The organism is Acinetobacter sp. YH12041 (assembly GCF_013419975.1).
In the GTDB taxonomy this organism is placed as follows: domain Bacteria; phylum Pseudomonadota; class Gammaproteobacteria; order Pseudomonadales; family Moraxellaceae; genus Acinetobacter.
Genome location: NZ_VOZC01000002.1, coordinates 114,565 through 172,235, shown reverse-complemented (window position 1 = coordinate 172,235; position 57,671 = coordinate 114,565). Strand labels below are relative to the sequence as shown.

At 42.4% G+C, this 57,671-nt stretch carries 55 protein-coding genes (2 of these 55 only partly in view); 22 read left to right on the top strand and 33 right to left on the bottom strand.

What is annotated here, in order from left to right; genetic code table 11:
- The 3 genes in view from FTU00_RS03195 to FTU00_RS03185 are tightly spaced (at most 11 nt apart) and all read right to left on the bottom strand, a layout consistent with a single transcriptional unit that may run on beyond the window.
- On the bottom strand, positions 1–776 hold the 5' portion of the coding sequence (locus FTU00_RS03195; protein WP_180179072.1) for an ABC transporter permease. 367 nt of this gene lie to the left of the window's left edge; 776 of the gene's 1,143 nt are visible here — the first part of the coding sequence; it begins with the start codon at positions 774–776; its stop codon lies off the left edge, out of view.
- Entirely contained in the window at positions 777–1,859 is a 1,083-nt protein-coding gene (locus FTU00_RS03190; RefSeq protein WP_180175372.1) for an HlyD family secretion protein, read from the bottom strand.
- 11 nt (positions 1,860–1,870) lie between these two features.
- Positions 1,871–3,352: a TolC family protein gene (locus tag FTU00_RS03185; RefSeq protein WP_180179071.1), complete on the bottom strand. Its 1,482-nt coding sequence runs from the start codon at positions 3,350–3,352 to the stop codon at positions 1,871–1,873.
- A gap of 436 nt (positions 3,353–3,788) precedes the next feature.
- Here FTU00_RS03185 and serC point away from each other — a divergent pair, with 436 nt between their 5' ends.
- Complete coding sequence (gene serC / locus FTU00_RS03180) at positions 3,789–4,871, top strand: 3-phosphoserine/phosphohydroxythreonine transaminase (RefSeq protein ID WP_180179070.1); 1,083 nt, start codon at positions 3,789–3,791, stop codon at positions 4,869–4,871.
- 598 nt (positions 4,872–5,469) lie between these two features.
- On the opposite strand, the gene FTU00_RS03175 is transcribed toward serC, so the two are convergent.
- Entirely contained in the window at positions 5,470–6,402 is a 933-nt protein-coding gene (locus FTU00_RS03175) for a hypothetical protein (RefSeq protein WP_159124053.1), read from the bottom strand.
- Between the two features lie 248 nt (positions 6,403–6,650).
- Here FTU00_RS03175 and FTU00_RS03170 point away from each other — a divergent pair, with 248 nt between their 5' ends.
- Complete coding sequence (locus FTU00_RS03170; RefSeq protein ID WP_159124052.1) at positions 6,651–7,136, top strand: YaiI/YqxD family protein; 486 nt, start codon at positions 6,651–6,653, stop codon at positions 7,134–7,136.
- A gap of 14 nt (positions 7,137–7,150) precedes the next feature.
- Positions 7,151–8,044: a DMT family transporter gene (locus tag FTU00_RS03165; protein ID WP_180179069.1), complete on the top strand. Its 894-nt coding sequence runs from the start codon at positions 7,151–7,153 to the stop codon at positions 8,042–8,044.
- 20 nt (positions 8,045–8,064) lie between these two features.
- On the opposite strand, the gene FTU00_RS03160 is transcribed toward FTU00_RS03165, so the two are convergent.
- A complete protein-coding gene (locus FTU00_RS03160) occupies positions 8,065–8,628 on the bottom strand; it encodes a PilZ domain-containing protein (RefSeq protein ID WP_180004111.1) in 564 nt (187 codons plus the stop codon).
- 26 nt (positions 8,629–8,654) lie between these two features.
- Here FTU00_RS03160 and FTU00_RS03155 point away from each other — a divergent pair, with 26 nt between their 5' ends.
- The 3 genes from FTU00_RS03155 to FTU00_RS03145 all read left to right on the top strand — a co-directional run bounded on the left by FTU00_RS03155 (position 8,655) and on the right by FTU00_RS03145 (position 13,110).
- The gene (locus tag FTU00_RS03155; protein WP_034170943.1) at positions 8,655–9,890 is read left to right on the top strand and encodes a lipoprotein-releasing ABC transporter permease subunit; all 1,236 of its coding nucleotides are present in this window, start codon (positions 8,655–8,657) and stop codon (positions 9,888–9,890) included.
- Positions 9,883–10,566: a lipoprotein-releasing ABC transporter ATP-binding protein LolD gene (gene lolD, locus FTU00_RS03150; protein ID WP_180179068.1), complete on the top strand. Its 684-nt coding sequence runs from the start codon at positions 9,883–9,885 to the stop codon at positions 10,564–10,566. Before FTU00_RS03155 ends, lolD begins: the two co-directional genes overlap by 8 nt.
- 84 nt (positions 10,567–10,650) lie before the next feature.
- Positions 10,651–13,110 carry a DNA internalization-related competence protein ComEC/Rec2 gene (locus FTU00_RS03145; protein WP_180179067.1) on the top strand — a complete coding sequence of 820 codons (2,460 nt, stop codon included), beginning with the start codon at positions 10,651–10,653 and terminating at the stop codon, positions 13,108–13,110.
- Here the strand turns inward: FTU00_RS03145 and FTU00_RS03140 are convergent.
- Positions 13,099–14,073 carry a lysophospholipid acyltransferase family protein gene (locus FTU00_RS03140; RefSeq protein ID WP_180179066.1) on the bottom strand — a complete coding sequence of 325 codons (975 nt, stop codon included), beginning with the start codon at positions 14,071–14,073 and terminating at the stop codon, positions 13,099–13,101. The genes FTU00_RS03145 and FTU00_RS03140 overlap by 12 nt on opposite strands.
- 127 nt (positions 14,074–14,200) lie before the next feature.
- Between FTU00_RS03140 and sppA the strand changes: the two genes are divergently transcribed.
- Together sppA and FTU00_RS03130 are read left to right on the top strand one after the other, a co-directional pair.
- Positions 14,201–15,223, top strand: a complete 1,023-nt coding sequence (sppA, locus tag FTU00_RS03135) for a signal peptide peptidase SppA (RefSeq protein WP_180179065.1) — start codon at positions 14,201–14,203, stop codon at positions 15,221–15,223.
- Positions 15,220–16,023 carry an alpha/beta fold hydrolase gene (locus FTU00_RS03130; protein ID WP_180179064.1) on the top strand — a complete coding sequence of 268 codons (804 nt, stop codon included), beginning with the start codon at positions 15,220–15,222 and terminating at the stop codon, positions 16,021–16,023. The genes sppA and FTU00_RS03130 overlap by 4 nt, the downstream gene beginning before the upstream one ends.
- A gap of 64 nt (positions 16,024–16,087) precedes the next feature.
- Here the strand turns inward: FTU00_RS03130 and purN are convergent, their stop codons facing one another.
- Positions 16,088–16,717 (bottom strand): phosphoribosylglycinamide formyltransferase, encoded by a 630-nt coding sequence (purN, locus tag FTU00_RS03125; protein ID WP_180104424.1) that lies wholly within the window; start codon positions 16,715–16,717, stop codon positions 16,088–16,090.
- Between the two features lie 6 nt (positions 16,718–16,723).
- Entirely contained in the window at positions 16,724–17,794 is a 1,071-nt protein-coding gene (gene purM, locus FTU00_RS03120) for a phosphoribosylformylglycinamidine cyclo-ligase (protein ID WP_034170936.1), read from the bottom strand.
- A gap of 135 nt (positions 17,795–17,929) precedes the next feature.
- Here purM and cxpE point away from each other — a divergent pair, with 135 nt between their 5' ends.
- From cxpE to FTU00_RS03100, 4 genes are all read left to right on the top strand, one after another.
- The gene (gene cxpE, locus FTU00_RS03115; protein WP_180004096.1) at positions 17,930–19,150 is read left to right on the top strand and encodes a chloramphenicol efflux transporter CxpE; all 1,221 of its coding nucleotides are present in this window, start codon (positions 17,930–17,932) and stop codon (positions 19,148–19,150) included.
- Positions 19,151–19,165: 15 nt separating this feature from the next.
- Complete coding sequence (hda, locus tag FTU00_RS03110; protein ID WP_159124042.1) at positions 19,166–19,870, top strand: DnaA regulatory inactivator Hda; 705 nt, start codon at positions 19,166–19,168, stop codon at positions 19,868–19,870.
- A gap of 122 nt (positions 19,871–19,992) precedes the next feature.
- Entirely contained in the window at positions 19,993–21,792 is a 1,800-nt protein-coding gene (gene rbtA, locus FTU00_RS03105; RefSeq protein WP_159124041.1) for a rhombotarget A, read from the top strand.
- Between the two features lie 9 nt (positions 21,793–21,801).
- Positions 21,802–24,213 (top strand): CSLREA domain-containing protein, encoded by a 2,412-nt coding sequence (locus FTU00_RS03100; protein ID WP_180179063.1) that lies wholly within the window; start codon positions 21,802–21,804, stop codon positions 24,211–24,213.
- Positions 24,214–24,263: 50 nt separating this feature from the next.
- Here FTU00_RS03100 and FTU00_RS03095 read toward each other — a convergent pair whose 3' ends face one another.
- The 5 genes from FTU00_RS03095 to FTU00_RS03075 all read right to left on the bottom strand — a co-directional run bounded on the left by FTU00_RS03095 (position 24,264) and on the right by FTU00_RS03075 (position 27,557).
- The gene (locus FTU00_RS03095; RefSeq protein WP_159124038.1) at positions 24,264–24,671 is read right to left on the bottom strand and encodes a DUF3106 domain-containing protein; all 408 of its coding nucleotides are present in this window, start codon (positions 24,669–24,671) and stop codon (positions 24,264–24,266) included.
- Positions 24,661–24,978 (bottom strand): hypothetical protein, encoded by a 318-nt coding sequence (locus FTU00_RS03090; protein WP_004784617.1) that lies wholly within the window; start codon positions 24,976–24,978, stop codon positions 24,661–24,663. The genes FTU00_RS03095 and FTU00_RS03090 overlap by 11 nt, the downstream gene beginning before the upstream one ends.
- On the bottom strand, positions 24,975–25,589 hold the full coding sequence (locus FTU00_RS03085; RefSeq protein WP_159124054.1) for an RNA polymerase sigma factor: 615 nt from the start codon (positions 25,587–25,589) through the stop codon (positions 24,975–24,977). The genes FTU00_RS03090 and FTU00_RS03085 overlap by 4 nt, the downstream gene beginning before the upstream one ends.
- Before the next feature lie 167 nt (positions 25,590–25,756).
- Positions 25,757–26,533: an RNA methyltransferase gene (locus tag FTU00_RS03080; RefSeq protein WP_159124036.1), complete on the bottom strand. Its 777-nt coding sequence runs from the start codon at positions 26,531–26,533 to the stop codon at positions 25,757–25,759.
- Positions 26,534–26,582: 49 nt separating this feature from the next.
- Positions 26,583–27,557, bottom strand: coding sequence for a class 1 fructose-bisphosphatase (locus FTU00_RS03075; protein WP_159124035.1), 975 nt, complete (start codon positions 27,555–27,557; stop codon positions 26,583–26,585).
- A 183-nt stretch (positions 27,558–27,740) separates the two neighbouring features.
- Here FTU00_RS03075 and FTU00_RS03070 point away from each other — a divergent pair, with 183 nt between their 5' ends.
- Positions 27,741–27,926 (top strand): NF038105 family protein, encoded by a 186-nt coding sequence (locus tag FTU00_RS03070; protein ID WP_159124034.1) that lies wholly within the window; start codon positions 27,741–27,743, stop codon positions 27,924–27,926.
- 90 nt (positions 27,927–28,016) lie between these two features.
- On the opposite strand, the gene pal is transcribed toward FTU00_RS03070, so the two are convergent.
- The 10 genes from pal to FTU00_RS03020 all read right to left on the bottom strand — a co-directional run bounded on the left by pal (position 28,017) and on the right by FTU00_RS03020 (position 38,508).
- Entirely contained in the window at positions 28,017–28,589 is a 573-nt protein-coding gene (gene pal / locus FTU00_RS03065) for a peptidoglycan-associated lipoprotein Pal (RefSeq protein WP_159124033.1), read from the bottom strand.
- Between the two features lie 55 nt (positions 28,590–28,644).
- Positions 28,645–29,928, bottom strand: coding sequence for a Tol-Pal system beta propeller repeat protein TolB (tolB, locus tag FTU00_RS03060; protein ID WP_171505601.1), 1,284 nt, complete (start codon positions 29,926–29,928; stop codon positions 28,645–28,647).
- 202 nt (positions 29,929–30,130) lie between these two features.
- Complete coding sequence (gene tolA / locus FTU00_RS03055) at positions 30,131–31,486, bottom strand: cell envelope integrity protein TolA (RefSeq protein WP_180010676.1); 1,356 nt, start codon at positions 31,484–31,486, stop codon at positions 30,131–30,133.
- Between the two features lie 3 nt (positions 31,487–31,489).
- Positions 31,490–31,939: a protein TolR gene (gene tolR / locus FTU00_RS03050; protein ID WP_159124030.1), complete on the bottom strand. Its 450-nt coding sequence runs from the start codon at positions 31,937–31,939 to the stop codon at positions 31,490–31,492.
- Positions 31,939–32,637, bottom strand: coding sequence for a protein TolQ (tolQ, locus tag FTU00_RS03045; protein ID WP_166138751.1), 699 nt, complete (start codon positions 32,635–32,637; stop codon positions 31,939–31,941). Before tolQ ends, tolR begins: the two co-directional genes overlap by 1 nt.
- Positions 32,638–32,664: 27 nt before the next feature.
- Entirely contained in the window at positions 32,665–33,072 is a 408-nt protein-coding gene (gene ybgC / locus FTU00_RS03040; RefSeq protein ID WP_034170923.1) for a tol-pal system-associated acyl-CoA thioesterase, read from the bottom strand.
- Between the two features lie 260 nt (positions 33,073–33,332).
- Positions 33,333–34,682 (bottom strand): amidohydrolase, encoded by a 1,350-nt coding sequence (locus FTU00_RS03035; RefSeq protein ID WP_373686155.1) that lies wholly within the window; start codon positions 34,680–34,682, stop codon positions 33,333–33,335.
- Between the two features lie 525 nt (positions 34,683–35,207).
- Positions 35,208–36,209, bottom strand: a complete 1,002-nt coding sequence (gene ruvB / locus FTU00_RS03030) for a Holliday junction branch migration DNA helicase RuvB (protein ID WP_180179062.1) — start codon at positions 36,207–36,209, stop codon at positions 35,208–35,210.
- A gap of 235 nt (positions 36,210–36,444) precedes the next feature.
- Positions 36,445–37,047: a Holliday junction branch migration protein RuvA gene (gene ruvA, locus FTU00_RS03025; RefSeq protein WP_168406939.1), complete on the bottom strand. Its 603-nt coding sequence runs from the start codon at positions 37,045–37,047 to the stop codon at positions 36,445–36,447.
- Between the two features lie 120 nt (positions 37,048–37,167).
- Complete coding sequence (locus FTU00_RS03020; protein ID WP_166138742.1) at positions 37,168–38,508, bottom strand: deoxyguanosinetriphosphate triphosphohydrolase; 1,341 nt, start codon at positions 38,506–38,508, stop codon at positions 37,168–37,170.
- A gap of 193 nt (positions 38,509–38,701) precedes the next feature.
- Between FTU00_RS03020 and FTU00_RS03015 the strand changes: the two genes are divergently transcribed.
- The 6 genes from FTU00_RS03015 (at position 38,702) to FTU00_RS02995 (ending at position 48,474) form a co-directional block, all read left to right on the top strand.
- Positions 38,702–40,345: an arylsulfatase gene (locus tag FTU00_RS03015; RefSeq protein ID WP_180179061.1), complete on the top strand. Its 1,644-nt coding sequence runs from the start codon at positions 38,702–38,704 to the stop codon at positions 40,343–40,345.
- A 551-nt stretch (positions 40,346–40,896) separates the two neighbouring features.
- Entirely contained in the window at positions 40,897–44,730 is a 3,834-nt protein-coding gene (purL, locus tag FTU00_RS03010) for a phosphoribosylformylglycinamidine synthase (RefSeq protein ID WP_180179091.1), read from the top strand.
- A gap of 314 nt (positions 44,731–45,044) precedes the next feature.
- The gene (locus FTU00_RS15540) at positions 45,045–45,170 is read left to right on the top strand and encodes a KGW motif small protein (RefSeq protein WP_252719426.1); all 126 of its coding nucleotides are present in this window, start codon (positions 45,045–45,047) and stop codon (positions 45,168–45,170) included.
- A 480-nt stretch (positions 45,171–45,650) separates the two neighbouring features.
- Positions 45,651–46,532, top strand: coding sequence for a LysR family transcriptional regulator (locus FTU00_RS03005; RefSeq protein WP_180179060.1), 882 nt, complete (start codon positions 45,651–45,653; stop codon positions 46,530–46,532).
- A gap of 17 nt (positions 46,533–46,549) precedes the next feature.
- Positions 46,550–46,867 carry an NGG1p interacting factor NIF3 gene (locus FTU00_RS03000; RefSeq protein ID WP_180016970.1) on the top strand — a complete coding sequence of 106 codons (318 nt, stop codon included), beginning with the start codon at positions 46,550–46,552 and terminating at the stop codon, positions 46,865–46,867.
- Positions 46,868–47,007: 140 nt separating this feature from the next.
- Positions 47,008–48,474, top strand: a complete 1,467-nt coding sequence (locus FTU00_RS02995) for a carotenoid oxygenase family protein (protein WP_180179059.1) — start codon at positions 47,008–47,010, stop codon at positions 48,472–48,474.
- A gap of 79 nt (positions 48,475–48,553) precedes the next feature.
- On the opposite strand, the gene FTU00_RS02990 is transcribed toward FTU00_RS02995, so the two are convergent.
- From FTU00_RS02990 to FTU00_RS02975, 4 genes are all read right to left on the bottom strand, one after another.
- Positions 48,554–49,168, bottom strand: coding sequence for a hypothetical protein (locus tag FTU00_RS02990; RefSeq protein WP_180179058.1), 615 nt, complete (start codon positions 49,166–49,168; stop codon positions 48,554–48,556).
- A gap of 239 nt (positions 49,169–49,407) precedes the next feature.
- Positions 49,408–50,007, bottom strand: coding sequence for a hypothetical protein (locus FTU00_RS02985; protein ID WP_257229781.1), 600 nt, complete (start codon positions 50,005–50,007; stop codon positions 49,408–49,410).
- A gap of 258 nt (positions 50,008–50,265) precedes the next feature.
- Positions 50,266–51,060: a nitroreductase family protein gene (locus FTU00_RS02980; RefSeq protein ID WP_180179057.1), complete on the bottom strand. Its 795-nt coding sequence runs from the start codon at positions 51,058–51,060 to the stop codon at positions 50,266–50,268.
- A gap of 73 nt (positions 51,061–51,133) precedes the next feature.
- On the bottom strand, positions 51,134–51,934 hold the full coding sequence (locus FTU00_RS02975; protein WP_180179056.1) for an enoyl-CoA hydratase: 801 nt from the start codon (positions 51,932–51,934) through the stop codon (positions 51,134–51,136).
- Positions 51,935–52,035: 101 nt separating this feature from the next.
- Between FTU00_RS02975 and FTU00_RS02970 the strand changes: the two genes are divergently transcribed.
- Both FTU00_RS02970 and FTU00_RS02965 read left to right on the top strand, forming a co-directional pair.
- The gene (locus FTU00_RS02970) at positions 52,036–52,605 is read left to right on the top strand and encodes a nicotinate-nicotinamide nucleotide adenylyltransferase (protein WP_004784571.1); all 570 of its coding nucleotides are present in this window, start codon (positions 52,036–52,038) and stop codon (positions 52,603–52,605) included.
- Positions 52,606–52,652: 47 nt separating this feature from the next.
- Positions 52,653–53,216: a YceI family protein gene (locus tag FTU00_RS02965; protein WP_180179055.1), complete on the top strand. Its 564-nt coding sequence runs from the start codon at positions 52,653–52,655 to the stop codon at positions 53,214–53,216.
- Positions 53,217–53,262: 46 nt separating this feature from the next.
- On the opposite strand, the gene FTU00_RS02960 is transcribed toward FTU00_RS02965, so the two are convergent.
- On the bottom strand, positions 53,263–54,165 hold the full coding sequence (locus FTU00_RS02960; protein WP_180179054.1) for a LysR family transcriptional regulator ArgP: 903 nt from the start codon (positions 54,163–54,165) through the stop codon (positions 53,263–53,265).
- 107 nt (positions 54,166–54,272) lie between these two features.
- On the opposite strand from FTU00_RS02960, the gene FTU00_RS02955 reads away from it, so the two are divergent.
- On the top strand, positions 54,273–54,872 hold the full coding sequence (locus FTU00_RS02955; RefSeq protein ID WP_180179053.1) for a LysE/ArgO family amino acid transporter: 600 nt from the start codon (positions 54,273–54,275) through the stop codon (positions 54,870–54,872).
- Positions 54,873–54,946: 74 nt separating this feature from the next.
- Here the strand turns inward: FTU00_RS02955 and FTU00_RS02950 are convergent, their stop codons facing one another.
- The 5 genes from FTU00_RS02950 to dapD form a co-directional block, all read right to left on the bottom strand.
- Positions 54,947–55,405, bottom strand: coding sequence for a peroxiredoxin (locus FTU00_RS02950; RefSeq protein WP_180179052.1), 459 nt, complete (start codon positions 55,403–55,405; stop codon positions 54,947–54,949).
- A gap of 80 nt (positions 55,406–55,485) precedes the next feature.
- Positions 55,486–55,947, bottom strand: coding sequence for a hypothetical protein (locus FTU00_RS02945; RefSeq protein WP_180179051.1), 462 nt, complete (start codon positions 55,945–55,947; stop codon positions 55,486–55,488).
- 27 nt (positions 55,948–55,974) lie between these two features.
- Positions 55,975–56,643, bottom strand: coding sequence for a 7-cyano-7-deazaguanine synthase QueC (gene queC / locus FTU00_RS02940; RefSeq protein ID WP_034704975.1), 669 nt, complete (start codon positions 56,641–56,643; stop codon positions 55,975–55,977).
- Positions 56,644–56,676: 33 nt separating this feature from the next.
- A complete protein-coding gene (queE, locus tag FTU00_RS02935; protein ID WP_180179050.1) occupies positions 56,677–57,387 on the bottom strand; it encodes a 7-carboxy-7-deazaguanine synthase QueE in 711 nt (236 codons plus the stop codon).
- 131 nt (positions 57,388–57,518) lie between these two features.
- Positions 57,519–57,671, bottom strand: the final stretch of a protein-coding gene (gene dapD / locus FTU00_RS02930; RefSeq protein WP_004784553.1) for a 2,3,4,5-tetrahydropyridine-2,6-dicarboxylate N-succinyltransferase. It continues 669 nt past the right edge of the window; only the last 153 of its 822 coding nucleotides appear in the window; its start codon lies off the right edge, out of view; its stop codon occupies positions 57,519–57,521.

The window sequence follows — 57,671 nt, the reverse complement described above, 5'->3', positions numbered from 1 at the left end:
CCGGCAATAAACCAGCCACGAATTTCGACCAGCCAAAACATCCAAGCCCAGGTCCAGCAACAAAAGATTGCTACATAAACCAGATTTTTAGACAGCAGTGCCGACCACAAGTTTTTTTGGGCAATCCAATGACTAACAGTATGTCGTTTAATTTCCTGACCCACAGCAAAAGCTACACAGCAACATAACAGCAAGTGCAAAATTGCCGGCACCATGTAAGGTTCCAGATAAAATTCATAATTCAGCTGCGGATTATACAGTGGGGAAATTTTAATATTCGGTGTAGGTGCTTCCAGATAGGGGAGCGTGTTACCTAGATACTGCTTACCAGTAAATTCAGCCAGAGCCTGTAAGGTACTGAGTAGCATGGCTGAAGAAATGGTATTACCGATACTAAAATAACTCTGATTAAAAGCAATACTAATTTCAGCATCCTGAGCTTTGACCAGTCGTTGCTCGGCTCCGGCAGGAATATGAATATAGCCCCAGATTTTATTTTCGTTTAATAGCTTTTCGATTTCGACCGTTTGACCAGAAATGGTATGCACTTGTAGGGTATGATTCAAAGATAAATGATCATAAATCTTGCTGCTCAGGCTACTTTGATCCTGATCAATAATGGCGACTGGTAGATGATCCGGTTTGCCTTTGGCAAACATGCTGCCAAGTAAAATCAGAATACAGGCAGGGGCGAGTAGGACCAGAGCCAGATCCCATTTCTCTCTACATAAATAGCGTATTTCACGCTGAATACCCGCCCAGAATCCAGAAGCCATTTATTTCGGCTCTTTCAATTTAAACAGCACGCTCATGCCGACTTTTAACTCAGGCATTTCAGTGACTGGCACAAGATGAACTTTAAAACTGCGGACATCATAACCACCGGTTTGGCGCGTAGTTTTAATGGTGGCAAATTCACCTTCAGCACTAATATTTTTTACTTTAAAAGTGGCTGATTGATTCAGTGCCGGAATAAAACCTTCAAGCTGTTGCTGTTTACCTAAAGCGGCATATTGGTCTTCACGAATATTCAGGCTAATCCAGCGTTCTGCCGAGATCAGGCTGACCACTGGCACTGCGGTTGCCACCAGCTCAGTGGCATTGCCATAGGTTTTGGAGACGGTACCATCAATCGGTGCCAATAATTCAGTTTCTGCTTCTAGTGCATTGGCTTCAGCGACTGCTGCACGGGCTATATCGACCTGAGCATCTGCAGAACTTTTCTGTTCTGGTGTACTGCCACGTTTAGCCCGGGCATATTGCTGATAAGCAGCTTCGGTCATTTGGGATGCAGATTGTGAAGCTGCAAACAGTTCATCTCGGCGCTGGCGGGAAATGACACCCTCCATAAACAGGTTAGCTCCACGTTGATAGGAAGTTTTAGCGAGTTGCTCCTGTGCTTTTAGTGACTGCCAGTTGGCATACAGAGAAGCGATATTTTCTTCTTGAGAACCACGTTCTGCGGTGGACTGAAGTGCTAATGCAGACTGTAAAGTGGCTAAAGCCTGCTGCTTTTTCGCCTCAATTTCAGGACTATGCAATTTTACCAGCGCCTGGCCTTTCTTGACGTTATCGCCTTCCTGTACATAAATCTTTTCAATCCGGCTTGGAACTTTAGTGGCCACTTGAACGGTCTCTGCCTCAACCCGGCCTTGTAGCTCGATTTCTTTGGGTTGATAAGTTTTCCATAGGCCAAACCCAATCAAAGCAAGAATCACTGGAATTAAAGCTAAAAGCAGGTATTTTTTGCGCGATTTTTTTTCTGTGCTTGCAGGAACTTTTTCAGGCTCTGATTCACTGTAATTGATTTCTGAAGCCGGTTCATCAACAGGATGTTCTGGCTTTTGCTCATCTGTCATGTCTGGCTCCATTAACGAATATAGTGGGTGTTGGCATGTTGCATATAGTTTGGAAATTCAACAATTGAGCCATGGCTCTGTAATAAGGTCGCGAGAGATATTACATATTTATAAGCGTTTAATGCCATTTCTGCCTTTAAACTGCTGAGCATATTTTGGGCATCGATGACCTGAGTGGCTGTCCCGACATCTTCCTTAAAGGATAACTCCTGAATACGCAGATTTTCCTGAGCTGCTTTCAGATTCTGCTGAAGTAGAGCATCACTATGCTGGGCGCTGACCGCTTCACTAAATGATTTATAAATCAGGTTTTCAATCTCCTGCTGGGTATGCGCCGTCATCAGTTCAGCGGCATAGCGTTTCAGCTCAGCAGCCTGAATATTTTTGTTTTTATCAATGCCTGAGAACAGGTTATAACGTGCTGCAACCCCTACAATCCAGTTTTGATGTTGATCCAGACTATATTCACCAAACGCAAAAACATTTGGCTTTTTAGCGGCCTGCTGGGCTTTGACATTGGCTTTGGCCAGCTCGGTATCCATCTGCATTTTTTTGATCAGAGGGGAGTTCTGGCTAAAACTGCTGAGCAGAATATTCACATTTTGTGGTTCAGCACGATTCACAAACAAAGGTGTGCTTAGCTCGGTGATATTGCTATCCAGCAACAGGTTATTTAGCTGAAATAGGGCAGCATTCAGATTGGCTTGGGCATTTTGTTGTGCGCGTTCAGCATTATTGCGTGCTACTTCGAACTGCATGCGTTGACCTTTACTAATAAAACCCTGCTGTTCCAGCTTCAGGGCATTACGATAATGTTGTTGCATGGCATTTGAATTAAAAAGAGCCGCATCCAGTAGCTGTTTTTGTAGTTGAACATTGAAGTAAGACTGAATCAGCTCAAAACGCTGCGTGTCCTGTTGCTGCTGATTACTAAGTTCGCTACGTCCTGACTGAATATTGGCAATTTCTTTGGCGCTACGGGTGAGGCCTCCGGTATATAGTGGCATCATCACGGAAACAGTGGGACGAATCACCTGATCTTCAAGGACGACATTAGACGTATCCGGAATCAGGCCAACTCCGCTATGAATAGTATTATTAAGTCCTTCACGCAGTGGATCGGTAATACCTGCGGGTAAATCCACACCATTACTGGCCTCCCACTCATTAAGCCGGCCATTCACGCCTTGGGAGAGTGAATTTTCCAGATTATTTTTAAACTGCTTTAATGGAATATCGACTTCACTGTGAAAGGCATAGGCACGAACATTCAGGTCAACACGAGGCAGACCAATGCCTTTCACAGCTTCGGCCTCAAGTTTAGAAGCTTGCTCCAGACTTTGAAAAGCCTGGCTACTATAGGAACGTTGCAACAATTGTTGTTCTGCATCCTGAAAGCTGATGGTTTGTGCATAAGCAAAACTGCCATACATCATGGATGCAAGCACAGTCAGACCCCAGCAGACACATTGTTTATTTTTCTTCATATTCATAAAGTGGTAATGTAAAAGTCACATTAATTCAGTCTAAGCTGCATTATAAATCAATTGCTTGCAGTGCAGGGGTGGGTTAAGTTGTAGTATTGTTGTAATTTGAAACAATTCACTTCTCAAGTTTCAAGCTGATAGTTCTATGTCACTCTAAAACTTGAGCCGAGTTTAAATTCATTTTTCAATTATTTTATATTAGCGGCCGATTCAACATCTTCTAAGCATTGGATGAGATTGAATATTTTTAGCTGTACAATTTCTCATAAATGAAATCACCGAGTTAGAACAAAAAAATCAAAGATATTCAAATTATCCCTCGAATCTAGATTGGTTTTTTGACTCTATCTTCATTCTTGGATAGAAATAATTTTGTGCAAGCGGCGTCCAGATATGGTTAAATGCCATCATTTTATTGTGTTTCACTCTGAAAGGAAAAATCATGCGCGCGTACAACTTCTGTGCTGGTCCTGCTGCATTACCTACTGCCGTACTTGAAAAGGCTCAAGCTGAAATGCTTGACTGGCAGGGCAAAGGTCTTTCGATCATGGAAATGAGCCACCGTAGTGCAGACTATGTTGCAGTTGCGGAAAAGGCAGAAGCAGACCTTCGCAAACTCATGAATATTCCTGAGAACTATAAAGTACTGTTCTTGCAGGGTGGTGCATCTTTGCAATTCTCGGCAATTCCATTGAACTTGCTGGGTAAAAACAACAAAGCTGACTATATCCGTACCGGTATCTGGTCTGAAAAAGCATTGAAAGAAGCTAAACGCTATGGCGATATCAATGTGGTTGAAGCAGGCATTAAAACTGAAGATGGTAAATTAGCGATTGCTGATCAAAGCACCTGGAATCTTTCTGATGATGCCGCTTATGTGCATTATGCAGATAACGAAACTATTGGCGGTCTGCAATTTGCCCATGTGCCAGAAACTGATAAGCCACTCGTATGTGATTTCTCTTCAAGCATTCTGTCTGCACCGATTGATGTTTCTAAATTCGGTCTGATCTATGCCGGTGCGCAAAAGAATATTGGCCCTGCAGGTTTAACACTGGTTATTATCCGTGAAGATCTGCTTGATCAGGCTAAACCTGAAATTCCAAGCATCCTGAAATATGCAGATCAAGCGAAAAATGGTTCGATGGTCAACACACCATCAACTTATGCATGGTATCTATCTGGTCTGGTATTTGAATGGTTACTGGAACAGGGCGGTGTAGACGCGATTCATAAAGTGAACCTGCAAAAAGCTGAATTGCTTTATGGCTATATCGATTCTAGCGACTTCTATGCAAATCCGATTGCCAAAGAAAACCGTTCAATCATGAATGTTCCATTTACCTTGGCAAATCCTGAACTTGAAAAACAGTTCCTGAAAGAAGCAAAAGAAAACCATTTGCTTAACCTTGCCGGCCACCGTTCAGTAGGCGGTATGCGTGCCAGCATTTACAATGCCGTACCGTTAGAAGGTGTACAGGCATTGGTAAACTTCATGGATGACTTTGCTAAACGCAATGCTTAATTCCTGAGGATTAAAAAACCCGGCAATTGGCCGGGTTTTTTATCATTTAATTCGGGTTAAAAAACAAAGCTATGTAAGATATAGCCGCAAATGAGCATACCTAATACGAAAAATAGGCATGACATCATATCAAGCTGATAACGCGAGCCAAGATGATGCTCAACCTGCTGTAAATTTTCTTCTTGAACGATTTTCATAGATATTTATTATCCGATCTATTTATCGTAAATGATTATTTGTTGATCGTATTTTTACCATAAAAAATTGATTAAATAAAGTCCATTCTTAACTAAACTTCATAAAGTCTTAATTTTATTTAAATAACTGGCTTCAATATATTGAGAAATAACAGACTATTATATTAAGTCATTATTTTTACGATGTTTTTAAAATGATTATTCAGTTTAAGATAACATTGAAAATGAATTCATTTGAATTTAAATCTGTGGATAAATCTATTTTTAATGAATTCAAAATCCATTAATTCTGATTTTAATTGTGGATAAAAAATAATCAGAATTGAGAGAATATCGCAGTAAAATAAATAAAAAACAGGAGACTCATATAAAAATATGAGTCTCCGATCTGGATATTCAGCTTAAGCTGCTTTTCGATAGATATTGGCCTGAATCCACAGATTGCCCCGAATATATTGACCAATCTGGAAATCTTTATGCTTGTCATTGCGGGTGGCTACACGGATCAAGGTAGCCGGCTGGCCTTCATCATGAATCAGGGTGACATCATAGAGCATGTAGTCCTGATCCATGAATTGCATTGAAGTTTTACCGACAATATTGCCCTGGAACCAGGCTTCATCTTCCTGACCCATGGTCTCACCATAGAGATAAGCGACCATTTTGGAGAAATCGACCGTTACCGGTTCTTTGTCTTCTTCAGATTTCGGCTCCCAGGCATCGATCTGTTCCTGTAAATTATCCGGTGCAACACCATTATTTTCCGCAAGAATTGCATTCAGGGCACGGTGATGTTTGATAGAGGCAGGATCATCCACGACTAAATGTTCATGGTCAGTCACCACTTCCAGTTCATAAGCCCAGGCATTTAAGTTGACGATATAAGACTGGTCTTTTTCATAATGCGACCGGTTGACGCTGTACAGCGTATCAAAGGCATAGATGATATTGTTGGCACCCAGATTGAGACGCAACACAGCTTGGGTGTCGGATTTACAAGAAATAATCCGGTCAATCGTGGCTTTCACCTGGTAGGGACTGTCAAAACCCGGAAATGCGGTTTTCACAGCCTGTGGCTTGTTATTTTCTACGGCAATCACTTGGCTTAATTGTACCGCAGCTTTGCTCGGTCCCTGAATCAGCCAGGTGGTTTCATCCATATCGCATTCTTGTGTACACAAGCCCATCGGCATTACAGGTGCATCAAGGGCTTTGCCTAACCATTGGGGAACATCTGTGCCTGGGTTTTCAGTAAGCAAGGTCCAATGTTCGACATGACTACCGAAATTCTGATCATCAATAGTGATGATCTCTGGGCTATTCTGTTTTTTCATATGCACAATTGATCTTGGATGACTTATGTATAGTTAATCGAGGGTCATTGCGATTTTTCAAGTCACTCGAATGAATTTAAAAATTAAAATGCAAATCATGTGAAGTCAAATTTTTTTAGATTGTGGATAGCTGACTCATTTAATACGGCTGAGCTGAGTATTTAAATATCAGGATATTCAGAGAAAGAGCAGTTTTAGGCATCAACCTGTATCCTCTGATTTGCTACACTAGTCCAAATTTCTCCCTTATGGAAAGCTGTGTGTTGCCATTCAAACTTTGGGTCGATGCAGATGCATTACCTCGTATTCTGAAAGATGTGATTATTCGTGCCTCCGATCGTTACCAGCTTGAAGTCACTTTTGTGGCCAATCAGCCGGTAGGAATTACACCGTCGATTCGCATCAATTCTATTCAGGTCATGAGCGGAGCAGATGCGGCGGATCAGGAAATTGTCGACCGTATGAAAGAGCATGACATTGTGGTGACGCAGGATATTCCTTTGGCTGCTCAAGTCATCGAGAAGGGCGGTATCGCGATTCACCCGCGTGGTGAAATCTATACAGTGGCGAACGTCAAAGCACGTCTGCATTTACGTGATTTTATGGATACCTTGCGTGGTGCTGGTGTACAAACTGGTGGCCCACCGCCGATTTCTGAACGCGATAAACGTGAGTTTTCCAGCTCTCTAGATCAAACCATTCAAAAACAGAAACGCAAAACTGCGATTAAATAAAAACGAGATCAAGTATGCCCCCAAAAAGTAACCTGATGTTGACCTATGCCTTGCTGGTTTTCATCTGGTCCACCACACCACTGGCGATTGTGTGGAGTGTGGAAGATTTGCATCCGATGTGGGCATTGGCGATACGCTTCTTTTTGGCCTTGCCTCTGGCCTTAGGAATGTTGTGGTTATTTAAAACCAGATTACCGCTTGATCGTGTTTCTCTGCATAGTTACTTGGCGGGTGCTTGCAGTTTTATCGGCTCGCAAATTTTTACTTACTGGTCTACGGATTATTTAAGCTCTGGTATTATTGCCTTAATGTTCGGCTTGGCACCCTTAATTTCAGGCCTGATTGGGCGTTTTGTTTTTCAGATGCAGCTTTCCCTGAATCAATGGCTGGGGATGGGAATTGCTTTAACCGGACTTTCGGTGGTCTGTCTAGGCGATGCAGATCAGCATATACAGCCAATTGGAATTGTGATCGCTCTGGTTGGGGTATTAGTTTATTGCGTATCCATGTTCTGGGTGAAGAAAATTAATGCACCAATTGATCCTATGGCACAGGCGGCCGGTTCGATTGGCTTGTCAGTCGTTTTTTCTCTGGGTATGTTGCCATTTATCTGGCAATACGCACCCACTGCTATGCCACATGCCAAGTCCTTATTTGGTCTGGTATATGCGGTAATTATGGCTTCGCTGATTGCGATGTTCTGTTATTTCAAGCTGGTACAGAAAATTAAACCGACGACTTTGTCTTTAACCACAGTCCTGACACCAATGCTGGCCTTGCTGGTAGGTGTATTATTGAATAATGAAAAATTGCCACTCATTGCTTTGGTGGGTGTAGTAATTTTATTGTTCGGCTTAGTGGTTTATTTTGCTAAAGAAATTAAGGCGAGCTATAAAGCCCGCCTTTAATAAAAAGATAGATGCCAGTCTTAAGCAAAGCTGGCTTTCACACATTCGCCCAGTTTGACGCGATCCTGAGGGTGCAGGGTAATGAAATAAGCACCCGTACGATATTTCCCGTTTTCTTCTGCACGACTGTAGGCCACCTGAGCGGTTGCCGCGATGTGGAAGAAGTTTTCCGGGTGACTTAAAGTCACATGCAGATAGGTGCCTTCGCTAATCGGCTGATCACTAAAGAAGCTAAAACCGGTCTCTGAAAAGTTCACATGTTCGGGTACAGGTAACATGCTTTGTACAATTGCGTCATACAAAGAACCGGTAATAAGGTTTAATTTTTGGTTGAATAAGGATAAGATTCGAGCAATTTGTTGATCTTTTTCAGATAATTGTTCTAATTCGTAGTTAACAGCATGATCAAATTGATCTAGCTCTGCAAGTAGTAGAAAATAGCGGGGCAATACGAAATTAGCATCGTAAGGATCATTCAAGGCAACATCATCGGAAATAATCTGATAATTGATTCGTAAAGCAGCATCGATTCGAGACATGACTCGTCTTTCAGTGAATCCGTTTGGATGCTGTACATTTTCCATAATTTATTACCTCGGACTAGATGGTTATGTTCAAACCAATCTCGCTGTATATAGGGTTGAAATATACTCGCGCACGGCGTAGTAACCACTTCATTTCTTTTATCGCATTGGTCTCAATGATCGGTCTCACGCTCGGTGTAGCAGTCCTCATTACAGTTTTGTCTGTGATGAATGGTTTTGACCGAGAGTTGAAAAATCGTGTCTTGGGGATGGTTCCTCAAGCCACTGTTTCTTCGACGCAAATTCTAACAAATTGGCCTGAACTTGCAAAGCAGATTGAACGGCATGAACACGTTCAAGGTGTGGCTCCGTTTACCCAGTTACAGGGGATGCTGACGGCTCAAGGGCAAGTTGCCGGAATTATGGTCAGCGGGATTGAACCAAAGTATGAGAAGAAAGTTTCGATCATTCAGAACCATATGGTCGAGGGTAGTATTGATAACCTGAAAAAAGGTGAATTTGGGATTGTTTTAGGCAAACAGATGGCAGATGCCATGGGCGTAGGCTTGAACGACAATATTACCTTGGTTCTGCCCGAAGCGACGCCTTCACCAGCAGGTGTCGTACCTCGTTTTAAACGCTTTAAAGTGGTCGGGATCTTCAGTATTGGTGCAGAAGTTGATTCGATGATGGGTTATATTGCTCTGAATGACGCTTCAACCTTGTTACGTCTGCCAGATGGTGCACAAGGCGTACGTATGAAGCTGGATGACATTTTCGCAGCACCTCAGGTTTCTCAGGAAATTGTGCGTGATTTACCGGGCAACTTCTATGCCTCTGACTGGACTTATACCCACGGTAATCTGTTCAGCGCAATTCAGATGGAAAAAGCGATGGTGAGCTTATTGCTATTCCTGATTGTCTTGGTCGCAGCATTTAATATCGTGTCTTCATTGGTGATGGTGGTCACAGATAAGAAATCGGATATTGCAATTTTACGTACTTTGGGTGCTTCACCTGCCACGATTACCCGAATTTTTATGGTTCAAGGTACTGTGATTGGCGTAATTGGAACTTGTGCGGGTGCCATTCTCGGGATTATTGCCGCCACCAGTATTAGTAGTTTTATTGGCTGGTTAAACAATTCACTTGGCCTGAATATGTTTGATGCTTACTTCATCAACTATTTACCTTCTTATCTGCGCTGGCAGGATGTGGTCGTGATTGTAGGTCTGTCACTTGCTTTAAGTTTCCTGGCCACTATTTATCCAGCATTCCGTGCTGCTAAAATTCAACCGGCGGAGGCATTGCGTTATGAGTAGTTTGGTTCTAGATGCCCAAAATATCGAGAAATCTTTTACAGATGGAAAATCTACGGTTGATGTGATCAAAGGGATTTCATTGCAGGTAAACGCCGGGGAATTTGTTTCTATTGTCGGTTCAAGTGGTTCCGGTAAAAGTACCTTATTACATATTCTGGGAGGACTTGACCGTCCTTCTGCCGGACAAGTGATGGTCAATGGCCGCCGTTTTGACAATTTATCTGAAGCAGAACGCGGCTATGTCCGTAATGAAAATTTGGGCTTTGTATATCAATTCCACCATTTATTGCCAGAGTTTACTGCACTAGAAAATGTCGCGATGCCTTTAATGCTTCGTAAAAACGTCAAGTTTAAAGAGGCTAAACAGCAGGCAGAATACTTACTGGAGCGTGTTGGATTAACCCATCGTTTAACCCATCAACCGGGCGAACTTTCAGGGGGCGAGCGTCAGCGTGTAGCACTGGCTCGTGCCGTGGTGACCAAGCCGAAGTTAATGATGGCAGATGAGCCAACAGGTAACTTGGACCGTAAAACAGCCGATAAAATCTTTGAGTTGCTGACTGAATTACGTAGTGAATTCAATATGGCCATGTTAATTGTGACCCATGATGAACAATTGGCACATTCGGCAGACCGGATTCTACATATGCGTGATGGTCTATGGATGAATGACTAATTACAGAAATAATCTTCTTTAATTGAAGCTCACTTCGGTGGGCTTTATTATTGCCTGAAAATAATAATAAAAAAGAAAATCTTCATGTTGCAATGGCTGTGTCTGGGCTGGATTTTAGGCCTTGCCAGTATGGGAAAATCTTTTCTGAATATTGAGTTGAATTCAATCTCAGTGATATTTCTTGCTGTGCTCTTTTATTTCTGTAGTTCCAAGCTCAATACTGTTCTGAAAAAGCCCTTACATAAAGGATTGCTGGTAAGTACCTGTATTCTACTCGGGACATTTTTGGGATATGGTTATGCCAATCAACAGCTCAGCCAACGGCTATTGAATGTCGAGCATGAAGTACTGCAGAAAGACATTATCGTTTATGTCAAACGCTTGAATAAACTCGGTGAACAATCCATCCAGCAGCCTTTGGAAGTATTAAACCTCGATGGACGCACCGTAACCTGGATGGGTTTTCTACCTAAAACCTCATCGAATACTTCACAACTATCAGCGAATCATGAAAATAATGCACTTGAACTGGGTCATTATTACCGGCTGCAAGGGCAGGTACGTCCTAATCACAGTTATGCAACGCCCGGTGCTTTTGATGCTGAAAAATGGGCACTGCAACAGAATATGATGGCAGGTTTCCGGATCAAACAGATAGAGCAACTTGATTCAGCTACTGTTTCTACACTGGGGTATAGTCAGTTTATTCGAGAGCAAAGAGCTTTAACTCAGCAATTTCTACTTTGGGTAGAGAAGAAGCGGCTGCAATTAAGAGAGTTCATAGCAAGGCAACCTGTACAAAATAAAGGTTTGCTTCTGGCTTTGCTCACCGGAGATGAAAGCCTTTTAAATCCTGCAACTGAACAGCAATTTCGACGTATGGGTATGAGTCACTTACTGGCGATTTCCGGACCACATGTGCTGATCTTTGCCCTGATGGTCTGTACTATGCTTCGGCTACTTGTCGCACGAAGTATGCCTCAGCTTTATTTGAAATGGCCACGCCAGTATTTTCTGGCTTTACCTTTTCTGTTTTGTGTGGTGCTGTACTGTGCCTTTGTGGGTTTTGAAATCCCGGCAATCCGCACTCTGCTGATCTGTATGATTGGTGTCATCCTCATGCTGCTTCGACAAAATCTGCAGGCTTTAAAACTTCTGATTCTGAGCGCCGCCTTACTGTTATTCATTGATCCCTTTAGTATCTTGTCCGCGGCTTTCTGGCTATCCTATGGGGCCTGTTTTGTATTGCTCAGAATTTATCAGACCATTCAACAGCGACCATCCGAGCAAAATCAGACAGCAATACAAAAACTGTATTTTGCAGCTAAAGTGCTAGTGGAATCACAGTGGAAAATCTTTCTCGCTTTATTTCCTTTAATGATGCTGTTTTTTAAGCAGATTGCCTGGATCACACCGTTCAGCAATTTGGTCGCAATTCCCTGGATCGGTCTTTTGATTGTACCGATCGATATTCTGGCAGCAATTCTCTTTTTTATCGCTGAACCGGTCTCAAGCATGCTATTTCAGCTGAATGATCTGTTGCTGAATATCCTGTTGGGCTTCTTAAATCTGCTGGATCACTGGTTTAAACCGCAGTTAATTCCAGTTGCAATGAATCACTGGATGATTGGGCTATGTATTCTGTCTTTGCTGATTTTATTCTTACCACGTGGAGTATTACCAAAATCCTGGATAGCTGTCGCGGCGGTACCAGTTTGTGTTCCTCAATTTAATCATCCGCCATTTCAGCTTTCGGTGCTGGACGTCGGGCAAGGGCAGGCGATATTCTTACGTTATGGAACTCATAACATGATGATCGATATGGGCGGTTATTATGATGAGGAAAAATTTAGTATTGGGAAGCAGGTAATCATGCCATTTCTGTCGGTACAAGGTGTTTCTCAACTGGAGCAGGTGATTTTAACGCATCTGGATCAGGACCATAGTGGTGCTTATCACAGGATTAAAGACCAGCTCAAGATTAAGAATATCTATGCCAATGAAGTGACCGAAACTGCAGCCTCTTCAAACTTTCAATTATGTTATCAGGGACAGCGGTGGCAATGGCAGAATGATGTGCAGATTAAGGTCATTGCACCAAAACTAGAACAATTAAATACTGCTAATTTCAATAAAAATGACCTGTCTTGTGTAGTGTATTTGCAGCTCAAAGATGTCTGGCCTTATCAGAATTTTCTGCTGATGGGAGATGCAGGTTGGCAGACTGAATATCAGTTACTCAAAGACTACCCCGATTTAAAAGTGGATGTCTTGGTCTTAGGCCATCATGGCAGTCAGCACAGTTCAGCTTATCAATTCTTGCAGCACTATCGTCCTAAACTGGCGATTGCGTCTGCTGGAAAATTTAATCGTTACGGGCATCCAAGTCAGTTGACTCAACAGCGTCTCAAAGAATTGGATATTCCTCTATTGACTACAGCAGAGCATGGCAGCCTGCATTTTCATCAGCAAGGAACTCAAATCATTCTAGAAACTGAAAGAAGTCGCTGGAAATGGTTACAAAAACAAAATCTAATTGACTGATTCTAGAGATGGTTCAACAGCAGCCAGATTAGAAGTTCTTAACTGGTTCACTTTGGACAAAGCTTGGTTATGATCAAGCTTATAAATATTTCCCAGATCTTCGTGAGCTCTAAAGCGTTTATAGCTCCAGTGATAATGTTCAGGATGACGCTGAATCAGGTTCTCAATCGTTTTGATGATGATGCCTGTACCCTGATTGGCATCTCCCTGATAAATTCTTTCATCTATGGTCTCGATATGAATATCAAAGCCAGCATTCTCATTACGCAGGGCATAAAGGAACAGCGCACGGGCTTTGGTTTTCTGGATCAGCTTGGCACTCAGATTGCTGGTAGCTAGAGGAACACCAAAGTAAGGAATATATTCACCGCCAACGTTGGGTGTATGATCCGGCAGAATGACAGTGGTGCCACCTTGCTTCAAGGCTTTGAAAATCTGTCGTACACCAGACTCATCTGTCGGCACCAGATTGGCCTGTTCGCGGCTGCGTGCTGCACGAACAAATTGATCCGCTGCCTGATTTTTTACAGGCTTATACATGATGGTCATTGAAGTGAATTGCGCAACATAGGCATTCATGATTTCCCAAGTGCCAAAGTGCGGCACAATTAGTACCAGACCTTTATTTTGTGCCAAGGCATCATGCAGTAAATCTTCGCCTATAACCTTATGCACTCTCTCAATATTTTTCTGATTACTCGAACCCCAAATACTGAAAAATTCGAAATAAGACATCAGTTCATTGCGAATCGCGGCACGGGTAATCCGTTCTCTTTCCTGTGTCGACAGTTCAGACAAACTGATCTCAAGGTTCAGGCGAATTACATCAGAAGTTTTAGAAACTTTAAAAATATTAACGATTAAGGCAAGAATACGCGCAATCCATCGGGAAACTGAAAGCGGTTGGCGGCTAATATATTTGAGTAAACCGTAAGCTGAATTCTTTGAGCTGCGTTCAGTCATTGAGTTGTAATATTGATAAAATAAAAAAGAATAGCACTTATTATAGGCGAAAACGGTTTCTTTAGACAGAATTACCCTTTTCGGTGTATATAATGGGTTCAATATAAATTAATTTATTGGATTATTTATGTCCGATTGGCCACCAAAACCTGAAAATCAAATACAAAATATGCAACAACCCGTTCAGCCGACTGGCCCAGAATGGAAACTGCTGGAAAAAGCGGTTTTAGCTTCAGTAGAAGAGCAACGACGGGCACGTCGCTGGGGGATCTTCTTTAAATTTCTGACCTTCGCTTATCTGCTGATTGTCATTCTTGCGCTGGGTAAAGGCTGTAGCATGAGTGCTTCTGATCCAAGTGCAGGCGCAGGTGCACACATTGCTGTGGTTGATATTATTGGCACGATTGCCGCAGACAAGCAAAGCGTAAACAGTAGCAATACCATCAAATCACTCAAAAAAGCCTTTGAAAACAAGCAAAGTAAGGCTGTCGTTTTAAATATTAATTCACCGGGTGGTTCACCAGTCCAGTCAGATGAAATCTGGCAGGAAATCCAGTATCTGAAAAAACAGTATCCTGAGAAAAAACTCTATGCCGTGATTGGTGATACAGGGGCTTCTGGTGCTTACTATATTGCCTCCGCTGCAGATGAAATCATTGTCAATCCATCGAGTCTGGTCGGTTCAATTGGTGTGATCATGCCGAACTATGGTGTGAATAACCTGCTGCAAAAACTTGGAGTTGAAGACCGCACCATGACTTCAGGTGAAAATAAAGCTTTGCTGTCCATGACACAGCCGGTTGATCCTGCGCAAAAAGCGCATGTACAAGGTGTGCTGGATAATGTGCATGGTCACTTTATTAATGCTGTAAAGCAGGGACGTGGAGCCAAATTAAAATCGAGTGATCCTGCTATTTTCTCAGGTCTGTTCTGGACCGGTGAACAGGCGGTGAAATTGGGTATTGCAGACCGTATTGGCAGTTTAAATACTTTGAAGCGTGAACTAAAAACTGAAAAAGCACTGAACTACACTATTGAATATAGTCCATTTGAGTCAGTACTGGGTCGTATGGGTTCATCGATTGGTGAAGGAATTGCAACTTCAGTGGCACAGAAACTTCAGTCAGAAAATAAAACGACCTTACAATGAAACCATTGATTCATTTTGCGCACGCCAATGGCGTGCCATCTAAAGTCTATCAAAAGCTGTTTGAAGGACTACAAGATGATTACGATATTATCTATGTGCCGTTATTAGGGCCTGATAAGCGTTATCCGATTGATAATCACTGGAAAAGTCTGACTCAGCAAGTGATTGACAGTATCGTGCGCCAGTCTCATGGACATCCAGTGATTGGTTTGGGACATTCATTAGGTTCAGTCCTGAGCTTTCAGGCCTCCTTACAGCGTCCGGAACTTTTTTCGCAAATGATTATGCTTGATCCGCCGATGATCATGGGCAAAGAAGCCTTTGCATTGCATATTGCAAAAACTTTTCGCTTAAAAGCACTGGACCAGATGTCACCTGCAGGTTTGTCGAAACGCCGTCGTGATCATTGGGAGTCTCGGGAACAGGCAGCTGAACTGCTACGACCGAAAGGCTTTTATCAGGATTTTGATGCAGATTGCTTCCAGGCTTATATTGACTATGCCTTAAAGGATGATCCGGTTCGAGGTGGAGTTGAACTCACCATTCCTAAAATGGATGAAGTGAATATCTTTAGAACCAATCCATCGCTATGGTGGTTACCTCAGGCAAAACCAAAAGTACCAGTACATCTGGTGGTTGCCAAGAAAGGTCCATTTTTGGCGCGCAGATTTCCGCAGCAAGTGCAAAAGAAATTTGGCATTCCATTTACAGTGGTAGATGGTGGGCATATGTTCCCATTGGAGCAGCCTGAGCAAGTAGCGAGTCTGGTCAAACAACTGATTCAGCAACAGTCTGCTTAAAGCTCATCTCATCTAAAGAAATAAAAAAACGCGTCCGAGGATGCGTTTTTTTATATTTGGACTTTTAGAATTTGCAGAATTGAACAGGTTCTTGCATTTTTGCATTACGGTACAACACACCTTGTTCAGTATGCTGAATTGTCCCATTACAAATCCATTCTACCACTTGTGGGTAAATCAGATGTTCCAGTACATGTACCCGCTGCGCTAAAGTGTGAGTCGTATCTTGATGCGATACTTTTAATACACCCTGTGCTAAGGCTTGGCCGGCATCCAGTTCGGGGGTGACATAATGCACTGTACAACCATGCAAAACATCACCAGTATTCAGGACGCGCTGATGGGTATGCATGCCTTTGTAATGTGGCAAAAGAGAAGGGTGAATATTCAGCATTTTCCCTTCCCAAGCTTTCACAAATTTTTCACTTAAAATTCGCATAAAGCCCGCAAGTACGACCAGATCGACATCCCACTCCAGAAGCTGCTGATGCATGACATCATCAAAAGCTTCCCGGCTTGGATACTGCTTATGTTCAATGACTGCAGTCGGAATTCCTGCTTTATGAGCGCGCTCTAAAGCAAATGCTTCAGGCTTGTTGGAAAGCACCCCGACAATTTCTCCTGACAGATGGGCATCTATCAGGGCTTGCAGGTTCGATCCACTGCCTGAAACAAGTACAGCAATTTTAATCATGCGAAATTACGCGAAGATCACACGAATTTTTTCGTCTGCACCTTCAACAGATTCAGCATTATCTGCAATGTGACCCATTGCCCATGCTTTCTCACCCAAACCGTTGAGTAACTCTACAGTTTTGTCTGCTTCGGCTGCATCAACAACAAGAACCATACCTACGCCACAGTTAAAGGTACGATACATTTCAAACTGTTCTACACCGCCTTCGCGTTGAAGGAGTTTGAACAGCTCAGGCCATTCCCAAGAAGATTCATTTACGACTGCTTGAGCACCGTTTGGTAATACGCGAGGCAGGTTGCCTGGTAAACCGCCACCTGTGATGTGTGCCATCGCATGTACATCAACCTGTTTTAGCAGTTCAAGAATAGATTTCACATAAATGCGTGTTGGTTCCATTGCAACATCTGCAAGTGGACGACCATCAACGATTTGATTCAGGTCAACATTTTTAACTTCAAGAATTTTACGAAGCAACGAATAACCGTTTGAGTGTGCACCAGAAGATGCAACACCAATAAGTACATCACCCGCTTTTACTTTAGAGCCATCAATAATTTTGCTTTGCTCAACTACACCGACACAGAAGCCTGCAAGATCGTAATCTTCACCTTCGTACATGCCTGGCATTTCAGCAGTTTCACCACCAACCAGTGCACAGCCTGCAAGTTCACAGCCAGCACCGATTCCTGTTACGACATTTGCAGCCACGTCCACATTTAGGTGACCAGTCGCATAATAGTCCAAGAAGAAGAGTGGTTCAGCACCACAAACGAGAAGGTCGTTCACACACATTGCAACCAGATCTTGACCAATGGTGTCATGACGGTTCAAATTCAGTGCCAGACGTAATTTTGTACCAACACCATCTGTGCCTGATACGAGAACAGGTTCTTCATAACCTTTAGGGATTTTACAAAGGGCGCCGAAACCGCCTAATCCGCCCATTACTTCAGGACGTTTAGTACGCTTAGCGACGGACTTGATTCGGTCGACTAACGCGTCTCCCGCTTCAATATCGACACCTGCATCTTTGTAGCTTAAACCAGTGTTTGGGGTAGAAGTTGAGTTGCTCATAATGAAGTCTCCGCATTCGCGCGGGGGATTATAACCTGAATATGCAAAACTCTTATGGTATTTATGCCCTAAAATGCTATCTTTATTAAAATATTTTACTTTTTATAACGATTAATAGAGAGAAGGCGAAACTTTATGGTAGATCGCACATTGCGTCGCGTGTTTATCCTAGCTGGGATAGCTTTGTTGTTGTGGATTCTATATTTACTAAAACCCGTTGTAATTCCATTTGTTGCAGCGTTTTTAATGGCTTATCTGTTCAGCCCGCTGGTAGATAAACTGCACGATATCGGTCTGCCGCGTTGGCTCTCTATTAGTATCGTTTTTACTGGAATCGGGATCGTTATGATCCTGGCGATCTGGTATCTGGTGCCGTTGATCTGGCAGCAGCTGATTTATGCGCGTGACAATATACCTGCGGTCATTGGCTGGATTAATTCAACCTTTTTGCCATGGTTGTCGAATACCTTCAATGTCGTTGAAATGGAAATTGATACCACACAGATTTCTGATGTGGTCATGGACTATGTGCAAACCAATTATAGTGCTGACAGTATTCAGGCCTTCCTGCTACGCCTTGCACAATCTGGAATTAACTTCTTGCAGATTGGCGGTACGATTGTCCTGATTCCAATTATTGCATTCTATTTTCTGCTGGATTGGGATCGTATGCTGGAAAGCTTACGCCGCCTGATTCCACGTCCTTATGAACAAAGTACATTAAGAATCGTCGGTGAATGTCACAGTGTACTTGGAGCTTTTGTGAAAGGGCAGTTTCTGGTGATGATTCTGCTGGGAATCGTTTATGCGATTGGTTTGCAATTGATTGGTCTTGAAGTTGGCCTGATTATTGGCATGGTGGCAGGTCTGGCCAGTATTATTCCTTATCTGGGGTTTGCGGTCGGGATTATTGCAGCTGTCATTGCGACCTTCCTGCAATTCGGAATTGACTGGTGGCAACTGGTTCTGGTGGGTGTTGTGTTTATGGTCGGTCAGGCGGTAGAAGGCTATGTATTACAGCCATTCCTGCTCGGCGATAAAATAGGTTTATCTCCAGTTGCTGTGGTTTTTGCGGTATTGGCGGGCGCACAACTGGCTGGCTTCCTAGGAATGCTGATTGCTCTCCCAGTTGCAGCGGTAATTGTGGTTCTGCTCAGACATGCACGTGAATATTATGAATGCACATCATTTTATGGAAATCAGGCAGTCGTCATGAATGATCCGGCTACAGGTTCCATAAGCGTAGAAACTTCAGACTTAGATGTTGATATTGAAATGAAAAAGTCAGAAGCAAAACCACTGCAAGAGGGAAAGAAATCAAGTAAGATGGATGTACCTCTTCATAAAGACTCATAAGGCCATCAGAATCATATGCGTCAATTGCAGCTAGATATAGAACCTCAACTCGATGCTCGAATTAGTGATTTTTCGGGCCCGGGATGGGGTCATGTAATTGACGCAGTCCGACAGCTGCATGCAGGCCTAATCAGCCGCTTTTATGTGTATGGCGGGGCTGGAACAGGGAAAAGTCACTTACTCTCTGCCATTTGTGATTCTTATCTGGAAATCGGTAAGACTGCTATACAGGTGTCTTTGCTGGAGCTTCTGGATGCGCCTACTGAAGCGATTACTTCGCTGGACCGGTTTGACCTGATCGCACTGGATGATATTGAAGCCATTAGTGGGGTTCCACACTGGCAACGCGCCGTTTTTCACTTGATTAATTATAATGATGAAGGCGGTGGTCAGCTGGTATTTTCTTCCCGTTTTGCACCCATTGAGTTAAAGCTTGAATTGCCCGATTTGCAGTCCCGACTCACGCAGGCAGTTAGTGTCCGTGTCCCAAATGGCAGTCTTTATGCGGACCGATTTGCCTTGGTATCCTCGGTATTGGACCGACGCGGTATTCATCTTGATCCACAGATTTTTGATTATTTGCTAAATCACGGACCACATCAAACTTCCGTGCTTTTACAAACATTAGAACAGATTATTCAATTACTTAAAGGCGAAAAGCTGAAGGTCAGCAATGCTAACCTGCGGCAGATTTATGCATTAATTGATGAATATCGTTAAATTATAAAACATCTTGAGTAATTACTCAGTCTATGCGAAAGTAAGGCAAAATAATTCGCTGTTGCAAGGAAGATGCAACTTTAGAAGAAAAAGAAAGAAATAAAAAAATTAAGGAGAAGGGTATGCTCAAGAAGAGCATAGGCATGGCTTTGCTATGTATGGCGGGGCAGGCATATAGTGCAGAAATTATTGTAACTACCACAGAAGATATTGAAAAAGATGACAAGGAATGTTCACTTCGAGAAGCTGTTGAATATGTGAATCGTGGCCTGGCTAAAGAAGGTTATATGGGCTGTGGTGGCGAAAATGCTATTGGCACCATTATCTTAAAAGAAAAAACGACCTATGTACTGAATAAGCATATCCCGATCAAGAAATCAGTAACGATTAAATCTATCGCAGAAGTAGATGGTGAATTTAGTAGTACCGATAAGGTAATGGGGTTATATAACGCTCATATTCAAATGAAAGGGACAGATAATCTCTTCCGTATTAGCAATGATGAAGAGCTGATTCAAGTCAATTTAAAAGAACTCGACCTTGAAGGTTGCGGTAAAAGCAGCTGTGCCGAACAAGGTGGCCTAATTCATAATAAAGGTAAATTGGTGATTGATTACAGCCGCTTATACAAGGGAGCTGCGAGTCAAGGTGGTGCCATTTATAATGTGGGGAAATTTGGCCAGAATCTGATTGCTTTTGCCGAAATAAAAACCAGCCTGATTGAAAATAATCAGGCGCAACAGGGTGGCATACTCTATAGCCAGCTTCCATACTTTCTGGTTTATCAAAGCGTTTTAAAGAATAACCAGACGCTGAATAATAATGCTACCAATATTTATACAGCGGGCCAAGTCGATAATCCTGCCGATATTCAATCCATTAATGCTGAAGTCCTAAGCAGTACCCTGTTAAAAAATAAGGGAGCACTGATCAATGTGATTGATGGAGTGGGAATCAATAACCTGACAATAGTGGACAATACAGGTACAGCACTACGTATTAGTGCCCCGAATGGTAAAGCCTATGTGGCGAACAGTATTATTTTAAGAAATGGTACGCAGGATTGTCAGATTGAAACTACGGATAAAAGTACGATTCACAATAACCTGGTAACAGCATCTTGTGGTACAGGTGATGCTGCGTATCCAAACCAGATCTGGACAGGTACTCGCTTGTTTGCAGAGGCTTCAGATCAAAGTGAAGGTGTTTGTCTAAATTTAAAACAAAATAGCGATGCTATTCTATGTCCTTATAGCGTTCCTAAAGATCAGTTCTTGGGCTATCTACGTCCTCGTATCCTGTTGAATTATAATCAGGTTAGTGATTCACCGATTGTAAATAGAGGGACTAGCTACAATAGCAGCAATCCTTCAGTCAGCTGTGAGGCGTCAGACCAACGCGGTGTAGACCGTTTACTAGATAACTTATTTTGTGACCGTGGTGCGATTGAAATTACAGTTCCAACATCTACCAGTCTGGTTGGACAGGATCTTCTAAAAGGAGAGACTGCAAAGTTTTCAATTGAATCTGCTTTAGGAGATAGTGATTTAATTCCTAAAGAGCAATGCAATAACATTATTGGAGAGAATCCAAAGGGTGAGCCTTGGCAAGATGGCTGCTTACAGGTTATCCAAACCAAAACTGTTTCCAAGGGCAAAACAGTCATTGATATTGATGGGAATGTTGTTTATACCCCAGATTCACAATGGCATGGTGCTGACATTTTTGAAATTCAGGTAGTTACTTCATCTACACGATTTAATAAGTCCAAACCTTATCTGGTTTTAAGTACCCAGATTGTACAGGAACCTAAAAATGAAATGAAAGACAAGTCTGTGAAAACCTCTGGTGGGGCATGGGGAATCGCTGGCTTAATGGGCTTGATAGGGTTGATCGGCCTACGTCGCAGATTAAAAGATTAAGGAAAAATCATGAAAAATTATAAAAAAGGACTGCTTGCAGCCATGATTTTATCTGCCATGAGTTTAATGGCAGCCGAAGATAAAACCATATATGTCACTACATTTGCTGACGAGGACGGGGAAAATACCAGTGCCTGTTCCTTGCGTGAAGCCATTAAGACAGCCAAGCTGGATAAATCCTATGGAGGATGCAATGTTGGCCGTACATTGCGTAATGATGGTTCCGCTCCAGATGTCATCCAACTCGAAGCTGGGGAATACAAACTCAATAGTGAAATTATTGTTGAATCCCATGTCAATATTTGGGGAAAATCACCCTTCAATTATACTCAAAGAAGCCCTATTACCTTTTTATATCCAACACGTGAGGCTTTAACAACCACCATTTCAGGCCAAGGGAAAACCCGCTTATTTAATACGATCGCTAGCCAAGCCAGCATGGTGGTAAATGGTGTCATCCTGAAAGATGGTTATGCTGCAAAAACTAGTCTGGATAAAGGTAATGGTGGAACATTTTATGTCGCCGGTCCTCTAAGCCTCGTGAATAGTGAAATTGTAAATTCACGAGCGGCTGCAGAAGGCGGAGCAATTTATGCAGTGGCGATGAATAATGAAAAAGTTATCAGGATTCAGGATTCCTTAATTCATCAGAATAAAGCAGCTACATATGGCAGTGTCTTGGCCATGGATTGTGTGGGGAATTTGGGCAGTACAGAGACCAAGCTAGAAATTAGCGCAAGCAGCATTGTCAAAAATGGTTCTACTGATACGGCCAGTATTCTGGACTTCTGTGGTTATGCCAAAGCTGATATTAGTAACTCTACGATTGCAAAAAATACGACCAGTACTACAGGTCATATTTTCCGAATGGCCAATGAAATCAGCCGTCCATTAAGTTCTTTCTTCACTTTTAGTGCTATTAATAACACGATTGTCGAAAATACTGCTCGCTCAACCATCTTTTATGACAATACTGGTAATTCGAGTCTGGCTTATAATGTATTAGCATTTAATCAGGGCTTGTCTTGTGAATATGCCTTGAATGGTGGGAATCCAAGTAAAGAACAGGATGTAGATTTATTTACTGCTTATAATGCGATTCATACAAGTGGTTCCTCGCGCTGTGTATTACCTGAACTGGCAGAAAACAGTGTTTCAACGAATATTGATGTGTCCAATAATCAGATTACAGATCTGTTAACTCCTTATATCGAACCTTCTGTAAATAACCGTTATTTAGGGATGTATTATCCAATTGATCGACAATCGAATACGGATCTGGTCAATATCGGTACAGAAAGTTGTGAAGAAATTGATCAGCGTGGAATTGAGCGGTTGACTAAGGCAACCTTATTATTTAATCCGGACGCAAAAAATTCCTGTGAAATTGGGTCGGTAGAAATCCGGCGCTTAACTGCAGCAGATATTTCTGGCCTAAAAAATAGTTCTTTAACAGAGTTGCTGGATTATTATCAGGAAAATATTGATGATATTAATTCTATTCTGGCCGATAAGAATACAAAACCTGAGGAAATACAGGGCTTAAAGGAAGAGCTAAAAGAATATGAGGATCTTTTAAAATATACCAAGCAATACCAGAAATATCGTGCCATATACGTTAATCCATTTAGTTTGGTCATGCCTCAAGAAACTTTAAATAATACTCAAGTACAAGCTAAAGCATTAAATTCACAAAATTATGAAATTACAGTGCAATCTTTAGGTGTAGGGTCTTTATCTGGATCAGGCAGTTCATTAATTGTTCAAGGTGCGCCGAATGACCCAAATTTAAAATGTGAATGGAAGCCTGACTTAAACCGTATCATGATGTATCGTACTGATGGCAAAGTAACCAGTCTCTCGGATACGGAGTATTGCCGTTATACAATTAAAGACAAGCAGACAGGTGCCAGCAGTACAGGTATTTTGCAGGGCGCATTTGTAAATATTAAACCGATTGTAAAAAATGATGAATATAGAATTAGCGCAGAGAACAATCTGACCGTAACTGTGAATCCATTAGAGAATGACAGCGATGATGGTGATGGTCCACGGATGAATGGCAAGGCTGCTTTCTATCGTGATAAAGATGGTCGTGAGATTCCAATTCGCATTGTCAAGCTTCCTGCCGGAGTAAACCTTTCCGCAGAGCGAGAAGGACCATGCCCAGGAAATTTTGCAGGTGAAACCTGCTATGGTGGAAAATTAACCTTTAGTGTGAAAAATACTTTTAGTCAGTCAGATTATGATATGCAGTATCATGTTTTTGATGCAGATGAGTTGATGTCAGATACAGCTAGAATTAACTTAAAAAATACGGCTAAAAATACCAATACATCATCAAGTGGTGGTGGTCCATTTGGAATTTGGGGATTGTTCGGATTATTAGGTCTGGCAGGATATCGCCAAATTAGAAAATAATTGCAGCATGAAAAAAGCCTCCAGATGGAGGCTTTTTTATTTAACTTAAATTAATGAGTTTTAGGTTGAGTGAGTTGCTGGTATTTCTGGATATATTCTTCACGGATCGCCAGTCGTTCTTCTGGTGTTGCTTTTTGCATCCGTGCCCCTAACTCCTTACGTTCCTGGCTGCTCATCATTTGCCAGGTTTCACGCATACGCTGCTTTTCAGCTTCAGGAAGCTGGGTGAACCAATCCATGCGTTGCTGTAAATTAATACGTTGCTGTTCAGGCATTTCTTTTAAGGACTGATAACGTTTAATTAATGCCAGTTGCTCGGAATCAGAAAGTGTATCCCAGGTTTCGTTGACCTGCGTATTGGCATCTTTGGAAAAAATCCAAAAACGTTCAAATCCCGCAAAGCTGGTTTGCAGGAAGCTGAATGCACAAAATGCAATTGCTAATCTTTTAGCTGCCATGTGGAACTTTGTCCTCACCTAAAACCATTAACATTTCCAGATCTTCAAGCATCTGTGGGGAGAGTTTGGGGGTAGATACTGCCTGAGTCTGAGGTTCGTTATGGCTGACAATATTCGGTAGCACTACCACGCCAGCAATCGCAGCAGCCAAAGCAAAGCCAGACATTTTTAGAAATGCAAAGCGTGAATGTTGTGCGTCCTGAATATGCTCCAGCACATGATTCATCACCACCGGTTTATCTTTGTGGTGCTGTGCCAGTCCATCAAGTTTGGAAGTTACTTGCTTTAAGAAATCATCTTGCTTCATTCGGATGATCCTCCCAGATATGGATTTAAGTGTGCTAGAGAGGCACGTAGACCTTGAATAGCACGGTGATAATGGGTTTTCACACTGCCTTCTGTACAGTTCATAATTTGCGCTGTAGTTTGAGTATCAAAGCCTTCCCAAGCTCTGAGCATAAATGCTTGCTGCTGACGCACAGGTAATTTGGCAATCGCCTCCTGAATTTCTTCAGCAGTTACTGCCTGATCCAGAAATTCTAAAGGTGAGGGCGTAGATTCATCTACCAGATTGTCAAATTCGACTTCGTCGTCATCAAGGCTGACTTTTTTGAAAAAGGAAAAGGGCTGGTTGCGACGTGCTTCTTTACGACGCCAATCCTGTAATTTGTTATTCAGAATCGTATAGAACAGGGGATACCACTCTTCAGTGCTTTTCTCTGCATAAGATTTATGCAAAGCAATAAAAGCTTCCTGAACCAGATCCATTGCGATCCCATGTTGTCCCTGAGTCGCACTTTCCATCATCACCAAAGCACGCCCGGTCACGTCCTGCATGAAATTTTTCAGGCGAGACTCAGCGGTACTCTTTAGAATACTCGCATCTTGTGACTGCAACGGTTTCGGTGCTAAATCCATAGAGATGGAAAATCCTGTCATTGGATACCCACCATTATTCCCAAGTTCATGTGCATATAACGTTGGGAATAACGATTTGGTTGACAATAAAACTTATTATTTTTGTAGTGTAATCTATTTTATAAATACACTGACTGGAATTAAAACAATGTAACCTAAATACCGTATTAGATACGTTGACGCACCATCTCAAAGAAACAGATAGAGCCTGCAATGGCAACATTCAGGGATTCCTGTCCACCTGGCTGTGGAATAGTCACCGCTTCGGCATGTTGCAGGGCATAGTCAGATACGCCTTGACCTTCATTGCCCAGAATCCAGACGCAGGCTTTACGCAAGTCTTTACTGTACAGGCTGCTAGAACGATGTGAGCTGGTGACATATACCGGAATCTTGAATTGCGGTAAAAGGTCTTCCAGTGCAATATTTTCAAAAGTTTGCAAAGAAAAATGCGCGCCCATACCCGCACGTAATACCCGTGGTGACCAAAGAGATGCTGAACCCTTAGTACAAATGACCTGATCAATACCGGCAGCTGCTGCTGAACGTAGCAGGGTGCCAACATTACCGGGATCCTGCACATTTTCAAGGATCAGAGTGTCAGCCGTAAAATCAAGTGCCTGGCTTGAGCTTGGAATATCGACAATCGCCATACATGCAATCGAAGTGCCTAAGGTACTCAGGTCCTTATAAAGCGATTCACCAATGACAAAGACCACACCGGTATATTTGTTTAAAATAATGTCGAAATCAGGATGCGCTAAAGCATGTTCAGTCGTGAAGATCGAATTGATTTTCTTGTTTTCATGTAACCATGCAAGACACAGGTGCGTGCCTTCAAGCACAGTCTGTCCTTGTTTTTTTCGATAAGAATTCTGTTCAATTAAACCGCGTAAGTGTTTAATTTTAGGATTGTCTTTGGATTCAAGGAAGATGGTTGGCATAAGAAGAAAGTCCACGGCAGTCAATCAAAGATCAACTGCCGTTTAAAAATTAGTGGTGGTAGCTGGTCACAAGCTCAACTTCATTTTTTGAGCCAATGATGACAGGAACACGTTGATGCAGATTTGTAGGTTCGATTTCAAGAATGCGGACACGACCAGTCGTTGATGCACCGCCAGCCTGTTCCATCAGCATACTCATTGGATTGGCTTCATACATTAAACGTAAACGACCTGCTTTCGTTGGGTCTTTTAAGTCGTATGGGTACATGAAGATCCCGCTACGGCACAAAATACGGTGAATATCGCCGACCATACAAGCGACCCAGCGCATATTGAAATCCTTAGCGCGAGGACCTGTTTTACCTGCCAGCAATTCATCGATATAACGCTGTACAGGTGCTTCCCAGTGACGTTGGTTTGATGCATTGATTGCATATTCTTTAGTATCAGCAGCTACCTGAATCGCTTCAGAAGTCAACAGAAACTCTTGAGTTTCAGGATCGAAAGTGAAGAATACCACACCAGCACCCACAGTCAGTGCCATCATGGTTGATGGGCCATACAGGACATAACCAGCAGCAACCTGATTGACACCAGCCTGCATGAAGTCTTCTGCCTGAGTTACACTATTTTTTGCGGGAAGAATCGAAAAGATAGTGCCCACACACATGTTGATATCAATATTGCTTGAGCCATCAAGTGGATCGAACAATACTAGATATTGACCATTTTCCTGTGCTGAAGTGAATTCATCCAGTTCTTCAGATGCTAAACCGCCTACATGTGGATGTACTTTTAATGCATCAATCAGATAATCATTAGAAATCACGTCCAGTTTCTTTTGCTCTTCGCCTTGAACATTTTCATGCTGAGCACTACCTAATACACCCGCTAGAGCACCTTTTTGCAGGAGTTGGTCAATACGCTTGCAGGTATTTCCAATTGTTTCAATTACTTGTGCAAGTTCAGGTGTGAGGTTCCCGCTTTGTTGTTGTAGGAATTGGGATAAGGTGCGGTATGACATAAGGGAAAAACTCCAAGACTTATAATCGGGGAAAAAAGATCAAAACGATATACGGCTATATTTTAGAGGAGAACGTCCGAAAAGGACAATTAAACTGAATTATTTGTTGTGATTTTGCCCTTGCAACTCCTGTGGAAAGTGCTATGTTGAATCAAAGGAAAAAATGATCATAGGAGCACAGAGATGACAACATTAAAGTTTGATGCGACTCCAACGCCGAGCGAAGCGATTAATCTCGATGAAATTTCTGAAGACAAGATGAAAGAAGCGTGGAAGGATTACGAAGCAAAACCTGAATATAAAAAATTCAATAAACACGACATGATTGAATCCATGCAAACTGCAGAAGAAGGTGAAGGCAAAGAGTAATTTTATTCTTTGATCTTTCAAATATCCCTCTAATAAAAAAGCACTCGATTGAGTGCTTTTTTATGAATGATGTATTATTTAAATGATCACTTATTTTAGTAGTGGTGGAACAGCTTCATAGTTGATTTCTACACGGCGGTTTTCTTTCCACGCACTTTCATCATGGCCAGGATTAACTGGCATTTCTTTACCATAGCTCACTGCTTCAAGTTGGCCTGCATTTACACCAGAAGTGATCAGGAAACTTTCTACTGCTTTGGCACGACGTTCACCAAGCGCCATGTTGTATTCACGTGTACCGCGTTCATCTGTATGGCCTGTCAGAGCTACACGAGAATTGGCATTTGCCATCAGGAACTGGGCATGTGCTTGCAGAGTACGGATATCGTCATTGCTCAGTTCACTGCTGTCATAGTCAAAGTGAACTACACGTTTAGCTAAATAAGCCTTATTTTCCGCAGTTACACCTTTAGCAGATGCACCGGCCATATTTTGAGCACTTAAAGCTGCATCTTCACTTAGACCTTCAGTGTTTACAGTGGTGGTGCCACTGGTATCCAGGTTGCCAGTTTGGACTTCAGCTGCTGGTTTACGGCTGGCACAACCAGTCATTACGACTGCAGCTGCAAGTAAAGGAAGTGCAAATAATTTTACTTTGTTCATTCTTCATCTCCATGAAGGTTGATTATGGGGTAAAGCATTTATAAATATTGAACTATTATTTTGGTGCCCAAGCAGGTTCGCGGACTTCACCTGTTTCACTTGGCAAATTCATGCGGAACCGGCCATCGAGAGACATAATGGATAACAATCCACGGTTACCTTCGCGAGTGGCATAGACCACCATCTGACCATTCGGCGAGAAGCTAGGTGATTCATCCAGGCTGGTTGGCGTCAGGATATTGGTCACACCTGAGCTAATATCTTGTACAGCCACTTTATAGTTACTGCCACTTGGACGATGAACCAATGCAAGTTTCTTACCATCTGCACTTAAGGTCGCGCGGGCATTAAATGCGCCACGGAAAGTCAGACGTTTAGTACTTTCATTATTGAAATCATAGCGGTAAATCTGCGGAGAACCACCACGATCTGAAGTAAAGATAAATGATTTTCCATCTGGTGCATAACGTGCTTCTGTATCAATTGCGCTATCGTTAGTCATGCGTTTTAACTGACGTGTTTCCAGATTCATCTGATAGATTTCCGGGTTACCGTGCATAGATGCAGTGAACAGCATGCTCTTGCCATCTGGAGAGAAGCTTGGCGCACCGTTTAAACCACGGAAGCTGGCCAGCTTTTCACGTTGACCAGTTGCCAGATCCTGTACATAGATGGCCGGACGTTTGGTCTCAAAAGACACATATGCAATTTTTTTCGCATCCGGTGTCCAGGCAGGTGACAGGATTGGATCACGCGAAGTCAAAATAGTCTTTGGCTGTTCACCATCCGTATCGGCAATCTGCAAGGTATAACGCTGCTCAGGCGTTGCCGGGTTACGTAAGACATAAGCAATACGGCCAGTGAAATCTCCTGGAATACCGGTTAATGCCTGATAGATGGCATCACTGATCATATGGGCTGCCTGACGGGTACGTGAAGCAGGAACAGTCAGCAACTCATTCAGTAAGTATTGACGCTTTTCGACATCATAGAGTTGATACTGAATGCTATAAGAACCATCCGGATTGGTCTTGGATGAACCGGTCACCACATAGGGTACGCCTGCAGCTGCCCATGCTTCAGCATTTGGCGAATTTAATTGTGCTGTAGCAGGTAAATTCTTCGAGGCACTGGCAAATTTTCCAGAACGATTCAGGTCATTTTCCACCACCGGATAAATACTCTGATCCTGGCTAAAAGGCACAATGGCAATTTTAGGAGCAGCTTCAGGAGCTTTGGTAATTTCCAGATGCAGTTGGGCCTGAGACTGGGTCGCAGTGACCGCACCCAAAGTGGTCATGATTGCAAGGCAGAGTAGGTGTTTGCGTGTCTTTTCCATCATTCGTTATTTACTCAAATCAACGGAGTTATTTATAAGTGATTGGGCTACATCATCGCATGGATTTATGCGAAATAGACCACGAATTTATCATCAAACTGTTATATCACTATGGGGAGTGATTATTATTTAATCTGTTTCAATTGAAGTTTAACTCAAAAAAACAGCCATAACACTTTTTCTTTATTATGGCTGTTTTTCATTAATGAGCTGTAAAGGTTGAAGTAAAACTTCGTGCTTCACGGCGTGCATCCGGATCTGAAGGCATTGGATAAGGTGCAGCAGCACGTACTGCCGCTTCTACACTGGCTTTCATATCTGGATCACTGGCACTCACCACCACAGAAACCACAGAACCACTATCGCTCAAAGTGACCCGAGCAGTCGCTTTCTGGCCTGAGGAGCCCACTGGGGTATCCCATGCACGTCTGATTTTATTTTCGAAATCACGTTTTGCAGTAGAGGCAATTCGCTTAGATTCCGCTTTTTTCTGTGCAGCTTCTTCAGCAGCCTGTTTGGCTGCAGAGGCTTTGGCATCAGCTTCTGCTTTGGCTTTCGCATCTGCATCTGCTTTAGCCTTTGCCGCAGCCTCAGCTTTATGTTTAGCATCCGCCTCTGCTTTAGCTTTTGCAGCGGCATCAGCTTTATGCTTGGCATCAGCATCCGCTTTGGCCTTCGCAGCGGCATCAGCTTTACGTTTAGCTTCGGCCTCTGCTTTAGCTTTCGCCGCAGCGTCAGCTTTGTGCTTGGCATCTGCTTCCGCTTTAGCCTTCGCAGCCGCGTCAGCTTTACGTTTAGCTTCAGCCTCTGCTTTGGCTTTTGCCGCAGCGTCAGCTTTATGTTTAGCATCCGCCTCTGCTTTAGCTTTTGCAGCCGCATCGGCTTTACGTTTAGCTTCGGCATCTGCCTTGGCTTTTGCCGCAGCATCCGCTTTTGCCTTGGCTTGAGCCTCTGCTTTTTGCTTGGCGGCTAAATCAGCCTTTTTCTGCGCTTCAAGTTTGGCTTTTTGCGCAGCATCGGCTTTACGCTGTGCTTCTACTTCCGCCTTACGCGCTGCTTCAGCTTCGGCTTTAGATTTTTGTGCAGCCTCTGCTTTGGCTTTGGCAGCAGCCTGTTTTGCCTGTTCGGCGGCTTCAGCACGTTTTGCTGCTTCGGCTGCTTGCTGAGCGGCTTTGGCTTGAGCAAGCTCTGCCGCTTTGGCTTCTTGCTGAGCTTTTTGAATATCGATCTGTGGGGGTGCTGGTGCAGGCTGCGGTGCCGGAGGTGTCGGTGCAGCTGCCGTTGGAACCACAGGTGCAGGCTCTACACTCGGTTCAGCAGTTTGGGTAATTTCTTCTGCAATATTTTCATGTGCAGTTTCTTCAAACTCAGTTTCTTCACGAGTCACCGGCTTGAGGTCTTCAGGTTTAATTAAGACCGTTTTAATCTGTTTTGGCGGTTCAGGTGGCTTACTCATGCCCAGAAAAAGCAGGCCCACCAAAGCAACTGCATGGATTCCTAGCGTAAACCCAATCGCAATTGCTTTCTTCTGAAACGGTGGTTTCTGATAATTTTTCATACTTTATTCTAATGGCTTGGTCAGTAAACCCACTTGGGACAAACCGGCATCTTGCAGGCTTGACATCAAGGCCATCACATCGCCATAAGGGCGGGTGGTATGACCATTGATCACGACATTGAGGACCTTGTTTTCACTTTCCGCAGTGCTTTGCGCTTCTATCAAAGTCTGCGTCAAAGCCTCTAGGGTGACAGGACCTGTGGTCTGATTTTTATATTCCAGAAAATAAGTACCATCTTCTTTTAAAGTGACGATAGTAGGCGCATCTTTGGATTCGATCGGTAAGCCATTGGCCTGCGGCAAATCGACCTTGATGCCACTGGTAATCATTGGAGCAGTTACCATGAAGATGACCAGAAGTACCAGCATCACATCGATGTAAGGCACCACATTCATGTCACTTTTCAGTGGTTTTTTAATGCGCTCGAAGCGTCCTGAACGTTGAATGGCCATTAGTCATTGTCCTGTGTAGCGCCCACAGATTGACGTTGCAGCAGAGCTACCATTTCTTCAGCAAACAGGGCGCGGTCAGAGTACAGTGCTTCACCTTTAGATGTGAAATGGTTAAAGGCTAAAACCGCAGGAATTGCAGCAAATAAACCAATCGCCGTTGCAATCAGGGCCTCTGCAATACCAGGTGCGACAGTGGCCAAAGTAACCTGATCGACATCTGCCAGACCAATAAAGGCATTCATGATGCCCCAGACGGTACCAAACAGACCGACATAAGGAGCGACTGAACCAATACTGGCCAGCGCACCCAAGCCTTGTTCCAGATGTCCCTGATCACGACTTAAACCTACCCGCAGAATACGTTCGGTTCCTTCAATTGACTGGGCAGTTAGAGCATGGCGTTTTTTAAGTTTAAGGAACTCGCCCAGACCCTGATAGAAGATATCTTCCAGACCAGTACGTTTGGAATTGAGCTGGGCATTGTTATAAAGCGTCTTGAGTTCGGCACCTGACCAGAAAATTTTCTGGAAATGATCGTCGTCAGCCTGAGCCTTTTTATAGCTCATGGTTAACTTAGCAATCAGGTACCAGCTGTACAACGAGGCTAACAGGAGAGAAAGCATCACCAGTTGTACGACAGGGCTTGCTTGTAAAATAAGATCTGAGACTTGAAGAGATGATTCTAACTGAGTTGCCATAGCTGTTACGTGTGCCAAATAATTTTTTTAGTCTTGTTCCAATTCTTTATGAATCAGTTCGCGGATTTCATCAGGAAGTCGACGTGGTTTCATGTCTGCACTAATACATGCCAACTCGACCTCACCAGATGCAAGCATGATTTCACCACGATAAATATTTTGTTGCAATACAAATGATGAAGCTTTACATGAAATGACACGTGCAGTCACGGTAATCAGGTCATCCATGAGGATTGGGCGCATATATTTGACGTTAATTTTGTGCACAACAAAGTTATAGTCGGATTGATGCCAGTAGTGACTCACTCCGGAAGCACGTAACCATTCAGTACGGGTACGTTCCATATAGCGAATATGGTTAGCGTGGTAGACAATGCCACCCGCATCAGTATCTTCAATATAGACGCGGATATTGAATTCAAAGTGATTCGCCATAGTTTTGTTCCATGCAGATTTTACGAAATTATTGCTTGTTTTTGGAGGCTGGAGCAGGCTTAGAATTTGCCTTATTCATTCCAAAAGTCAAGCAATTTAGCGCGTCAAAGTTTAGCACTGTGAGCTTTGAGACCAATGGCACAAGATGTCAAATCTGGATGGAGTAGGGGCTAAGCCAGTACGGAACGACCAATTGCTTATTAATACGGCGAAGTAAAAGCATGAATGAGACCAGTCACTCATGCTTGAGGAACTAAGAATCAGCTTTTGTTATTTTGCTTCCAGCTCATTTGTACCTGATTGGCTACTTTCGGATAATCCAGTATAAAACGGACATGACTTTCTACGCCGGTTTTTAAAGTCGCATCATCGACTATAAAATTCGGGTTATGGTTCGGTGCTGCTTTGGCTGGGTCCTGATCGGCTGGCGTTGCACCGACGAAGACAAACAATGATGGCATCAGCTTGCCATAATAAGCAAAGTCTTCACTGGCACTAGCATTGTTATCAAGCAGATGCAGTTTATTTTCACCATTCACCTTAGCCAGAGTCGGACGCATCAATTCGGTCAAGGTTTTGTCATTGGTGGTAACAGGTGCATAGGGTGCAATTTCTACTTTGACTTTGACATCATTGGCTGCGGCATTGTGTTCCAGCATTTCCGGCAAGTCTTTTAAAATGCCTTGACGGACATCTTCACTGTTAGAACGAATCGTACCGACCATATTCACCTGATTAGGAATCACATTTCCTGTGGTACCACCCTGAATACTTCCAATACTGACCACGCCCATGCCTTTGGTCAGATCTGCTTTGCGGCTCACCAGACTTTGTAAATTATTAATCATCTGTGCAGAAGCATAAATTGGATCGCGACCTGCCCAAGGCATTGAACCATGTACCTGATGGCCATCTACCTGTATACGTAAATGATCCGCGCTATTGAGAATTGCACCATCTTTATAGAAAATATTGCCGCTTGGCATACCCGCCATCACATGCATTCCAAAAATCACTTCAGGCTGAGGATTCTTGAGTGCGCCATCAGCCAGCATTTTACGTGAGCCGATCTGATCACCTTGACTAAAGTTATCAATATCTGCACCGCCTTCTTCTGCTGGCTGGAATACAAAAACTACGGTTCCGGCAATCTTATCTTTATTGGTAGCGAGCACTTTGGCTGCACCTAGTAGCATTGCGGTATGCGCATCATGACCGCAGGCATGCATCACATAAGTTTCCTTGCCTTGATAAATACCTTTCTGCTTGCTGGCAAAAGGTACAGCTGCCGTTTCCTGAATCGGCAAGGCATCCATATCTGCACGTAATGCCATGACGGGGCCAGGTTTTGAACCTTTTAGAACGCCGATCACACCTGTTTTGGCATAGCCTTTACGTACTTCAATACCATAGGACTTTAATTCTTTTTGTACTAATTCCGAGGTTTTGAATTCCATATTGCCCAGTTCAGGATATTGGTGAATATGCTGGCGTAGTTTGATGGTATGCGCTTCGGCTGCTTTAACAGAATCATCTACCCAATCTGCTAAAGCCAGTTGACTGCAAAATAAAAGAGGGAGACAAAATGAAAGCGTCTTATGCATGTTCATATCAGGGAGAACCTTAAAAATCTGAATAGAGTTAAAGAGATGCCTGAGCATTACATAATGCACTACATTTGACCAAAACCCTCTGAATATGGATTTCATACCTTTTCGGTATATTCATTTTTAGTACTTGCTGATAAAGGGAATTTTACAGAGGTAGATACTGTAAAATTATGTAATTATAAAAATTTAACGGTCTATTTTATTTAAAAAATTCAAACGAATAGAGAATTATTAAAGGGAATTTGTATCTGATTTAAAAATCTTTCATTATCTAAGTTTCAACTATTTCTCTAAGTTAAATACTATTTTGGCATTAAAGTTGCTTTGATTATTTCATAATTATTATTGATATAATTTAAAAGAAATAGCCTAAGTATTTGCTTAAAGAGCAATAACTATAATAGCTAAATAAACTACTTAATAATAAAGATTCGAGTTTGTGCTTTTGGAGCTAATTGATTGCAGTAGTCAATTAGCTCTTTTTCTTTATGATAAAAAATGGCTAAGCCAAAAGAATTTTAACCCTTACTTCGGCTCAGGCGGCGTTATGCCAAACTGTAAATAAGCCATATTGGTCGCAATACGACCGCGCGCAGTACGCATCACATAACCTTGCTGAATCAGATAAGGCTCAATCACATCTTCCAGCGTACCTGAATCTTCTGCCATTGCTGCTGCCAAAGCTTCTACACCCGCCGGGCCACCATCAAAGCGTTCTAGCAACATCGACAGGTAACGACGGTCGAGAGTATCCAAGCCATCTTTATCCACGTTCAACATATCTAATGCACGTTGAGCCATTTCCTGAGTGACTTCACCTGTGCCTTTGACTTGAGCATAGTCACGTACACGACGCAATAAACGGTTGGCAATACGCGGTGTACCACGTGAACGACGTGCAATTTCTTTTGCGCCATCTTCGGTCATTGGAACATCCAAGAGGCTTGCAGAACGTTTCACAATATGAGTGAGGTCATCGACTGAATAGAATTCCAGACGCTGCACGATCCCGAAACGGTCACGTAGTGGAGAGGTAAGCAGACCAGCACGTGTCGTTGCAGCCACCAATGTAAATGGAGGTAAGTCCAGTTTAATCGAACGGGCAGCAGGACCTTCACCAATCATGATATCCAGCTGGTAGTCTTCCATTGCTGGATACAAAATTTCTTCAATCACAGGTGACAGGCGGTGAATCTCGTCAATAAACAGAACATCACCTTCCTCAAGATTGGTCAGCATTGCTGCCAGATCGCCCGCACGTTCTAATACTGGACCGGAAGTCGATTTGAGATTGCCACCCATTTCACGGGCAATAATATTCGCTAACGTCGTTTTACCCAGACCCGGAGGTCCAAAGATCAAAGTATGATCGAGAGCTTCAGCACGGCCACGAGCAGCACCAATAAAGATTTCCATTTGCTCACGCACCACGGGCTGACCGATATAGTCATCGAGGGAAGCCGGGCGGATGGCACGATCAAAATGATCTTCGGGTTTTTCAGAACCACTGATGAGACGGTCTTGCATATCTATTAACTTAATCTCTTTATCGAAGCTGTTTGATGCTGCAGAAACAGCCTCAAATAATGATTTGTGTTTAACTGCCATTGTGTAGGCGTTGTCTTACTTTTGAAAGATCAAAAGTAACAAAAATCTTTTGTTGAGTTGAAGGTACTTCCTGTACCTCAACTCGACCGGCGACATCCATGTCGCCAAAGCTCGAGCAAATTTTGGATTGAAAATTTGCTCATAGGTAAATTGCTTATTTATTCATCGACTTTAATGCAGCACGGATGATGTCACTGGCTTCGGTAAACTCACCTTTGGCTGCATTCACCAGTTTTTGCGCTTCAGCCGGTTTATAACCGAGAGACTGTAATGCAGCTTCAGCTTCAGCTACGGCTGAATTGCCCATAAACTGAATTTGTGGCGCTGTCGAGTTGCTTGGAGCAGTGCCCGCAGACATAGCTTTAAAGCGGTCGCGCAGTTCAATCATCAAACGTTCAGCAGTTTTCTTGCCGACTCCAGGCACTTTAACCAACGTATTTACATCTTCATTCTCAACAGTATGGATCAGCATCTCCACACTTAAAGTTGAAAGAATGCCGAGTGCCATTTTCGGGCCAACGCCGTTCACTTTTAATAAAGTGCGGAAAATGGTTTTTTCCTGAGCATTTAAAAAACCATATAGCAATTGTGCATCTTCACGTACAGCCAGATGTGTCCATAGGGTAATTTTCTGGCCTTTTTGCAACTGGCAAAAAGTAGTGAGCGGCGTATCAATTTCATAACCCACACCATTCACATTTAATAATACAGTCGGTGCTTCCAGCGCCAGCACTTCACCAATCAGGCATCCAATCATCTTTTATCATTACTCAATTCAGTTTTGCAGCATAGTAGTCAGCATTTTCAGGAAAGGCAAAATCTCCTTCTGCAAAACAGGTGATTTTGCTGCAATAAGCATCTAATTCAGCAAGATGTTTTATAACAATCCGGCTTTATTACCCTGCAATTCCTGTGACAGGTTATAAGCCTGATGATCCGAAAATTTCGAGATAATATCTAATACCTGCATAATATTGTCATAATGGCTGTCTTTAAAGTTTGCACCTGAACGTTGCAGAATCGACATTAACCGCTGTTCCTTAAAGCTCAGGTTTTTATGTGGTGTGGTCAGCGGAATAAAGGCATCCAGAATATTTTGCAGACTTTGATGGGCAATGATCTCTAGGCCCGCTTTCTGTGGATGTTCAAAAATCTTGTCACGTGCCAGTTCTTTGGCGCGGTTAATACCACTTTCAATATCCGATGAACAGTACTGCAATAAAGTGCCTTGTAACTGGCCAGACAGAATCTGGTCATGATGGCGTGCAAAAGCAGTCGTCACTTCATTCACCAGACGTTTCATCACACGGCCACGCAGGGCAGCAATTTTCTGTTGCCAGGTCGTGTCAGGCATACCAATCTCGGAAGGCGTGCCATAATCTCCGAGCAGATTTAAAAATACCGGTTCCACTTCAGCATAGCTGAGCATGTTCAAGCTGATGCCATCTTCTAGATCAATGAGGGCATAACAAATATCATCAGCTGCTTCGAGTAAGTAAGTCAGTGGATGACGACAATATCGATACTCGCCGAGCTGGATCAATCCAAGCTCTTCCGCGATCTGCTTTAAAATCTCTTTTTCTGCCTGATAGCAGCCAAACTTGGCACGGCTACTGGCAGGTAAATCTACCTGCGATGCCATGGTTTTTGACAGCCACGGATATTTTAAATAAGCACCCAAAGTGGCATAGGTCAGGCGCATGCCGCCATCATTTGGATGATAGTCAATCTTGGTTAGAAGCCGCAGGCCTTGGGCATTGCCTTCAAACTGACGTACATCTGCTTCCTGTTCAGGACTTAAATCTTTTAAGAAGTCAGTATGTGATACATCATCAAACCATTCCCGAATTGCATATTCACCGGCATGGCCAAAAGGCGGATTACCGATATCATGTGCCAGACATGCTGCCTGAATAATGGCACCCACATCAGCGGGAGACACCCAAGGGGGAAGCTGGTCTTTAATTTTCTCGGCAGCCAGCATTCCTAGCGAGCGCCCAATACAGGAGACTTCCAGTGAATGCGTCAGGCGCGTATGAATACCATCGTGCTGGGTTAAAGGATGCACCTGGGTTTTACGGTTGAGCTGCCGGAAGCTCTGGGAAAAAATAATACGGTCATAATCTTTGTGGAACGGGCTACGGGCCAGTTCTGTACTCTGCTTTTTACTACCAATCCGAACTGTCGAAAGCAGTTCCAACCAACGCATTTGAGTCATTTATCATTATTCAGTTCTCTACTTTCTGCATCATGCCAAAAAAGAGCGTAAAGCACTAGGGCAGTGCGACATGAAATGTCATTTTGAATTAGCTTAGCTGAAATACAGCGAAAGATTGTCAATTTGGTGACAGGGCTGAGCCAGCAATTTCAGGCAAATTATGACCATAATAAAATCAATTTGCAGACCAAATATGACGACAGCACACGCTACACCACCTAATATTTTACTCATCGTCGCTGATGATCTGGGCTTTTCTGATCTGGGTGCATTTGGCGGAGAGATCCAGACACCACATTTAGATGCGATTGCCCTGGAAGGATTACGTTTAACTAATTTCCATACCGCTTCGACCTGTTCACCCACCCGTTCCATGCTGCTTTCCGGTACAGATCATCATCTGGCAGGATTGGGTTCCATGGCCGAAGCCATACGACCTGAACAGAAAGGCCAACCGGGTTATGAGGGGTATTTAAATGATCAGGTTGCGGCTCTACCGGAACTGTTACATGATGCAGGCTATTACACCATCATGTCTGGAAAATGGCATCTGGGCTTAACTCCAGACCGTTTTCCGGCACGCCGTGGTTTTGAAAAGTCATTTACCTTGCTCCCGGGTGCAGCCAATCACTATGCGTTTGAACCCGATATTCCAGAAGAAGAAATTCCGGGCCTGTTGAAAGTAACTCGGGGGCTCTATGCAGAAAATGATGAATACATTACTGCATTGCCGGAAGACTTCTATAGTTCAGACTATTTTACAGATCGCTTGCTGGATTATCTGCAAGATGATGAGAGTCGTGCAGAACGCCCATTCTTTGCCTATTTGCCATTTTCAGCACCACACTGGCCTTTGCAAGCCCATCCGGAAGATATTGCCAAATACAAAGGCGTATATGATGAAGGTCCTGAAGTATTACGTCAGAAGCGTTTAGCCAAAATCAAAGAGCTCGGTTTAGTAGGTGAAGATGCTACGATTCATCCAGTATTGGCGAAAACTAAATTCTGGAACAGCTTAACGGATGAAGAAAAGCAGTTCTCGGCGCGTACCATGGAAGTCTACGCAGCAATGGTCGATCGTTTAGATCAAAATGTTGGTCGTGTGATTAAACATTTAAAACAGACTGATCAATACGACAATACCATTATTATTTTTCTTTCGGATAATGGGGCAGAAGGCGCTCAACTAGAAGCATTACCAGTCTTTGGTCCTGATATTGAGACCGTAATTGCCAAATATTATGACAATCGTCTGGACAATATTGGTAAAGGTAATTCTTATGTCTGGTACGGTGAGCATTGGGCACAGGCGGCCACAGCGCCATCTCGTTTATATAAAGCACATACCAGTGAAGGTGGAATTCGTACACCTGCATTCATCAAGCATCAGGGCTTCGCACGCCAAAATGGCATCAGTCATGAATTTTTAACGGTGATGGATCTACTGCCGACTTTACTGGAAACACTGAATATCCAGCATCCGGGACAGCAATATAAAGGTCGTGAACTGGTGCCATTACGGGGTAAAAGCATTTTGCCGTATTTGCAGCAACAGCAGGCCCATATTCATGCTGAAGACCATGTCACGGGTTGGGAGCTGTTCGGACAAAAAGCCTTACGTAAAGGGGATTGGAAGGCTTTATTTATTCCCGCACCGAATGGCCCAAACAAGTGGCAACTCTATAACCTGGCAGAAGATGGCGGTGAAACAGAAGATCTGGCAGAGCGTTATCCAGAAAAATTACAGGAGCTATTGGCAGACTGGAAAGTTTATGTACGAGAAAATGGTGTGGTAGAAATTGAAGGTGGGGGAATTTTATTAAATAAAACTGCCTGAGCTAATCTTATTAGGGTATCGAATTTCAAAACTAAACAGATATTCGTGAGAATGAACTAAAAATAAAAAACAGGTCAAACGGCCTGTTTTTTATAGAACAATAATTTTGATAGAAAGTAAATCTTACTCTGTGGACTGAATATTTAATATAGTTGATCATCATTCAGACAGATGGCAAAAAGCAGCGCAGCTACCTATTTTTGATCAAGAAATAATAAAGAAGTCAATTCTTGGCTCATTTTTATTAAAAATTGAGATTAAATTTTAAACCACTTGATATGATCAATAGTGTTGAAAAATAATACAAAATTTTTAAGTTGAATTATTCTTGACTAGTTTTAATTTTTCTTTAACAAATTGTGTTAAGCTGTGCGACTACATTCAATTTTTTTATCTGAAAATAAAAGCATTATTTATAAAATGCTATAGCTTTTCGCTTGAGTTTTCTCATTTCCTCTCTAGCCGATTTATGTATTTCACAGTAGAATATGCGCTCTCTCAAGTCACATTGTGGCATGGTCGCTCGATCATCCCGTGGAGCCAAAATCAGCATGTTTATCGTTGCCGGTGCACCTGCACATTCTTCTTTTAAGAAAGCTCAACTACTCACACGTTTATCGTCAATTAGTTCTGTTCAATCACTAGAAAGTCAATTTGTTTATCTTTTTGACCAAGCGCTCAACGAGCAACAACAGCAATCCGCTTTACAGCTTCTCAACGATGGTCAATCATTTGAACTGCGCCAGGCTGCAAGTGATGAAATCCAGATTCTAGTGACACCGCGTGTCGGCACGATTTCACCATGGTCATCAAAGGCAACTGATATTTTTGCCAACTGTAATACACCGGTTCATCATTTAGAACGCGGTGTTTTGTTTACTTTGAAGGGCGAAAAAGAGCTTTCTAAAGAAGCATTACAGATCTTGCATGACCGCATGACTGAAAGTGTTTTCAATGCGATTGAAGATGCTGCAGTGTTGTTTACTGAAACTGCGCCAAAACCTTTGAACTCGATTGATATCCTGGGTCAAGGTAAAGAGGCATTGGTAAAAGCCAATAATGAGTTCGGTTTTGCGCTGTCTGAACAGGAAATTGATTACCTGACAGAAGCATTTACTAAACTGGGTCGTAACCCGAACGACATTGAACTGATGATGTTTGCGCAGGCTAACTCAGAGCACTGCCGTCATAAAATCTTCGGTTCTGAATGGACGATTGATGGTGAAGTTCAACCATTGTCATTGTTCCAGATGATCAAAAATACCTATAAAGAATCACCAACAGACGTATTGTCAGCCTATAAAGACAACGCATCGGTGATTGTTGGTTTTGACACACAACGCTTTTACCCAACTCAAGAAGATAACGGTCAACACGTTTATAAATACAAGAGCCAGGCCGCACACATCCTGATGAAAGTGGAAACTCACAACCACCCAACAGCGATTGCACCATTTGCCGGTGCAGCAACTGGTTCAGGCGGTGAGATTCGTGACGAAGGCGCGACTGGTCGTGGTGGTAAACCGAAAGCTGGTTTAACGGGTTTCACCGTATCTAACCTGAATATTCCTGGCTTCGAACAGCCTTGGGAAGAAAACTACGGCAAACCGTCACGTATGGCATCTCCATTGCAGATCATGATTGAAGGTCCATTGGGGGGCGCAGCGTTTAACAACGAATTTGGTCGTCCAGCGCTGACTGGTTATTTCCGTACTTTCGAACAAAACGTCAATGGTGAAGTGAAAGGTTTCCATAAGCCAATCATGATCGCGGGTGGTTACGGTAACATCCGTCCGGACCACGTTGAAAAAGATGCGATTCAACCAGGCGATCTACTGATCGTGCTTGGCGGTCCAGCAATGCTGATCGGCCTTGGCGGTGGTGCTGCATCATCTGTAGACAGCGGTAAACTGGGTGAAAACCTGGACTTCGCTTCTGTACAACGTGAAAACCCGGAAATGGAACGCCGTTGTCAGGAAGTGATTGATACTTGCTGGCGTATGGAAGATGAAAACCCAATCGTTTCTGTACATGACGTCGGTGCGGGCGGTATCTCGAATGCGATGCCCGAGCTGGTAAATGACCATGAGCTTGGTGCGGTGCTTGATCTTCGTAAGATCCCATCGCTTGAGCCAGGCATGTCGCCAATGGAAATCTGGTCAAACGAAGCGCAAGAGCGTTATGTACTGGCGATCCGTCCAGAATCTCTACCTTTATTCGAATCGATCTGTGCGCGTGAACGTTGTCCGTTTGCGGTATTGGGTGAAGCAACTGAAGCGCGTCATTTAACCGTTGAAGATCCATTGTTCGGCAACAAGCCAGTGGATATGCCAATGCAAGTGATGCTTGGCGGAACACCACGTATGAGCCGTTCATATGAAACTACTGCACGTAAAGGCGATGACTTTGATGCCTCTAAAGTGACTGATCTGAAAGATGCGATTTATCGCGTGATCAAGAACCCAACAGTCGCTTCTAAATCATTCCTGATCACTATTGGTGACCGCTCGATTACCGGTATGGTGGCACGTGACCAGATGGTTGGTCCATGGCAGGTTCCTGTGGCTGATGCTGCAGTAACAACAACCAGCCTTGTCGGTTACACAGGTGAAGCAATGGCAATGGGTGAACGTCCACCAGTTGCATTGTTAAACCCAGCGGCTTCTGCACGTTTATCAGTTGCTGAATCGATCTCAAATATTATGTCTGCGAAGATTGATCAAATCAGCGACATCAAACTGTCTGCAAACTGGATGGCTGCTGCAGGTCAACCGGGCGAAGACCAAGCATTGTTCGAAGGTGTAAAAGCCATTGGTATGGAAATGTGCCCTGCACTGGGCATCGCAATTCCAGTCGGTAAAGACTCATTGTCAATGCGTACCACCTGGAATGACGAAGGCGAAGACAAATCTGTTACTTCTCCAATGTCAGGCGTGATCACTGCATTTGCACCTGTAACTGATGTTCGTAAGACATTAACCCCTGAGCTGAAAAATATTGAATCTGTACTGGTTCGTATTGATCTATCTAAAGGTCAGTTCCGTTTAGGCTGTTCGATCTTGGCTCAGGTATACAAAGCTATCGGTTCAGTGACTCCTGATGTCGACAGCTTTGATGACTTCAAAGCATTCTTCGCACTGGTTCAAGACTGGAACAACCGTGGTCTGATCAAGGCTTACCATGACATCGGTGATGGTGGTTTACTGGCAACTGTTGCGGAAATGATGTTTGCTGCACGTCTAGGCGTAGCGCTAGAAGACCAATCAGTTGAAGCATTGTTCGCTGAAGAAATCGGTGCAGTTCTGCAAATCGCGAAAGCAGATTGGGAAGTACTACAATCAGAAATCGCAGCTTCAACTTTGAAAGATGCGATCTCTGTAGTGGGTACAGTGAATAACTCTGACCAGTTATCTGTAAATGGTCTGGTACTGGAACGTGCTGACCTGCAAGTGGCTTGGACTGAAGTTTCTCATCAAATCCAGCGTCTGCGTGACAACGTAGAAACTGCTGATCAAGAATTTGCATTAGTAACAGACAAAGCACACAAAGGTTTGATTGCTCAACCGACATTTGATCTGAATGAACAAATCGAAGCTCCGTATATTAATTCACGTCGTCCAAATATGGCGATTCTGCGTGAGCAGGGTGTAAATGGTCATGTGGAAATGGCAGCAGCATTTGATAAGGTCGGCTTCAATACAGTTGACGTACACATGAGTGACTTGCTTGCTGGTCGTATCAGCCTGGATGACTTCGAAGGTCTGGTCACATGTGGTGGCTTCTCTTACGGTGACGTATTGGGTGCAGGTGGTGGCTGGGCGAAATCAGTATTGTTCAATCAGCAACTTCGTGACCAGTTCGAGAAATTCTTTAACCGTCAGGAGACCTTCTCTCTAGGGATCTGTAATGGTTGTCAGATGCTGTCACAATTAGCTCCACTGATTCCAGGTGCAGATGCTTGGCCTCGGTTCCATCGCAACAAATCAGAAGTATTTGAAGCACGTAGCGTCAATGTTCGTGTAGAGAAATCTCACTCTGTATTATTAGAAGGCATGGAAGGTTCAATTCTTCCAATCGCTGTGGCACATGGTGAAGGTCGCGTAGTAGCATCGGCTGAAAACATTGCTGCATTGAATGCCAATAATCAGGTGATTATGCGTTATGTGGATAGCCAGGGTAATGCGACTGAGCAATATCCACTGAACCCGAATGGTTCGCCTGAAGGGATTTCTGGTGTAACTTCGAAAGATGGTCGTGCGACTATCTTGATGCCACACCCTGAGCGTAACTTCCGTGCGATCCAGCACTCTTGGAAACCAGAAGACTGGGATCAGGACGGTGCATGGTTACGCATGTTCCGTAATGCTCGCAAATTTATTGGTTAATCTGATTTAGCTTCAAAAAAAGGGTCGCAGCAGCGGCCCTTTTTTATAATTTGAACTTATGGGAAATTAGTAAAACTAGAAAAATCATTTACTTTTGTTTAGACTAGCTTCATCAATTGCCACCAGTGGGTGGCTTTTTGCTTTCTAAGCAGTTTGAAACATTTATTTAATTTTCTCCCGCTGAACTGGTTTAGATTTTGCTTTTATATCTGCATAGAAGTGATATTGTGTAAATAATGCACAATATTTATGCACTTTAAAGGAAAGATGGTATAGATCAGTTCAGTATCAACACTCAAGAATGAGGTGGTGACATGGCTAAGATGCTCAGAATAATGGATAGAACAGAATTACGTCAGAAAGGTTGGTGGTTATTTGGTTTTGTTGTTGGCCTACAGGTACTGTTCTTGGTAGGTAGTTATTTGCTACAGAGTTCTTGATCAACAGATTTAAAAAAGCCACCGAAAGGTGGTTTTTTTATCGCTAAACAGTGAGCTGAATCTACTTTAACGTTACCTTCAGCGTATTCACATAATCAAAAGCATTATTAATACTGTGCTGATAATACCAAGCGATATAACCAACCGGCCTAACCAGAATTACACAGATTCATGAATTTCAGACTTGCCATTCTAGGGTTTATAACATCATGAGAAGCAATCCGAATCACATCCAGATATGGTTAGTTCAAAGATTCAGCTGCCTGTTCCCAATCTTCACCAGAACATCAGTATTAAATACTGCGTCATGCAAGACACCATGTGTATACCTGAAACACGCATAAATGTATGAGGAGCAAAGTCTGGCCATGCATAGAAGATAGTTATATGAGTATTCGTATAAGCTATTGATCTATTAATATTTTCAATAGGTTGGCCTAAATCGTAAGATAAGCACCTATTTTTTGAAGTGAGCAATCTATGGAACTTCGACATTTACGCTATTTTATCACCGTGGCGCAGGAGCAGAGTTTCACTAGGGCTGCTGAAAAGCTGTTTACGGCTCAACCTTCTTTAAGCCAGCAGATTAAAGATCTGGAGCAGGAAGTTGGCGTTAACCTGTTTGAGCGTTCTTCACGAAAAATACAGTTAACCGATGAAGGTAAGGCCTTTTTAATCTATGCAGAAAAAGCTCTAGAAAATGCCAAATTGGCCGTTGCGTCAGCACGACAGGTGGCCCAGCAGAAAAATAACCAGATTCATATTGGTTTTCTGAATGTTGCCGAACTAAAAGTCATGCCACATATTTTGGCCAAGTTGAAAAAGACCATGCCATATCTGAAAATTCATCTGCATAGCCTGTTCTGTCTGGAACAGCTTCAACGTCTAAAAAATGCTGAACTAGATCTAAGTATTACCCGTTTTCAGATGGATCATCCAGATTTTGACAATATTCATTTATTGACGGAGCAAATTCACTTGGTTGCAGCCAAGCATTTGCACCCAACCGATCGAATACTGAAATTACAAGAACTGAAAAATCATACGATTATTATGTGTGATCAGAATGCATCACCTGTATTTTACGAAAGACTGAATGCTTTGATGTCCTTTGATCAGCTAAAGCACGATCAGGTGCTGTGGGCGACCAATGTGCTACAGCATATTAACCTGATCAATATGGGGATGGGTTTCAGTTTTGCTCCCGATTATTTATTGCGTTTCCTGAATGATGAAGTGAAAGTGATTCAGACAGATCGACCTTTACCCCAGGTAGAACTATATGCAACATTTAACAAGAACTCTCAAAATCCAGCATTGAATATTATTACCGAAGCCCTTAACAATACGGTAAATGCTTGAAAAACTTGTAGGGATATATGCTTAAACTGATTTATTACGTACCAGATGAAAACCTAGAGGAAACCAAGAAGGCCATCTTTGCAGCAGGTGCGGGTGGGATTGGTGAATATACCGACTGTGCCTGGCAAGTGCTGGGAACTGGACAATTTAAGCCGCAGCAAGGCGCAGATCCTCATATTGGGGAAATTGGCCAGTTGGAAAATGTGGAAGAATGGCGGGTCGAAATTCTTGTACCTGATGAAAAGGCGGTTGAAGTGGCTAAGGCTCTAAAAGACAGTCATCCTTATGAAGAACCGGCATTTGAATTTATCCAGCTTTTAGATATAAAAGTTTAAATTTTTAGAATTGATATAAACCGACGGTGCATTAGTGCTGATGTGCCGTCTATCTATATATAAAAACACCCAACCTGCTTTTATTATTATAAAATTCGTCAGAACAACTCAAATAAAAGAATAAAACAAGGAATATAACAATGCAGTTGCCAAAACCGCTGAGCAGTATGTTCAAAAATACGCTGAATAAATCTATTCAATACGGTGCAGAAATCTTGCATAACCGTATTCCATATTCCCATGATAATCCATATCTGGATGGTATTTTTGCACCGCAGCGGCAGGAGCATTTTTCAACTCAATTGAAGGTAGAAGGGCAGATCCCGAAAGAATTAGATGGCGCCTTGATGCGAATTGGCCCGAACCCCATTACAGTGAAAAATCCAAAAATTTATCACTGGTTTACTGGTGATGGGATGATTCATGCGTTACGGCTTAAAGAAGGTGAAGCACACTGGTACAAAAGCCAATATGTCGGTGCGGATAGTGTACAGAAGAAATTACATCGCTCAGTGATTCCGGGGAAAAGTCGTGGTGTAGCTGATCCAGTAAATACCAATATCATCAATTTTGCTGGGAAAATCTGGGCATTGGTCGAAGCGGGTGCTTATCCAATCGAAGTAAATAGTGAATTAGAATCTAAACGCCATCATCTGTTTGAGAATGATGATCCAGATTTACCATTTACTGCACATCCACATATTGATCCGGATACCGGCGATATTCATGCGGTTTGTTATGATGGGCTAACCCATAATAAAGTCTTTTATCTGCATATCGATGCCAAGGGCAAACTGAAAAATCATGTTGAGATTCCAGTCAAACATGGTCCGATGGTACATGACTGTGCAATTACTGAATCTCAGGTCTTAATTCTGGACTTAAATGTAAATTTCTCGGTGCAGAGTGCTTTAAAAGGTTCATTGCTGCCATATCAATGGAACCAGAAACATCAGGCACGTATTGGTCTGTTACCTTTTGGTGGAAGTGCTCAGGATATACGCTGGTACAACATTGATCCCTGTTTTATTTTCCATACTATGAATGCTTATGATCTGGATACAGGGGATGTGGTCATGGATGCAGTGGTACATTCCAAAGCAATGGTGCGTTCTATTCAAGGCCCAATTGAAGATCAGGATCTTAGATTAGAACGATTTGTCTTCGAAAAAAAAACAGGGAAAGTGAAGCGGACAATCTTATCGGATGTTAAACAGGAATTCCCACGCATTAATGAAGCTTATACCGGGCGGCCATATCGTTATGCTTATAGCATTTCCTTTGGCGAATTTGATGATCCTTACCATGTCAGCAGTAATAGCTTATTGGGTCATGATTTAGAAACTACGACCATAGAAAGTTATTCATTCGGAGAAAATTGGGTCACAGGTGAGGCTATTTTCGTCGAAAGAGAGGGTGCACAAGCTGAAAATGATGGTTGGCTCATGTCTTATGTGCATGCTTTAGATTGTAGCCCTTCGAAAGTTGTGATTTTGGATGCACAGCATATTAAGGATGGGCCAATTGCCACAATTTATTTACCCGTCCGAGTGGCGGTTGGGTTTCATTGTAATTGGATTGATTATCGAAAGTTGAAAGTAATATAAAATTATATTTAGGAAAAATTTTAGTTTATTTAAGTCCGTGTGAAATCAAACGGACTTTACTAGATGCTTAAATAAATCTTCAATTCCACTTTTCTTGATATTTTGAGACCCAGTACAATTTGGTTTCTATATCATAGCTACCATCGGGATTAAGGGAAATGAGGTAATGAATCTCTTTACCTCGACTACGATTACCTTTGCCTTCTGGAACCTGATTCTTATATTTCTCTATTTCTTTAGGTGGAGTGAGTATAATATGTTTCCATGCAGTGGCTGGGATTTTTGCTATAAGTTCCTCTTGCTTTAAATTCCATATTTTCAATTCCATCTTTTGTTGCTCGTTAGCAAAACCTAAAACTATGTCGCTTAAAGCTTTCTGAGGATAGTCTCCTAAGATTTTTTCTACTTGTTCCATTGTCAACCAAGGCGCATATTCAATAATAATTTGTTGAGGGACATAACCCTCGGGGGATACCTTACAGCGACTATAGGTTGTAATATATTTCTGCCTTTTTAGCGTATCTGGCGTTCCTGATAAGTTGCTACATTCAGGCCAGTTGTTTCTGTAAACAACGTCTTGTCCTTTTAAGTGATCATTTATTTGAAATGATATTGAATTTTTCATTGGCATAGCTGAACAGCCTGATAGGGCTAGACTAGTAGTGGAGCTTATTAAAAGCATTAATTTTTTCATTTTGCTTCAACCCCTGTTGCTGCATTAAAAGTAAGTGTTGTCCCGTAATTGACTTTGATCCAGTCTAGTTATTTTTGTGTTTGAATTATTTAAATTTCAAGAGTTTGATCATAAACACTTCCATTTAAAGAAAAATATTCATTTATTTATAAGAAAAATCTAAGGAAAGATGGATTTAAACAGGAGATGGGGTAGTTTTTAAAGTCTCCTGATCATTACCATATACTTACAATAAAATATCAATTCCACTTTTCTTGATATTTTGAGACCCAGTACAATTTGGTTTCTATATCATAGCTACCATCGGGATTAAGGGAAATGAGGTAATGAATCTCTTTACCTCGACTACGATTACCTTTGCCTTCTGGAACCTGATTCTTATATTTCTCTACTTCTTTAGGGGGATTTAATATAATACGTTTCCATGCTGTGGCTGGAATTTTATCTATACCCTCCTGTTCTGCATTCATTATCGCTAGTCTTTTTTTTGCTGCATCTTCTCCATTGGCGTAACGTAGTTCTTCAGGAATACCATATCCTTTTTTTATCAGCTCTGCGTAAGTGAACCAGGGGGCATACTCAATAATAATTTGTTGAGGGACATAACCTTCAGGAGATACCTTACAGCTACTATAAGTTGTAATATATTTTTGATTTTTTATTAAATCTGGAGTCATTGTCAGGTTTCTACATTCAGGCCAGTTGTTTTTGTAAACAACGTCCTGTCCTTTTAAGTGATCATTTATCTGAAATGATATTGAATTTTTCATTGGCATAGCTGAACAGCCTGATAGGACTAGACTAGTAGTTGAGCTCATTAAAAGCATTAATTTTTTCATTTGGCTTCAACCCCTGTTGCTGCATTAAATGTTAATGCTGTTCCGTAATTGGCTTTGATCCAGTTAAGATAATTTATGATTTAAAATTTTTTGTTTTAAATGCTTCTTTATAAGAATAAAATCATTATGAAATAGTTGTATGAGGAAACTATAAAATTATTATTTAGATTTTTCTAATATACTTAATTAAGCGACATCCATGTCATCAAATATTAAGTAAATTAATATTCTTAAATCCTTTAAATACTATTTTTAAACTTAAACCTTCTGAATAAACAGCTCACGATCAAAACGATACTGCGGGAAGAACACGCCATCTTTGGCACGTTCACCAGCACCAATCACCATCACTGGATATTGCTGATCATTCAGGTCCAGAATTTCACGAACCATTGGTTCATCGAAACCTTCCATCATACAGCTATCAAAACCATAAGCACGTAAAGCCAGTACCAGGTTTTCACAGGCTAATGCTGTGGTTTTACTTGCCCAAAGTTTCGCATCAGCAGGGCTAAATGCAGACACTGGCATTTGTTTATCGAGTGTACGTGCTACTTTGAAAGCAACTTTCTTAAAGTTACCAAAGGCATTTAAATAACCGGTTTTGTAGTTGTATGGAATGTACTTATAGTACTTTTTAATGGCTGGAGGCGCCTCAGGAAATGGAAACTCGCTGATATTCAGTTTAGCCATTTCATCTACACGGTCAGTACGTGCCACACAGACAATCAGTTCTGAAGCTGTTTTAGCAGCAAGCTGGCTCATACATGCTTTAACCAGACGTTTTTTCTTGGATGGGTTCTGCACCACATAAAATGTCCACGGCTGCAGGTTTGAAGAGTTTGGTGCCAGCAAGGCCAAATCCAGACAGGCATCGAGGACCTCGGCAGGAATTGGCTTCTTGGTGAATTTACGTACAGAACGTCGGCTTTCGATGACCTTTCGGAAATTGTCTACATCAATATCCTGAGGTGCAGGTTCGTAGTAACGTTTCTTTTCAGGATTTGAACTATCGGTTGTTTGAGAAGTCGTTTGGGAGTTTTTATTAGTCATAAGCTAGATTCTTTCAAAAAAATAAAAGATTGAGGCAGTCTAAACTGCCTCAATTAAAAGATAAGTTTCAGAATTAGTTGAATTGTGTGAAATCAGGTTTCCGTTTTTGCATAAACGCCTGAACGGCTTCCGTCATTTCAGGTGAACCCACACGTTTCATAAAGATCTCAGCTTCATCATCAATACATTCGATAATTTCAGCCAGATTATGCTTCATCAGTGCTTTGGTTTGTTTAATAGAAGCCAGGGGTAAAGCAGCAAGAGTTTTTGCCTGTTTTTCAGCAGCAGCATAGACATCTTCTTCAATGCTATTTACCAGACCTGCACCCAATGCTTTTTCACTATTAAATCGCTGTGCAGTAAGCAGTAACTCAGCCGCTTTATGATAGCCAGCTTGTTGTACTAACAGTTTACTTGAAGCGCCTTCAGGCGACAGGCCAAGGCTAACAAATGGAATCTGGAACAGGGCAGTATTGTCACTATAAACCAGATCAGCATGCAGCAGAATCGTTACCCCGATCCCAATCGCCACACCACGAACGGCAGCAATTAAAGGCTTGGTAAATTTTGCAGCGGACTTCAACAGGACAAAAGGAGGGGTATCGCCAGCCTTAGCTTGCAGAGGCGTCTGAATAAACTTCATGAAGTCCTGCATGTCATTGCCGGCACTAAAGTCTGCGTCTTGACCACGTAGAATCACGACACGCACACTACTATCCTGATCTGCTTCATCCAGCGCCTGTGCGATCCATAGATATAGTTCGCCGTAAAGCGCATTTTTTGCTTCAGGACGGTGAATGGCTAAGGTCAGTACGCCATTGTCTAAATTCGCATTTAAATGCTGATGCGGTTGTTGAATACAGCTCAGTGTCATCGTACTATCCTTGCTTTATTAATATGAATTTATTGGCGCTTATTATGTCGCAAAAACTTCCCTGCGGCATAACTGATGCGTTCATAAAAGTAAGATGTGCTATGAAGTATAAATTTGATTACCTGGTGTTTATTGGTCGTTTTCAACCTTTCCATCTGGCCCATATGCAAACGATTAAAATTGCCTTGCAGCAGAGCCAGCAGGTGATTCTGGCATTAGGCTCAGCACAGCAAGAACGCAATATTAAAAATCCATTTCTGGCCACTGAACGTGAAGAAATGATCCTGTCGAATTTTTCTGAAGCAGATCAGAAACGGATTAAATTTGTCCATGTCATTGATGTCTATAATGATGAAAAATGGCAAAAACTGGTGAAATCGCTGGTGTCTGAAGTAGTTGAAGCAGAAGCAAAAGTTGGTCTGATTGGACACTTTAAAGATGAATCTTCTTATTATTTAAGTTTGTTCCCGGAGTGGGAAATGGTGGAACTGGATAGCTTGGTTGGTGCTATTTCAGCGACTCCTTTACGTGAAGCGTATTATCGCGGTGAAGTGGTGGAATCAGCTTTTCCTTTAGGCACTAGTGAGTTTTTACATAAATTTAAAAATAATGAGATTTATCAACAATTGGTCAACAAGTTTGAACTAAATGATAAAACAAATCTGGGCTAAAACCGTTTTAAGGTAGTGAGTTCATTTGACTGTTAAGGATGAACACAATGAATCTATTCCTGAAAAATATAGCTTATGCAGGTGCTTTATCTGCTATGTGTATATCGGCTGCGTATGCTAAAAGCTGGACATTGACGCCTCAAAGTAGTGTCGGCTTTAGCATTAACTCCTTGGGTTTGAATGTGGTAAAGGGAAATTTTCAAGAGTTCAAGGCCGTAATGCAGTTTGATCCTGATCAGCCACAACAGTCATCTACTGAGTTCACTATGCAGGTGGATAGCCTGGAAGTTTCCAAACCTAGCCTTACAAATATGATTATGGGTGAGGACCTGTTTCATGCATCGCGCTATAAAACAGTCAATTTCAAAAGTACGCAGTTTAAGCCAAATGGTACGAATCGTTATCAGGTCATGGGTCAACTCACTCTAAGAGGGGCTACTCGACCAGTAGTTTTCGATACCACTCTGACACCGAACAAGGGTAATCCTAATCTACTCAATGTGAAATCCACTACGGTAATTAATCGCTCAGATTTTGGAATGAAGAAAGCCACTGCAGGCGTGGGTGAAAAAGTTAATATTCATTTAATGGGACAGTGGAAAACCCAATAATATGATATTCAATTTCTGTGGATTCGGCAGGACATCATAGAACTGTTTATTGAATTGGACTATTCATGCACTGTTCTGCCTGTTCCAGAATGACTTTAGTTAACTGTTTTAGAGCGGGAGACTGCTGTTTCCAGTGATGCCAATATAAAGGTACATCACAGCTGCATTCAGGCAGTATTTCGATCAGTGTCCCATTTTGAATCCGGTCCGCAATTTGATAATCCGGCACCAAACCATATCCTAATCCAGAAAAAATAGCGTCCGCAAAGGCGGTCGAGGAGGGAATATAGTGAAAAGGAAAACATTGCTGGTTTAAGCCAAATTGAGCTAACAGTAGATGGCTATGTAAATGATCCTGATCATTATAAATCACAGCGGGTGCCTTACGCAGTGATTCCCGGTGAATGCCTTGTTTAAACCAGGAATGCACAAAAGCAGGTGTTGCGACCATTCTATAATGCATCTGTCCAATAAAATGAGCCTTACAGCCCGGCATGGCTTCAATTTCACTGCTAATACATGCATTGACTTGGCCCTGCTCCAGAAGCTTATGAGTTTCACTTTGAACAGCAACCTGAAGATTCAACGTGATTTTTTCTGCAAGCAGGGTAGTGTTCAGACAGGGAAATAACCAGGTTGCGAGTGAATCCGCATTTACCGCGATATGAATCGAGCTAAATTCTGCTTTATTTTGACCATTTAATTGCTGGATCAATTGCTGCTGTAACAGGCGTTGATGCTGCAAATAATTCAGTAAGGTTTGACCAGCATTGGTCACTTTACAAGGACGCTCACGTAGCACCAAAACTTGCCCCAAATCTCTTTCCAGATTTTGCACTCTTAAAGTGACTGCCGAAGCCGTTATATTTAATACTTTTGCGGCAGCATCAAAACTTTGGGTTTCTGCAACAGCCAGAAAAGCATCACAGTTTTTAGAATTAAGTGGCATAGCTTACCTAAATAAAATTTAGTCTAAATGATATTTTCTTAATTATATTTAATTGAAAAGAATAACATAGATAATGATCTTCATCTTTATAATTCCATGATATTCCAATGTTAAATGCATATATACAAGGTCTGGCGGTAGGCTTTAGCCTGATTATTGCCATTGGTGCACAAAATGCTTTTGTATTGAAACAGGGCTTGAAACAGCAGTATGTCTTTGCGATCTGTATGTGTTGTGCCTTATCTGATGCGATTTTAATTTTTGCCGGTGTTTTGGGATTTTCACAATTAATGCTGGTTAATCCACACTGGATCAACATGGCAAAATATCTGGGTGCGACTTTTCTGGTGATCTATGGGGCTCAGCATTTTTATCAGGCCTGGAAGAATGAGCAGCGTCTGGACACAGATCAAAAAGATGTGCCTTCTTTATATAAGGTTTTGCTGATTTGTTTGATGCTGACCTGGCTCAATCCGCATGTTTATCTGGATGCACTGGTCTTGATTGGTTCCATCTCCACCCAATATTCCAATGCACAGATACAATTTGCCTTAGGAGCGATTAGTGCGTCCTTTGTATTCTTTTTTGGACTGGGCTATGCAGCACGTTATTTGCAACCTATTTTTCAGCGTCCAAAAGCCTGGAAAATACTGGATGTACTCATTGGCTGTGTAATGTGGTCAATTGCAGTTTCTTTAGTGAACTGAATTATTCTTTGTAGTACCTCTAAAGAAAAAGGCATGATATTTCTATGCATGCCTTTTTGATTTTATGAAACACCTTAAGCAGCCTGTAAAGCTTTCAAATCTTCTAAAACCTGTTCAGCATGGCCAGCAGCTTTCACCTTACGGTATTCTTTGACCAGTTTGCCATTATGGAAAATGAAGGTAGAGCGCTCAATGCTCATCACTTTCTTACCATACATATTCTTTTCTTTAATGACATCAAAGTGTTTGCATAACACTTCTTCTTTATCACTGATCAGATTGATAGTCAGATTCTGTTTTTCAGTAAAGTTCTGGTGCGCTTTAACCGAATCACGTGATACGCCCAGAATAGTCGTATTGAGCGCATCAAACTGATCTTTTAAACAAGAAAAACCGACTGCCTGAGTGGTACAGCCAGGTGTCGAATCTTTAGGATAAAAATAGATCACCAGCCATTCTGCATCCAGTTGGGCCAGATTAATTTCACCTGTAGTGGTCGGAAAAGTGTGCTCAGGTAAGCTGATCTCAGACATGGTCTCTCCAATTTTTCTAAATTTTTTCAAAAAAATAAGCCACATTATAGTGGCTTATTCTAGAAAAACATCCGTCAGGATTATTTCTTTTGAGCGGCTTTATTGGCTTCTGCAGCAAGTGAATTTAATTTACCTGCGAGCTGTGGGCCTACACAAGACTGCACATTCTGGCTTTGTTTTTTAACAAAGTCTAAAGTTGCAGGGTTTTTCTTCTGGTTAATGGTGCTTTGAATCTGCCATTTCTGAGCTTGAGTCAATTTACCTTCTGCATCTACTTCACATGTACAAAGCTTATTCACATCAGACTGAGTCAGTTTTTTGTACTTCACTGCCTGTTTGTATGGAATAGTACAGGCTTTAATTAAACCGTCACGTACATTTGAACTGCTTCCAGCATTTTTCATGGCAGTTGTGTATTCTTTTTTCATTGCCTCAAATTCTGCTTTTGCCTTAGCTTGATCATTATTTGCAAAAGATGCAGTTGAAAATAGGGCAGACAAAGAGAGTAGGCTAGTCGCAAGTAATTTGGCTTTAATATTCATAATATGGATTTATAACCTTGATCGATTTTAAAGGTAATAACGTGTCGGGTCTTCAACACCTGCATCAGCAAAACCTTGCTTGCGTAAACGACAACTGTCACATGTTCCACACGCACGTCCTTGGTCATCTGCTTGGTAGCAAGATACCGTTTGACTGTAGTCTACGCCATGTTCTAGGCCTAAGCGAATGATATTTGCTTTGGATAAATGTAACAAAGGTGTTTCAAATTTCAGGGCCTGACCTTCGACACCAACCTTGGTTGCAAGGCGTGCCATGTTGGCAAAAGCTTCGATAAATTCCGGGCGACAGTCTGGATAACCTGAATAATCCACCGCATTAATCCCGATCACAATTGCCTCGGCACCAAACACTTCTGCAGCGGCCAAAGCATAAGATAAGAAGATGGTATTTCGTGCAGGCACATAGGTTACCGGGATACCTTCCTGCAATTGGTCTGGTACCTCAATGCTATGATCAGTAAGGGCTGAGCCACCTAAATTACCTAAATCAATATTGATGACACGATGTTCTACACCCGAGCGTTGAGCCAGTGCACGAGCTGCATCAAGTTCTGTAGTAGAGCGTTGGCCATACATAAAACTCAGTGCGATACATTCATAGCGTGCCTGCGCCCAAGCCAGACAGGTTGTTGAATCTAATCCGCCAGATAACAATACAATGGCACGAGGGCGCATAACAAATACTCCAATATAGTAAATTTACAAAAATTAACGACCAGTTTCATCATTCCATAACAACTTGTGCAGCTGCAGCTGGAAACGAACAGGGAGATGGTCTTCTAAAATCCATTGAGCCAGATCACGTGCCAATTGTGGCAAGCGCGTAGCTCCTTTTTCAACTGCAAAGGCAGGGGAGAACCAGACCGTACTGACTTTTTCATTCAACTGGTACTGTTCTACCTGCTGTTTTGACCATTCATAATCTTCACGATTACAGATCACAAACTTAATCTGGTCATGCTGAGTTAAATGATCCAGATTTGTAAGCAAATTTCGTGCAACTTCACCTGAAGTTGGCGTTTTTAAATCCAGAACTTTAGATACCCGTGCATCCACTTTCGACACGTCTAACGCACCACTGGTTTCTAAAGAGACTTCACAGCCTAAATCTGCAAGTCGCTGCATCAGAGGTAGGGCGTTCGGTTGTGCCAATGGTTCACCACCGGTCACACAGACATAAGGCGTTTTAAAATCAAGCGTGGTCTGGATGATGTCATCTAAAGATTTGCGTACGCCACCTTCAAAAGAATAGGTAGTATCGCAATAGGTACAGCGCAGTGGACAGCCGGTTAAGCGGATAAATACGGTCGGTAAACCTGTAGTATTGGCTTCACCTTGTAATGAATAGAAGATCTCCGTAATGCGTAAGCCCGCAGACGGATCAGAAACTGGAATTGCGGAAGATCGAAGCGTATTCATAACAACATTAACCACTGAAAAATAAATAACAATGTATAAAAATAAAAATCCCTACGATCATTGCTGACAGTAGAGACGAGGAGCGGTTGAAGCTCCGGGGAACACAAATGTACCCTCTAAGTTAAGACATCTTAGTCTTCGCGTAGCAGATCGTTCAGGCTAGTTTTAGCACGAGTTTTCGCATCTACTTTTTTCACGATTACAGCTGCATATAAGCTGTATTTACCGCATTTAGATGGCAGGCTGCCTGATACCACAACAGAACCAGCAGGTACGCGGCCATA

Bases quoted from the DNA above. Each gene is read 5' to 3' on its own strand.
- FTU00_RS03190 (WP_180175372.1), bottom strand. From the start codon at position 1,859: ATGACAGATGAGCAAAAGCCAGAACATCCTGTTGATGAACCGGCTTCA.
- FTU00_RS03185 (WP_180179071.1), bottom strand. From the start codon at position 3,352: ATGAATATGAAGAAAAATAAACAATGTGTCTGCTGGGGTCTGACTGTG.
- serC (WP_180179070.1), top strand. From the start codon at position 3,789: ATGCGCGCGTACAACTTCTGTGCTGGTCCTGCTGCATTACCTACTGCC.
- FTU00_RS03175 (WP_159124053.1), bottom strand. From the start codon at position 6,402: ATGAAAAAACAGAATAGCCCAGAGATCATCACTATTGATGATCAGAAT.
- FTU00_RS03170 (WP_159124052.1), top strand. From the start codon at position 6,651: ATGGAAAGCTGTGTGTTGCCATTCAAACTTTGGGTCGATGCAGATGCA.
- FTU00_RS03165 (WP_180179069.1), top strand. From the start codon at position 7,151: ATGCCCCCAAAAAGTAACCTGATGTTGACCTATGCCTTGCTGGTTTTC.
- FTU00_RS03160 (WP_180004111.1), bottom strand. From the start codon at position 8,628: ATGGAAAATGTACAGCATCCAAACGGATTCACTGAAAGACGAGTCATG.
- FTU00_RS03155 (WP_034170943.1), top strand. From the start codon at position 8,655: ATGTTCAAACCAATCTCGCTGTATATAGGGTTGAAATATACTCGCGCA.
- lolD (WP_180179068.1), top strand. From the start codon at position 9,883: ATGAGTAGTTTGGTTCTAGATGCCCAAAATATCGAGAAATCTTTTACA.
- FTU00_RS03145 (WP_180179067.1), top strand. From the start codon at position 10,651: ATGTTGCAATGGCTGTGTCTGGGCTGGATTTTAGGCCTTGCCAGTATG.
- FTU00_RS03140 (WP_180179066.1), bottom strand. From the start codon at position 14,073: ATGACTGAACGCAGCTCAAAGAATTCAGCTTACGGTTTACTCAAATAT.
- sppA (WP_180179065.1), top strand. From the start codon at position 14,201: ATGTCCGATTGGCCACCAAAACCTGAAAATCAAATACAAAATATGCAA.
- FTU00_RS03130 (WP_180179064.1), top strand. From the start codon at position 15,220: ATGAAACCATTGATTCATTTTGCGCACGCCAATGGCGTGCCATCTAAA.
- purN (WP_180104424.1), bottom strand. From the start codon at position 16,717: ATGATTAAAATTGCTGTACTTGTTTCAGGCAGTGGATCGAACCTGCAA.
- purM (WP_034170936.1), bottom strand. From the start codon at position 17,794: ATGAGCAACTCAACTTCTACCCCAAACACTGGTTTAAGCTACAAAGAT.
- cxpE (WP_180004096.1), top strand. From the start codon at position 17,930: ATGGTAGATCGCACATTGCGTCGCGTGTTTATCCTAGCTGGGATAGCT.
- hda (WP_159124042.1), top strand. From the start codon at position 19,166: ATGCGTCAATTGCAGCTAGATATAGAACCTCAACTCGATGCTCGAATT.
- rbtA (WP_159124041.1), top strand. From the start codon at position 19,993: ATGCTCAAGAAGAGCATAGGCATGGCTTTGCTATGTATGGCGGGGCAG.
- FTU00_RS03100 (WP_180179063.1), top strand. From the start codon at position 21,802: ATGAAAAATTATAAAAAAGGACTGCTTGCAGCCATGATTTTATCTGCC.
- FTU00_RS03095 (WP_159124038.1), bottom strand. From the start codon at position 24,671: ATGGCAGCTAAAAGATTAGCAATTGCATTTTGTGCATTCAGCTTCCTG.
- FTU00_RS03090 (WP_004784617.1), bottom strand. From the start codon at position 24,978: ATGAAGCAAGATGATTTCTTAAAGCAAGTAACTTCCAAACTTGATGGA.
- FTU00_RS03085 (WP_159124054.1), bottom strand. From the start codon at position 25,589: ATGGATTTAGCACCGAAACCGTTGCAGTCACAAGATGCGAGTATTCTA.
- FTU00_RS03080 (WP_159124036.1), bottom strand. From the start codon at position 26,533: ATGCCAACCATCTTCCTTGAATCCAAAGACAATCCTAAAATTAAACAC.
- FTU00_RS03075 (WP_159124035.1), bottom strand. From the start codon at position 27,557: ATGTCATACCGCACCTTATCCCAATTCCTACAACAACAAAGCGGGAAC.
- FTU00_RS03070 (WP_159124034.1), top strand. From the start codon at position 27,741: ATGACAACATTAAAGTTTGATGCGACTCCAACGCCGAGCGAAGCGATT.
- pal (WP_159124033.1), bottom strand. From the start codon at position 28,589: ATGAACAAAGTAAAATTATTTGCACTTCCTTTACTTGCAGCTGCAGTC.
- tolB (WP_171505601.1), bottom strand. From the start codon at position 29,928: ATGGAAAAGACACGCAAACACCTACTCTGCCTTGCAATCATGACCACT.
- tolA (WP_180010676.1), bottom strand. From the start codon at position 31,486: ATGAAAAATTATCAGAAACCACCGTTTCAGAAGAAAGCAATTGCGATT.
- tolR (WP_159124030.1), bottom strand. From the start codon at position 31,939: ATGGCCATTCAACGTTCAGGACGCTTCGAGCGCATTAAAAAACCACTG.
- tolQ (WP_166138751.1), bottom strand. From the start codon at position 32,637: ATGGCAACTCAGTTAGAATCATCTCTTCAAGTCTCAGATCTTATTTTA.
- ybgC (WP_034170923.1), bottom strand. From the start codon at position 33,072: ATGGCGAATCACTTTGAATTCAATATCCGCGTCTATATTGAAGATACT.
- FTU00_RS03035 (WP_373686155.1), bottom strand. From the start codon at position 34,682: ATGAACATGCATAAGACGCTTTCATTTTGTCTCCCTCTTTTATTTTGC.
- ruvB (WP_180179062.1), bottom strand. From the start codon at position 36,209: ATGCAAGACCGTCTCATCAGTGGTTCTGAAAAACCCGAAGATCATTTT.
- ruvA (WP_168406939.1), bottom strand. From the start codon at position 37,047: ATGATTGGATGCCTGATTGGTGAAGTGCTGGCGCTGGAAGCACCGACT.
- FTU00_RS03020 (WP_166138742.1), bottom strand. From the start codon at position 38,508: ATGACTCAAATGCGTTGGTTGGAACTGCTTTCGACAGTTCGGATTGGT.
- FTU00_RS03015 (WP_180179061.1), top strand. From the start codon at position 38,702: ATGACGACAGCACACGCTACACCACCTAATATTTTACTCATCGTCGCT.
- purL (WP_180179091.1), top strand. From the start codon at position 40,897: ATGTTTATCGTTGCCGGTGCACCTGCACATTCTTCTTTTAAGAAAGCT.
- FTU00_RS15540 (WP_252719426.1), top strand. From the start codon at position 45,045: ATGGCTAAGATGCTCAGAATAATGGATAGAACAGAATTACGTCAGAAA.
- FTU00_RS03005 (WP_180179060.1), top strand. From the start codon at position 45,651: ATGGAACTTCGACATTTACGCTATTTTATCACCGTGGCGCAGGAGCAG.
- FTU00_RS03000 (WP_180016970.1), top strand. From the start codon at position 46,550: ATGCTTAAACTGATTTATTACGTACCAGATGAAAACCTAGAGGAAACC.
- FTU00_RS02995 (WP_180179059.1), top strand. From the start codon at position 47,008: ATGCAGTTGCCAAAACCGCTGAGCAGTATGTTCAAAAATACGCTGAAT.
- FTU00_RS02990 (WP_180179058.1), bottom strand. From the start codon at position 49,168: ATGAAAAAATTAATGCTTTTAATAAGCTCCACTACTAGTCTAGCCCTA.
- FTU00_RS02985 (WP_257229781.1), bottom strand. From the start codon at position 50,007: ATGAAAAAATTAATGCTTTTAATGAGCTCAACTACTAGTCTAGTCCTA.
- FTU00_RS02980 (WP_180179057.1), bottom strand. From the start codon at position 51,060: ATGACTAATAAAAACTCCCAAACGACTTCTCAAACAACCGATAGTTCA.
- FTU00_RS02975 (WP_180179056.1), bottom strand. From the start codon at position 51,934: ATGACACTGAGCTGTATTCAACAACCGCATCAGCATTTAAATGCGAAT.
- FTU00_RS02970 (WP_004784571.1), top strand. From the start codon at position 52,036: ATGAAGTATAAATTTGATTACCTGGTGTTTATTGGTCGTTTTCAACCT.
- FTU00_RS02965 (WP_180179055.1), top strand. From the start codon at position 52,653: ATGAATCTATTCCTGAAAAATATAGCTTATGCAGGTGCTTTATCTGCT.
- FTU00_RS02960 (WP_180179054.1), bottom strand. From the start codon at position 54,165: ATGCCACTTAATTCTAAAAACTGTGATGCTTTTCTGGCTGTTGCAGAA.
- FTU00_RS02955 (WP_180179053.1), top strand. From the start codon at position 54,273: ATGTTAAATGCATATATACAAGGTCTGGCGGTAGGCTTTAGCCTGATT.
- FTU00_RS02950 (WP_180179052.1), bottom strand. From the start codon at position 55,405: ATGTCTGAGATCAGCTTACCTGAGCACACTTTTCCGACCACTACAGGT.
- FTU00_RS02945 (WP_180179051.1), bottom strand. From the start codon at position 55,947: ATGAATATTAAAGCCAAATTACTTGCGACTAGCCTACTCTCTTTGTCT.
- queC (WP_034704975.1), bottom strand. From the start codon at position 56,643: ATGCGCCCTCGTGCCATTGTATTGTTATCTGGCGGATTAGATTCAACA.
- queE (WP_180179050.1), bottom strand. From the start codon at position 57,387: ATGAATACGCTTCGATCTTCCGCAATTCCAGTTTCTGATCCGTCTGCG.